We start from the raw sequence: 56,175 nt of genomic DNA, 5'->3' as shown, positions 1-56,175 counted from the left end.
GAACCATGCCTCCGGGTTGGTCTGCACGATCTGTTCGAGCGGGATCAGCGACGACCCGCTCATGATCATCGGCACGTTCTCCTGCGCGGCGGCCTGCGCCAGCACGAGATCGCCGCGATACGCCGACAGGGCCGCCAGGCCCATCGGCGCGATGCCGAACGGCGACGCATACTCGCGGCCGAACAACGTGGCCGCGGTGGAGCGCCGCGAGATATCGACGAGCACGCGCGGCACCAGCGCGATCTCGTCGAAGGCGCTCCGGTTGCCGTGAAACGAACGATACCGTTCCGCGGCGCCCGCGATATAGCCGAACACCGGCGCCGGCAAGCGGCGGCGGGCGGCCGCCTCAAAGTCATCCAGGCACAGCATGCCCGCCTCCTTCCGGTTATTCCGGCTTGATGCCCGACTTGCGGATCAGATCGCCCCACTTGACGCTTTCCGACGCCATGTACTGCTTGAAGGTGGCGCTGTCGGTGGCTTCCACCTTCATGCCCTGCGCCACCATCTTCTCGCGTGTCTCCTTGTCCGAAGTGACCACCTTCACGCCCTTCTCGAGCTTCTGCACGACGTCGGCGGGCGTGCCGGCCGGGGCGTAGAGCCCGAACCACGTCAGCGCCTCGAAGCCCTTGAGCCCCGACTCCGACACCGTCGGAATACCCGGCGCGCTGGGCGCGCGCTCCAGGCTCGATACCGCGATCGCGCGCAGCTTGCCGCTGCGGATATACGGCAGCAGCGTCGGCAGGTTGCTGAACATCAGCGGCACCTGGTTGCCGAGCACATCGGCAATCGCGTTGGACTCGCCCTTGTACGGCACATGCACCATCTGCACGCCGGCCATGGTGGAGAACAGCTCCATCGCCACGTGCTGCGGGCCGCCCGGGCCGGAAGAGGCATAGTTGAGCGCGCCATTCTTCTCGCGCGCGTACTTGATGACGTCCTGCACCGTATGCAGCGGCAGCGACGGATGCACCACCAGCACCAGCGGCACCGACGCGATCAGCGACACCGGCGTGAAATCCTTGACCGGGCTGAAACGCAGCTTGGGATACATGCCCGGGGCCACCACCATGGTGGACTGCGTGCCGAGCAGCAGCGTGTAACCGTCCGGCCTGGCGCGGGCCACGGCCTCGGCGGCGATGGTACCGGTGGCGCCGGCGCGGTTCTCGATCACGAACGGCTGGCCGAGTTCCTTGCCAAGGCCCTGCCCCAGCAACCGCGCCACCTGGTCCACCGCGCCGCCCGCGGAAAAGCCGACCAGCAGCGTGCCGGGCTTGTTGGGATAGTCGGTTGCCGCGTGCCCGCCGGTGGTGGCCAGCGCGAGGCCGGCACAGAGCGTGGTGGTCAGGAAGCGGCGGCGGCCGATGCCGGAAGTGTGTCGTGTCATGGTTGTCCCCGTTGTTGTTTGATGGCAGCCGCACCGCACGCGGCTGCCCGACCCGTCAAGCGGTACGCCTGGAAGCGTGACTGCGGCAATGCGTTACTTCTGCTGGTCGCGCCACGCCTGGTAGCGCTTCTTGTTCTCCTCGTTGGGCGGATACAGGCCCGGCAGTGCCTCGCCGGCTTCCACCTGCTGCATGATCCAGCCCTCCAGACGCTCCTGTTCCGCGGCTTCGTCGACGACCTCGTCGACCAGGGCGGCGGGAATCAGCACGGCGCCGTCGCCATCGAGCACTACCACGTCGTTCGGGAACACGGCCACACCACCGCAGCCGATCGGCTGCTGCCAGGCCACGAAAGTCAGGCCCGCCACCGACGGCGGCGCGGCCACGCCGCTGCACCAGACCGGCAGGCCGGTGCCGCGCACGCCTTCCACATCGCGCACCACGCCATCGGTCACCAGCGCGGCCACGCCACGCTTCTTCATGCGCGAGCACAGGATGTCGCCAAAGATGCCGGCGTCGGTCACGCCCATCGCGTCGACCACCGCGATGCAGCCTTCCGGCATGTCCTCGATGGCGGCGCGCGTCGAGATCGGCGACGACCACGAGGCCGGCGTGGCCAGGTCTTCGCGCGCCGGCACAAAGCGCAACGTGAAGGCGCGGCCCACCAGGCGCGGGCTGTCGTCGCGCATCGGCAAGGCGCCGCGCATCCACACATTGCGCAGGCCCTTCTTGAGCAGCACGGTCGTCAGCGTCGCGGTAGTGACTTTCGACAGCACCTCGATCGTGCGGGGATTCAACGGCTGGACTTCGATGGACATGGGAGCTCCTTCCTGAGGATGGGTATGGAAGATAGGGAATGGGCCACGGTGGTGGACGCCGGTGGTGGACGCCGGTGGTCGACGCCGGTGGTGGACGCCGCTCGGGGCTCAGATGCTGGCGATCAGGCCGCCATCGATGCGCACCACCGACCCGGTGACATAGGCGGCGCGCGCGCTGGCCAGGAACGTCACCACGTCGGCGTACTCCTGCGGCTCGCCATAGCGGCCCAGCGCGATCGACGCCATGCTCTGGGCGCGCACCTCGGCCACGTCGCGCCCTTCGCGCCCGGCCTTCTGTTCGTCGAGAAACTGGATGCGCGGCGTGGCCACGCGGCCGGGCAGCACGATATTGGCGGTCACGCCATCGCGCCCCACTTCCTGCGCGAGGGTCTTCGACCAGCCCAGCAGCGAGGTGCGCAGCGCGTTGGACAGGCCCAGGTTGGGAATCGGCGCGATCACGCCCGACGAGGTGCTGGTGATGATGCGGCCGAACTTGCGTTCGCGCATGCCGGGCAGCACGCTGTCGGTGATCGAGATCACCGACAGCACCATCGCCTGGAACCAGCGTTGCCACACGTCGGCGCCCTGACCCGAGACCGGTGTGGGCGGCGGGCCGCCCGTGTTGTTGACGAGAATGTCGACCGGACCCAGCGTGGCCTCGATCTGCGCGATGCGCGCCGCGATCACGCCGAGGTCGGCAAGATCCCACGGCAGCGCCAGCGCCTTGCCGCCGGCACCCTCGATATCGGCCACCACCGGGGCAAGCGCCTCGCCGTCGATATCGGCCACCGCCACCTTGACGCCTTCGCGCGCCAGCGTGCGCGCAATCGCGCCGCCGAGTCCGCCGCCCGCGCCGAGCACGAGAGCGGTCTTGCCACCAATGCCGAGATCCATGTCTCCATCCGTCTGCAGGTATGTGTGTCAGGCATTGTGAGGAGACGGAAACTCAAAGACAATTGGATTTTCTAGCGTTCAGAATCCACTTTTTGTGGATTCCCACCGTCTTTACTTTCTCCTCCGCCATGGATACACGCTTTATCGATACCTTCGTGATGGTGGCCGAATGCGGCTCCATGGCCGAGGCCGCGCGGCGCGTCAATATCACCCCCACCGCGCTGGCGCAGCGCCTGCGCGCGCTCGAGCGCGAGCTGGGCGCGCCGCTGGTGACGCGCTCGGGGCGCTTCGTGCGGCTGACCGAGGCCGGCGCCCGCCTGCTGGCGCGGGCCCGGCGTTTCCAGCGCGACGTGCGCGAGCTGGAAATGGCGGTCTCGACCGAAGGCTTTCCGGGCGGCCTGCGCATCGGCACCATCCGCACCGCGCTGACCAATGTCCTGCCCGACCTGCTCGCGTATATCGCGCACCAGCATCCGCGCCTCGACGCGACCATGGAGCTCGGTACCTCGCACGATCTCTATCACCAGGTGGTGACCGGCAAGGTCGACGCGGCACTGCTGGTGGAGCCGCCGTTCCGGCTGCCCAAGACCTACGTCTGGCACACGCTGCGCACGGAGCCGCTGATCCTGCTGGCGCCCAGGGCGCTGGCCGGGGTCGACACCGACACGCTGCTCGCGGGGCAGCCGATGATCCGCTACGACCGCCGCACCTGGGGCGGACTGCTCGGCGAGCAATACCTGCAGGAGCGCGGCTTGCAGCCGCAGGAGCGCTTCGAACTGGATTCGCCGGACGGCATCCTGCTGCTGGTCGGCATGGGGCTGGGCGTGTCGCTGGTACCCGACTGCTACCAGGCCGCGGCGGTGCCGCCCACGGTGGCCAAGCTGGCATTGCCGGGGCGGCGGCTGGAACGGCGGCTCGGTATCGTGTGGCCACGGCAGTCGCAGTACGCGCGATTGTTCGAGGCGATGGTCAAGGAGGACGCCACGGCCAAGGGCGACGCCACCAAGGGGGACGCCACGAAGGGGAACGCCACGAAGGGGGACACCACGAAAGGGGACACCACAGCCAAGGGGGACGCCGTGGCCAGGGGCGGCCCGGTGGCGGCTCGTGTAAAGTAGCCTCCATCCCTAGCCTGGAGACGGAGACCCGCATGACGCTCGCCATCGACCGCATCGACCATGTCGTCCTCAACGTCAAGGACGTGGAAACCAGCGCCGCCTGGTATCAGCGCGTGCTCGGCATGCAGCGCGAGGACTTCCAGTCGCGCACCGGCCCGCGCGTCGCGGTCAGCTTCGGGCAGCAGAAGATCAACCTGCGGCCGGTGGGCGAAGATACGGTGGCGTGGTTCACCGGCGTTCATCCGACCGCCGGCAGCGACGACCTGTGCTTTATCACGCGGATGCTGCCCAACGAGGTGGTCGCGCATTTCCTTGCGCACGAAGTGCCGGTGGAGGTGGGCCCGGTCCAGCGCACCGGCGCGCTCGGGCCCATCACGTCGGTCTATTGCCGCGATCCGGACGGCAACCTGGTCGAGGTGGCCAGCTATGCGGCGCGGTGATCAGCGGTTGCCGTCGAGCAGATCGTTGAGCATCTCGTCGAACGTGGCCTGCGCGTCTTCGAGCGCCTGCAGCGCGGCGTCGAAGGTCTGCAGGGCGAGCTTGGACGGCTTGCCGTTGCCCTGCGGGGGATAGTGGCCCTGCAACGCGTTGAACGCCACCTGTACCTGGCGCGTGGCATTGACCACCTGTTCCATTGCCTGCGCCTCCTCGGCGCGCTTTTGCTGATCGTCCATGGCTGGCCTCCTCGCTGGCCCTCTCGTATGCTGAAGATGCGTCAAAGCGCGTATCGTACAAGAACTTGCGCGGCCGCCGCGCGGTCTGACCAGACCAGTGACAAGAAACGGGCTTCATGACCTCACTCCTCCGCAACGGCATCCTGCGCAAGAGCCTTGCCGCCACGCTGCTCACGGCGAGCGGCTTCGTCTGCTACTGGACCTACCTTGCCGTCAACCAGGAGCGCCTGCTGTTCGATGCGCGCCGCCGCCCGCCGCGCGACCTGCCCGAGGGCATCCTGGCCTATTCCCACACCGTGCCGGGCGGCATGCTGCGCGGCTACGTCTATCACGCCGGCGATGATGGCGATGATGGCGGCAGTGGCGGCGGCGTCGTACAGGACCTGCTGTTCTACCTGCCCGGCCGTGGCGAGGATGTCCTCGACACGCTCCAGTACGTCAAATGGCTGCCGCCCGGCATGGGCTTCGCCACCTTCGACTATCGCGGCCTCGGCCATTCCGACGGCATGCCGTCGGAAGCCGCCGCCGTGGCCGACGCCAGCCAGTTCCTGCTGCATATCCGCCGCGCCTTTCCGGGCGTGCGCGTACACGTGGTGGGCCGCTCGCTCGGCACCGGCGTGGCGATCCAGCTGGCCGACCTGCAGGACTTTGAAAGCCTGCAGCTGATCACGCCCTACGATTCGCTGCTGGAAATCGTGCGCAAGCGCTTTCCGCTGGTGCCGTTGCGCCAGCTGATGCGACACCATTTCGACTCGATCTCGCATTGCAAGAAGGTGGTGCAGAGTACCAAGGTGCTGCTGGCCGAGACCGACGCGGTGGTCCCCCACGAATGCTCGGAGCGGCTGATTGCCGCGTGGCCGGGTCCCGTGGCGCTGCAGACCATCGACGGCACCGACCACTTCACCATCATCGAACGCCAGGAAACCTGGCTGGCGCTGTGCGCATTTGCCCAGCAGGTGCCGCAGACGCCGCCCGCGCGGGTGCGCCAGGCGCCGCCGGCCGACCACAGCGACGCCGGCGATCCGCTCCCGCTGCCCGCGGCACGGTAGAATCGCGGCCATGAAAAAAATCGCAATCTGGGCCGCCAGCGGCGTGGCGGGGCTGGCGGCCGCCGGCATCCTGCTGGCCGGCTTTGCCGCCGTGGTCAGCCTGCGGCAGCTCCCTTCCGTCGACTCGCTGCGCGATTACCGGCCCGACGTGCCGCTGCGCATCTATACCAGCGACAACACGCTGATCGGTGAATTCGGTACCGAGCATCGCGAGTTCATCCCGATCGAGCGCATGCCCAGGCTGATGACCGAGGCGCTGCTCGCGGCCGAGGACGACCAGTTCTATTCGCACGTCGGCGTCGACGTACTGGGCCTGGTGCGCGCGGCCATCGCCAATATCGGCGAAGGCTATGCGCAGGGCGCGTCGACCATCACCATGCAGGTCGCGCGCAACTTCTATCTGTCGCGCGAAAAGACGCTGGCGCGCAAGTGGTACGAGATCCTGCTGGCCTGGCAGATCGACCGCACGCTGCCCAAGGACCGCGTGCTCGAGCTGTATATGAACCAGGTCTACCTGGGCGAGCACGCCTACGGTTTCGGCAGTGCCGCGCAGGTCTACTTCGGCAAGCCGCTGGCGCAGCTGTCGCTGGCGGAAACGGCGATGCTGGCGGGCCTGCCCAAGGCGCCGTCGACGATGAATCCCGCAGTCAACCTGCCGCGCGCCACGCGCCGCCAGGAATACGTGCTGGGACGCATGCTCGCGCTCGGCATGATCACTCCGGAGCAGTATCGCGACGCCCGTGCCGAGCCCATCCACGTGGCCACCGACGGCAGCGGCCGGTATGCGGGACACGCCGAATACGTGGCGGAACTCGCGCGCCAGCTCGCGCACGACCGCTTCGGCGACGACGCCTATACGCGCGGGCTCAACGTCTACACCACGGTGTCGTCGGTGCGCCAGACCATGGCCTATGACGCGGTACGCGCCGGCATCGACGGCTATGGCAAGCGCCATGGTGGCGCCAGCCCGCAGGCCGCGCTGATTTCGCTGGACAGCCGCACCGGCGCCATCGAGGCGATGGTGGGCGGCGCCGATTTCCAGACCAGCCGCTTCAACCATGCCACCCAGGCGCAACGGCAGCCGGGCTCGACCTTCAAGCCGTTCATCTACTCGGCCGCGCTCGAGCGTGGCGTGTCGCCGGCCACGCTGATCAACGATGCACCGCTCGACGATCCCAAATGGCAGCCGTCCAATGACGACGACCGCTTTGTCGGCCCGATCACGGTGCGCCAGGCGCTGGCCGAATCGCGCAACCTGCCCGCGATCCGCACGCTGCGCCAGATCGGCATTCCGTACACGATCGACTATGCCGGCAAGTTCGGCTTCGCCCGGAAACGGCTGCCGCCCTACCTGCCGCTGGCGCTGGGCACGGGCAGCACCTCGCCGCTGCGCCTGGCCGCGGCCTATGGCGTGTTTGCCAATCACGGCTATCGCGTCGAGCCGTACCTGATCGAGAAGATCACCGATGGGGAGGGCAATGTGCTATTTGCCGCCGACACCCATGCCGCCCCCACGCGCGTGATCTCGGCGCGCAACGCCTTCGTGATGGACAGCCTGCTGCATAGCGTGGTGGACGCCGGCACCGGAGCCTCGGTGCGGCGCTATATCAAGCGCGCCGACGTGGCAGGCAAGACCGGCACCACCAACGATTCGGTGGACGGCTGGTTTGCCGGCTATGCGGGGGAGCTGGTCACGGTGGCGTGGATGGGCTTCGACGACAACCATACGCTGGGCCGGCACGAATTCGGCGCGACCACGGCGCTGCCGATCTGGGCCGCCTACATGGAAGGCCGCCTGGCCGGCGTGCCGGTGGCGCTGTTCGCGCAGCCGCAAGGCGTTGCGCGCGTCGGCGACGACTGGAGCTACACCGAGTACGCGGACGGCGTACATGCGATTGCCTCGATCGGCTTCCCGCCCCCGCCCGCTGCCGACGACGCCACGGGCGCGCCCGGCACCGATGCCGGCATGCCCGCGGCCGACGGCTTCGGCGTACCGGCGGTGGCGCGCGACGGCAATGCGGTGGGCACGACCCCGGCACTGGGCTTGCCCGCCGGTACCGCACGCAGTCCCGGCCAGCTCTGATCGCGATACGTGTCGGCCTGGACTACACCACTGATCTGGGGCATCGCGTGCGCGGCCACGCTCGGCGTGCTGCTGCGCCCGTTCCGCCTGCCCGAGCCGTTCTGGGCCATGGCCGGCGCGGTGGCGCTGTGCGTGGCCGGCCTGCTGCCGCTCGGTGAAGCGTGGGCCGCGGTGGCGCGCGGCTATGACGTCTACCTGTTTCTGGCGGGCATGATGCTGATCGCGGAGCTGGCGCGCAAGACCGGCCTGTTCGACCACGTGGCCGCGCTCGCGGTGCGGCGTGCGCGCGGCTCGGCGCGGCGCCTGTTCGCGCTGGTCTATGGCTTTGGCACCGCGGTCACGATCTTCATGTCAAACGACGCCACCGCGGTGGTGCTGACGCCCGCCGTGCTCGCCGCCACGCGTGCCGCGCGCGTCAGGCATCCGCTGCCGTACCTCTACGCCTGCGCGTTTATCGCCAACGCGGCAAGCTTTGCGCTGCCGATCTCCAATCCGGCCAACCTCGTGGTGTTCGGCGAGCGCATGCCGCCGCTCGCCGAATGGCTGGCCCGCTTTACCCTGCCGTCGGTGGTGGCGATCGCCGTCACGTTCGCGGTGCTGTACTGGAGCCAGCGCGAGGCGCTGGCCGAGCGTATCGCCGAGGACGTGCCGACGCCGCCGTTGTCGCTGCAGGCGTGGCTGACCACGGCCGGGATCGTGGTGACCGGGGTGGCCTTGCTGGTGGCATCGCTGCTGGGCCGCGATCTCGGCTGGCCGTCCTGCCTGGGCGGGCTGGCGACGCTGGCCGCGGTCTGCGCCACGCAGCCGCGGCTGCTCGGACCCGCGCTGCGCGAGGTGTCGTGGGGGGTGATGCCGCTCGTGGCCGGGCTGTTCGTGCTGGTGGCCGGACTCGAGCGCACCGGCGTGATCGCGCAACTGGCGCGCTGGCTGGCGTGGCTGTCGGCCCATCCCCAAGGCATGACGGGCTGGCTGGCGCTGATCGGCACCGGCGTGATGGTCGGGCTGCTCTGCAATATCGTGAACAACCTGCCGGCCGGCCTGATTGCCGCATCGGCCCTGGCGGCGGGCCATGCCTCGCATACGGTCACCGGCGCGGCGCTGATCGGCGTGGACCTCGGGCCCAACCTGTCGGTGACGGGCTCGCTGGCCACGCTGCTGTGGCTCACCGCGCTGCGGCGCGAGGGGCATCTGGTCACCGCGGGGCAGTTCCTGCGGCTCGGCGCACTGGTCACGCCGCCCGCCCTGCTGGCCGCGCTGGCCGTACTGTTCTGACCGATTGCGCCGCTTTCACACGGTTGTGGGGGCGTTGGAACTGCCATATAGTGAAGCACCGCGCACGACGGCGCTAATCTCGATGCCATTCATCCGGCAGCGGCTTACATGTCAGACCAGGATCATCCCGCCTCTCCTTCCGCCTCTTCTTCCGCCGCCTCCCCCGCTGCTTCTCCCGCTGGCGCGCCCGGCCCCACCGACGTCAACGGCCATGACGCGGCCGCCACCAACGGCGCACCCGCCGCGGGCAGCATTGCCGAGCGTATTCGCGCGCGGCTGACGGCGGCCAACGAGCGCTTCCACGCCAACGACAATATCTCGCGCTTTATCGAACCCGGCGAACTCGATGCGTTGCAGGCGGAAGTGCAGGCCCGCATGGAGGAAGTGCTGCGCGCGCTCGTCATCGATGTCGACCAGGATCACAACACCCGTGAGACCGCGCGCCGCGTGGCCAAGATGTACCTCAAGGAAATCTTCGCGGGCCGCTATGCGCCGGCACCGGCCACCACGGAGTTTCCCAACGTCGAGCAGCTCAACGAACTGATGATCGTGGGTCCGATGCGCGTGCGCAGCGCGTGCTCGCACCACCTTTGCCCGATTATTGGCAAATTGTGGGTTGGCGTGATGCCGAACCGGCACTCCAACCTGATCGGCCTGTCGAAGTATGCGCGGCTGGCCGAATGGATCATGTGCCGGCCGCAGATCCAGGAAGAAGCGGTCGCGCAGGTCGCGGACCTGCTGCAGGAGAAGATGAACCCGGACGGCCTGGCCATCGTCATGGAGGCCGAGCACTTCTGCATGCACTGGCGCGGCGTGCGCGATACCGATGCCAAGATGACCAACAGCGTGATGCGCGGCTCGTTCCTCAAGGACGACAAGCTGCGGCGCGAATTCCTCACGCTGCTGAACCTGAACCGTCGCTGACGAGACCTCACATGCTAGTCCGCCTGCTCTACGCCAGCCGCGCGCGGCAATCGATCGACCCTGCCACGCTCGACGCAATTTTCGAGACCGCGATGGAAGCCAATCCGCGCCATGGCATTACCGGCGTGCTGTGCCATGGCAATGGCGTCTTTCTGCAGGCGCTGGAAGGCGAGCGCAGCGCGGTGTCTCGGCTATTCCTCAATATCGGACGCGACAGCCGGCACGAGGACGTGACGCTGCTTGCATTCGACGAGATCGTCGAGCGCGACTTCTCGGTGTGGTCGATGGGCCGCGTCAATACCGCGCGGCTCAATGCTGCCACGCTGCTCAAGTATTCGGCGCAAGGCGAGCTCGACCCCTACCGCACGTCGGCGGCGGCATCGCTGGCCTTGCTCAAGGAACTGGTCGCGGGCGCGTCGATCCTCGCCCATGGCCCCGAGCGGCGGCATCAGGGCTGAGCGGCGCTTCCAGCCATGCGCCGCTCAAGCGACCGGCGACCGGCCACCGGTAACCAGCAACCGGTAACCAGCAACCGGTAACCGGTAACCAGCAACCATCGAAGCAGGCGGCTTACGCCGTCCGGCAGGCGTTCCGCGCTAGTGGGACACCTGGCCGAACAGCCCGCATTCGAGATCGCTCTCGAACTCTTCCCACCACGCCGTACCCGGCCCGGCATCGTAGATGCTGGCGGCGCCGGTACTCTGCCTTCGCACCGTCACCTGTCGTGCCGAGGTGCCATTGACATCGAAAATCTCGAAATCCTGCGGCATCAGGCCAAGCATCCTGACCGCAGCTGACACCTCTTGCTGCTCGTTGGACGGAAATTCAGCAAATTGACGTTGCGCCATGGCACACCTCCGTGCGGGGGTAGGTCAGCACGCGCGCGTCATGGCAGAGGTCCACGACACATCGCACGCGCGCCGACAGCCTGCCACAAAAAGCGAGCGGAGGTATGGCACCGGCAAAGACCACGACGATGTCGCATATATTGTGCGGTCGGCGCGACTGGCGCAGGCTGGCGTGCTGCCTTACGCCGCCACCATGCCCAGGAACTGTTGCAGCTCCGCCGTGCGCGGGTTGGCGAACACCGATTCCGGCGCGCCCGTTTCGTGAACGCGGCCCTGGTGCATGAAGACGACGCGGTCGCACACCTCGCGCGCGAAGCGCATTTCGTGCGTGACCATCAGCAGCGTCATGCCGTCGGCGGCGAGCCCGCGCACCACCTGCAGCACTTCGTTGACGAGTTCGGGATCGAGCGCCGAGGTGATCTCGTCGCAGAGCAGCGCCGCCGGTTGCATGGCCAGGGCGCGCGCGATCGCCACGCGTTGCTGCTGGCCGCCCGAGAGCTGGTCGGGATAGGCATCGAATTTGGCCGACAAACCCACGCGCGCAAGATTCTCCTCGGCCAGCTCGCGTGCCTTCGCTTCCGGCACGCCCTTGACGATCATCGGCGATAGCATCACGTTGCGGCCCGCGCTCAGGTGCGGAAACAGGTTGAACTGCTGGAAGATCATGCCGACCTTGAGCCGCAGCGCGCGCAGCTGGAGTTCGCTGCTGGCGAGGTGCGCGCCGGCCACGGTGATGGCGCCGGCATCGATCTGCTCAAGGCCGTTGATGCAGCGAAGCAGCGTGCTCTTGCCGGAGCCGCTCTTGCCGATGATGGCAATGACCTCGCCCGGCTCCACCGACAGGGACACGCCCTTGAGCACCTCGTTGGCGCCGTACGACTTGCGGACATCGTCAATGGCGATGAGCGCCATGGAATTTCTCCTCGAGCTTCTTGCTATAAAGCGACAGCGGCCAGCACAGCGCGAAATACATCAGCGCCACGGCCGCATACACGGTGAACGGCTGGAACGTCGCATTGACGATCATGGTGCCGGCCTTCGACAGCTCGGTGAAACCGATGATCGAGGCCAGCGCGGTGCCCTTGATGACCTGCACGCCAAAGCCGACGGTCGGCGCCACCGCGATGCGCAGCGCCTGCGGCAGGATCACGTAACGCATCTGCTGGACATAGCCCATGGCCAGGCTGCCCGATGCCTCCCACTGCCCGCGCGGAATCGATTCCACGCACCCCCGCCAGATCTCGGCGAGGAAGGCGGCGGTCCACAGCGTCAGCGCAAGGCCGGCGGCGAGCCACGCCGGCACGTCGATGCCGAACAGCGCCAGGCCGAAGAACGCCAGAAACAGCTGCATCAGCAGCGGCGTGCCCTGGAACAGCTCGATATAGGTGGCGGCGGCACGGCGCAGCCACGCGCGCCGCGCGGTACGCGCGAGCAGCACCAGCAACCCCACGACGCCGCCGCCGAGAAACGCCACCAGCGACAGCAATACCGTCCAGCGCGCCGCCAGCAGCAGGTTGCGGACGATATCCCACAGGGTGAACTCGATCATCGCGCCCTCCTCGCGCACAGACGTTGCCCCATCGCCCGCAGCAGCTGGCGCAACAGCAACGCCAGCAACAGATAAACGATGGTGCTGACGAGGTACACCTCGAACGCACGGAAATTGCGGCCCTGGATAAAGTTGGCGGCGTAGGTCAGGTCCTGCGCGGCAATCTGCGAGCAGACCGCCGAGCCCAGCATGACGATCACGATCTGGCTCGACAGCGCGGGCCAGATCTTCTGCAACGCCGGCCGCAGCACCACGTGGCGGAATACCTGCAGCCGCGACATCGCCAGGCTGGCGCCGGCCTCGTACTGCCCGCGCGGCGTGGCGGCCACGCCGGCGCGCACGATCTCGGTACCGTAGGCGCCCAGGTTGATCACCATCGCCAGCGACGCCGCCACCATCTCCGGCAACTGCACGCCGAGGCTAGGCAGACCGAAGAAGATGAAAAACAGCTGGATCAGGAACGGCGTATTGCGGATGAGCTCCACATAGGCGCCGACCAGACCCCGCAGCCAGCGCGGCCCTTCCGTGCGTGCCCACGCGCCCAGGATCGCCACCGCCACGCCGAGCACGCCGCCGGTGACGGTCAGCTGCGCGGTCACGGCGACGCCCTTGGCCAGCACGTCGGTGTAGGCCAGCACCGAGCCGAAATCGAACTGATAAGCCATGGTGCGAAATCAGGACGACCGCATCAGAGCTGGGCCGGCAGCGGACGCAGCAGCCACTTGATCGACAGCGAATTGAGCGAACCGTCCTTCTTCGACTCGGCCAGGATCGCGTTGACCTTTTCCTGCAGGCGTGTCTCGCCCTTGTTCAGGCCGATAAAGCACGGCGAATTCTTGATCAGGAACTTGGTCTCCGGGGTCTTGGGCGGATGCCTGGCGATCAGCGCGGCGGCCACCACGTTGCCGGTGGCGATCAGCTGCACCTGTCCCGACAGGAACGCCGAGATGGTGGCGTTATTGTCCTCGTAGCGCTTGATCACGGCGCTGGCCGGTGCGATCTTGCTCAGTTCCAGGTCTTCGACCGCGCCCCGCGTCACGCCCACGGTCTTGCCGGCGAGATCGGCGGCGGACTTGACCGCGAGGTCACCCGGGCCGAACACCCCGTTGAAGAACGGCGCATACGCTTCCGAGAAATCCAGCACCTTCTCGCGCTCCGCGTTCTTGCCGAGGCTGGAGATGATGAGATCGACCTTCTTCGTCTGCAGGTACGGCACGCGGTTGGTGCTGCTGACCGGCACGAGCTGCAGCCTGACGCCCATCTTCTTTGCCATCAGCGCGGCCACGTCGATATCGAGGCCTTGCGGGGCCATATCGGCACCGATCGAGCCAAACGGCGGAAAGTCCTGCGGCACGGCCACGCGCAGCACGCCAGCCTTGGTGACGTCATCGAGCGTATCGGCCTGGGCGGCGGGAACGGCGGCCAGGCAGGCGCCGGCCAGGGCGGCGAGAAGCACGGTGCGGCGCGCGAAGGTGGCGCTGACGGTGGCGCTGACGGTGGCGCTGAAGGTGGAGCGGAGGGCAGCAAACGATCGCATACGGGCAGGTCCTTGGTGGGGGTCGTGGGGTCGTTGTTTGACGCCTTCTCAAACGCAAGCCGCATGCCAGCTTTGTATGCAAAATTTGGCTTCAAAAATCGCACGACAATCCCCGCAACGGGGCACGCGCTGCTGGGCCGGCCACGCCCGAGGCGTCCGCGCGCCCCGATCTCGATCACGAGTGCACCAATCCGGCGCAACTTGCGCGCGACGGGCGCTCGCGCCGGGCACGCCGGGCACGCCGGGCACGCCGGGCTGCCGGAGGGGCAGCGGCGCACCGATATGCCGCCGACGCCTCGCCAGACCCGTGCCATGCCGGTGCGGTCCGGCAACTGATACGGTTTTATTCTCCGCTGCTGCGTCTGTTATGCCCGGCGCGTTGCGGCTACGCTGGTGACTGTCGTATTCCAGCCCATGCGCCGCCACCATGTCCGCCCTGCCCCAATTCGCCGCCCTTGATGGCGTCGCTGCCGTCGATGCCGTCGATCCCGCCAGCGATGCCACCCTCATCGCTTTTGCCGTGCGCCCGGTGGTCGTGCCCTTGCGCCCGCCACGCCAGACCGAAGCCGGCCTGATGCTGACCGCGCCGCTGATCCTGCTCGATATCGAGACGGCGAACGGCATCGTGGGCCACGCCTATGTGTTCACCCATACCTCGCTGGTCCTGCGCAGCGTGGTCCAGCTAATGCATGACATGCTGCCGCTGCTGGGCGGCCAGCGACTCGACCCCGCGCGCAATGTGGCGTCGCTGCGCGCACGGCTGGCAGCCGTGGATACGCCAGGCCTGGTCGAGATGGCGCTGGCCGGTATCGCGGTCGCGCTATGGGATGCGCAGGCCAAGATGACAGGCCAGCCGTTCGAGTGGACGGCCGCGCCAGCCCTGCTGCGGTCGGCAGCGTATGCGCGCTTGCTCGCGCATGCCGGACTGGCCGAGGCCGTGCTGGCCGAGCCGCTCGGGGCGAGCGAAGGCTGCGGCCCCGGCATGGGCATCGTGTGGAACCAGGCCGCGATCCGGCAGTTTTCGGTCTGACCCCATCCGGGCCGGGCGGGCCGGGCGGGCCGGGCGAGCGGGCCGGGCAGGCGGCGGCCAGTGGCCAGCCGCTAGCGGCCGCCCGCCTGCGCGAACATCGGCATCTTGCGCAGGATATGGTCCAGCAGCTCCACCGCCGCGGCGGGTAGCGGCCGCCCTTGCTTGACCAGCAGCCGCGCCTGCGTGCCGCGAAACAGCGGATGGTCGATCGGGACCACCGCAAGATCTCCCGCGGCAATTTCGCGATAGGCGGCGAACTCGCCGATCAGCGTGACAAAGTTCTCGTAGGCGACGAACTGCTTGAGCGCGTTCAGCGAATTGGTGACCAGCGTCGCGCGGATCTTGATGTTGTCGGCGAACTCGACCATTTTGGCCGCATGCCCGATGCCGAACGTGGTCGGCATCATGGCCAGCGGATACGCCTGCAGGTCGGCAATGGTCGCGCTGCCACCGCGCCGGGCGAGCGGATGGTCGGCGCGCGCCAGCAGCACCACGGGCTGCGGCGAACTGGCCCGGTAGACGATATGCGGATGCGGCGGCGGGTTGTACGCCAGTCCGATATGCGCGCGGCTTTCCGCCACCTCATTGAGCACGTCGTCCACCGGCAGGCTCTGCATGTCGATCTCGAGCTTCGGGTATTGGGCGCAGAACGGCGCCAGCACCTGGTTCACGAGCGGATCGACAAACCCCTCGCTCATGACCAGTCTCACCTGCCCCTGCTGCAGGCCCTTCAACGCATGGAACTGGTCTTCGAGCTTCTCCCGGTGCGACCGGTAGCCCTGCCAGAACTCCAGCAGGTGCACGGCGGCCTCGGTCGGCCTGACCCCGCGCGGCTGGCGCTCGAACAGCGTCACGTCGAGCTCCTCCTCCAGCAGCCGGATCTGGCGCGTGATGACCGAGGGCGAGGTATTGAGCGCGTCGGCCGCGCCGCGGATGGTGCCCTGGGCCAGGACCTCGCGGAAATACCGCAATCGTTGCTGATTGATCTCTCTCATGACGAGACGATACGCCAAAGCACGCTGCGTTGCTTCAAAGACAACGAAGTGTGAACTTAGTTGCTCTTGGTGTCGACCGATGCCACTGCCATGATCGTTATCACCACGCGCACGGCTCACAGCGGCGGATACAGCCGCGACGCGCACCGGCCGACTGACTCCTGGAGACAACATGCTGGCAACCCCCACCGCAGGCGCCGAGGAACGCGCGGCCCTGTATCGCAAGATCAACTTCCGGCTATTGCCCTTCCTGCTGATCTGCTACCTGTTTGCCTATCTCGACCGCGTCAATGTGGGCTTTGCGAAGCTCCAGATGCAGGGCGACCTTGGCTTTTCCGATGCGGCTTACGGTGTCGGCGCCGGCATCTTCTTCATCGGCTATGTGCTGTTCGAGATTCCGAGCAACCTGATGCTGCCGCGCGTCGGCGCACGCAAGACCTTCAGCCGCATCCTCGTGCTGTGGGGCATTACCTCGGCCTGCATGCTGTTTGTGCGCGACGTGCCCACCTTCTACGCGATGCGCTTTCTGCTCGGCGTGTTCGAAGCCGGCTTTGCGCCCGGCATGATCTATTACCTGTCGTGCTGGTATGGCCCGCAGCGCATGGCGCGCGCCATCGCCATCGTCTTCCTGGCCGGGCCGATCGGCGGCATCCTGGGCGCGCCGGTGTCGGCATGGCTGATGACCGCGCTCGCCGGCACCGGCAACCTGGCCGGCTGGCAATGGATGTTCCTGGTCGAAGGACTCCCCTGCATCGTGCTCGGCGTGCTGGCCTGGAAGCTGATCCCGAACCGCCCGGAAGAGGCCAGCTGGCTGAGCGCGCGCGAGCGGCAGTTGCTCGCCGTCGAACTCGGCCCACAGGCCGCGCATGGCCACTCGTTCCTGGCAGTGGCCAGGGACCTGCGCGTCTATGTGCTGGCCTTTGCCTACTTCTGCATCATCGCCGCGATCTACGCCATCAGCTTCTGGCTGCCGACCATCATCAAGGCGCAGGGCATCGACGACCTCGTCCAGCTCGGCTGGTATGCCGCGGTGCCTTACCTCGCCGCGGCCTTCGGCATGTACTACATGGGCCGCCGTTCGGATCGCCTGGGCGAGCGCCGCTTCCATTGCGCCCTGCCCGCGCTGCTGGCCGGCGCCATGCTCGCGGCCTCGACGCTGGCCGACGGCCACCTCTATCTTTCGCTCGCGCTGCTGACGGTCGCCACCATGGGACTGTGGATGGCCTACACCGTGTTCTGGGCGATCCCGCCCGAGTACATCAAGGGGCCGGCCGCGGCGGGCGGCATCGCTTTGATCAATACCATCGGCCTGTCCGGCGGCTTCTGGGGCCCGGCCCTGATCGGCTGGGCCAAGACCGCCACCGGCAACCTGCATCTCGGCGTACTGATGATGGCGGCGCTACCGCTGGTGGCCGCGCTGATCATCCTTGCCAACAAACTTCCGCGTCAACACGCAAGCCACTCATCAAGGAGCTCCCATGCTGCTACCCCTGTCGACCTGGTCTGAAATCGAACAATTCCTGCAGCGCAGCCGCACCATCGTCATTCCGATCGGCTCCAACGAGCAGCACGGGCCGACCGGCCTGCTCGGCACCGACTGGCTGTGCCCGGAAATCATCGCGCGCGAAGCCGAGAAGCAGGCCGATATTCTCGTCGCGCCGACCTTCAATATCGGCATGGCGCAGCATCACCTCGGCTTTGCCGGCACCATCTCGCTGCGGCCGAGCACGTTTATCGCGGCCATCGCCGACTGGGTGCGCTCGCTGGCCGGGCACGGCTTCGAGAAGATCCTGTTCCTCAACGGCCATGGCGGCAATATCGCGTCGATCGAGGCGGCATTCTCGGAGCTTTATGCCGAAGCCAGCTTTGCGCGGCGCCACGCCGGCTTTGCGCTCAAGCTGTGCAACTGGTGGGACCTCGAAGGCGTGGGCGAACTGGCACGCGACCAGTTCCCCACGGGGCACGGCTCGCACGCCACGCCCTCGGAAATCGCCGTGACGCAGTGGGCGTTTCCGCACCTGCAGAAAACCGCGAGCTTTGCCCCGCCGATCGCGCCCAACGGCCCGATCCGCGAGGCGCTCGACTTCCGCGCGCGCTTTCCGGACGGGCGCATCGGTTCCAATCCCGCACTCGCGTCGGTGGAGAAAGGCGGCGCACTGGTGGCACTCGCGGCACGCAGCCTGATCAAGGCGCTCGAAGCGTTCAGCAACGAACCGATGCCCGGCTAAGGGGCATCGCGCCTGGTCCGGTGGCCTGGTCCCGTGGCCTGGTCCTATGGCCTGGTCCCATGGCCCGGTTGCATCGCGTGGCTGGATCGCACGGCGCAACGGCATGGCGCGGGGCGCGCACGCACCGGCGCCGCCACGCCGGCTAGTGCCACAGCACCTGGAACATGCCGTTGGTCTCCAGCGTGGTCGGCGTGGCCACCCGGCTGCTGTCGCGCGGCACCACGGGTTCGATGTCGACCATGGCGGAAAGACGCGTGCCGCGTGCCGGTCTGCCATCGAGCACCGGCACGATGACCTGTCCCGGCAGAAAGCGCACCGAGCGGGCCGCCTGGGCCGGCAACTCTCCCACCATGGTCGCGTTGCCGAGCAGCACTGGGCGCCCGTCGAACTGAACGTCGGACAGCGTGAGCGTGACCTTGCCCGTCGGGCCAAACCGATAGTCGCCGGCGTGGGACGGCCCGCGAAATACCAGCCCGGGCAGCAACGGCGTAGTGCAGGTCACGTGGAGCGCCATGCGCCGCTTGCCAAACGACAGCTCGCGCGCGCTGCCATGACCCTCCAGCCGGTAGCGTGTCACGGCGCCATAGTCGATGGCGCTCTCGCTCAGCATCAGTTCGCATCGGCGTCCGGCCGGCGCCGCGGTGGCGGTGGCGGTGGCGGTGGCGGGCGATACCGTGCCGGCCCCGACGCCGTGTGCCACCCCGTGTGCCCCCGCAGGGGCGACCCTGGATGGCATGTCCGGTACCCGCGCAGAAGCATGCGGGGTGATCCCGGCATAGGTGTCGGCCCGGGCCGGAACCTGCGTCATGCCAACCGCGAGCGATGCGATCGATAGCCACAACCCTGGCGTCATGGTGCATCTCCGGTTCGGTCTTGCGCCGGCATGTCGGCGCCGGCGTGACAGCGTGCCTCCACCTCATCGAAATAGGCGTCCAGATCCTGCGTCGCCGGTACCTTGAACGCCAGCATGCAGGCCGTGCCGTCCTGCCCGGTCACACGCAGCCCTTGGGTGATGCTGGTGTTCGGCAGGAAGATGGTGCCGTCATTGAGCACCGTGGTCAGGAAGTTGCCGTCCTGGTCGGTAACCGTCGCGTTGCGTGGCAATGGCGCGCCGGCATCGTCGCGTGCATGCAGCAACAGGCGGCGCACTTGCATCACATCGAAGTTCAGATAACTGACCGAGCCGCGTCCCGGATGGATCTGCATATGCGCATTGCCGATATCGACATTGCGCGGCAAGGTCCGGGTTGCCACCTCCACGCGGCTCTGCGCATAGGCTGGCGCGCTGGAAATGACGGCGCGACCCCAGGCATCGGTCCATGCCGGTCCGTGCGGCGTGGCCAGCCTGACACCGCCCAGTCCGCTGCCAAGCGCAGCCACGCCGAACGTATCGCCGATCGCGTACGGCGAGAACGTGACGCCGTGCGCGTGCGCGAGTACACCGCCACTCAGCTCGGCGTTGTACGAGGTGCTGCTGGCCCCATACTGCGCCACACCAAGATTGAGGCGTGTGTAATACGGCGTCAGCGAGGCATTGGCCGAGCCGGCCGCGCCGCCGTCCTCGGGGCGGAAATCGGCATTGAGGCTGTAGTTGAGCAGGTCGCTGACCTGTTCGGAATACGTGGCACCCAGGCGCGTGCTGCCGTCCACGCGATTGACATAGGTGCGCAGGCTGCGCTTGCCGAGCGGGACCGACACGCTCAGGTAAACCGAATTGCCGTTGCCGCTGGCCCGGCCTCCGACGCCCTTCTCCACATTCAGCGACACGGTCGCCAGGCGGAAGGTTCGCCCCCACGACGCGGTCAGCCGCCGCGTCCCCACGCCCGTAAACAGGCTGGACCAGTTGTAATTGGCGGAAAACGCGCCGAGCACCGGATGCCCCCATGCCACGCCGGCGGTGTACTGGCCGCGATAGTGGCCGCCGATCCAGTCCACCGTGGTGTCCTCGGTGGTGTCGGTAATCGAGCGGTAGCCGGGCGTCTGCTGCGTCATCGTGAAGTTGGCAGCCAGCGCCGGCAGCAGTTGCGTGGATACCGAACCCATGAACTGCGCGCCGCGCAGCGACTCGCGCGCCGCGTTGGACAGGATCGCGCGCATGCTGGCGCTGGTGGTCCCCCCGAGGCGGGCGTCGAGGCCGCCGGCCACGCTCTGGTACTGGGTGCCAATCAGTACGCCGCCGGTCACGGCGGCACGCCGGCCCGCCTCCCAGGTGCCGGTCGCGGTGACGAGCCAGGGCTTGACGCGGGGATCGTCGCCCAGTTGCCGCAGCTTGCCTGCCGCTATCGCGTAGCCGGGCGTGACGCCCAGCGTGCCCGCACCCAGTTGCGCGGCGGGAATCAGGAACCGGCGCGCCGCGCCGTTGGCCTCGATTACGGTGACGTCGAGATCGTTGCTGCCGTTGAGCAGCGGAATATTGGCCAGCGCAAACGGCCCGGGCGGAACTACGGTCGAGAAGATCAGCGCCCCGGCCTGGCGCACCTCGATGCGCGCCTGGGTCTGCGCAATGCCCTCCACCGCCGTGCCCGGGCTGACGGCACGCTTGAGCGCCAGTTCCGGCATCCACTGCACGCCATAGATCGCGGGGCCGGCAAAAATCGAATTGCCGACATTGATTTCCCCGCCCTGGAACACAGCCTCCTGTGGCACGAACGTGCGCTGCCCATAGAGGTACAGATGCGAGACATTCGATGCGGCACCATCGCTGCTGTACATGCTGCGGCTACGCACGATCCAGTCGCCGGCATTGAAACCGAACTCGCCGGAAGCGGAGTAATAGCGCGAACTGCCGCCGGCAAACGAATTGCCTACCGCCAGCAGGTCGTAGTTGAGCAGGCCGGCCACGCCGCCGGTCGCATATTCGGGCTGCGCGGGTGCATCGGGCACGAGCGCATCGGTCGGCACGAGCAGGTCGACCATGGCCGAATTTGGCTTGAGCGTGACGATGGTCTGCGGATAGACGGCGCGATAATCGATGCAGCCGGCCGGCTGCATCGCGTCGCCGGCGGGCGTTGCCGTGGAGGTTTCCCCGGTGGGTGGTTGGCCGATCTCGCCAAGCGCACCCGACGTCTGCGCGCGCTTCTCCGTCTGCCGTGCCAGCGCCCCGGCCCGGCCAGCGCCCGGCGCAGGCGGCACGCGCAAGCCCGCGCGCGCAAGAAAGCGCGCGTCCATGCAGAGCTGCCCCTTCTCGTCGAAGCGAACCATCGCACCGCCCTTGCGCTGGCCGTTGACGGTCAGCGTGACCAGCGACATGCCGGGCATGAAACGCGCTTGCCGCATGAAATAGTCCGCCACCCGTGGGTCGATCCCGCGCGCTTTCATCATGTCGACATCGAACGCGATAGCGTCGGCGGCGGCCGCCCCGGCCTCCGTGGCGGGCGCCCATGCCGGGACCAGGCCTGCCACGCCGGCCACGGCAATCCGGACGACCCACGCCACCACCGGTGTGCGACGCCGGCGGACCCGCGCGCGTGGACGTGGACGCAGGCCCGGCGCGCCTGCCGCAGGCACGTTCTCGAATGAAGCGAACATACGTGACTCGCCACGCGCTTACCGCGCCGTCTCGGCGCGGGCCAGCGGTGCGTCGTAACTATCGACGGCAAAGCCATACAACGTCGCCGGGAACAGGCGTACGGCCTTGACCGCGGCCAGCGTCTCGCCCAGTGGCGCCTGGTGGGGCACATCGGGTAGCGCATCGGACGGCTCGTCCGATGCCGCATCCGGTGTGACATCCGGTGTCGCGTTGCGTCGACCCTTGCGGACGCCGTCGAGCGATACCTTCACGGTGGTCTCGGGCAGGATATACGGGCGTGGCAACTCGACGGTCATCCCGCCCGGCTGCAGTGCCACCGACTGTGCCAGTCGAACCACATAAGGACTGGGGTTCTCCACGACCAGCGCCGTGCCCTCGACAGCGATCTTCAGCAGCCTCCACGGCTCGCGCTCGAGCGGCAGGTCGCGCGGATGAATCACCAGCGGCAGGTCCTGCCGCACGGTCATGGTCACGCGCGCGCCGCCGGGCTTGACCACGCGCGGCGGAATGCCTTCGAACACCGCGCGCGCCAGCCGCTCGGTGCGCAGTGGTGTCTTGCTGCGCAACAGGAAGCGCACCACCTGTGTTTCGTTACCCTCGACCCGCGCCACGGGCGGCGTCACCACCACGAGGTCTTCCTGATCCTCGTCGATATGGTTGACCGACGAATACAGCAGTTGCGGCGTGGCTTCGCTGTTGCGCACATTCATGGTGGTCTCGCCGTCCGCCTCCAGCAGCAGCACGACCGAGGTTTCCGGAACCATCCCGGTCGCCTGCGCGGCGCCGCCGCCGGCCAGCAGTCCCGCGACGCCGAACACCGCCGCGCCCGCCAGCCGGACGCCGCCCTGGCAAAGCCGGCGGAGATGCCGCCGAAGGCTGCGGGCCTCGCAACGCTGCACATTCATGATGGGATGTTCCTTTTATTGAGCCGTACATCGGATCCGTACATCGGAGCCGTACATCAAAGCCGTAATTCGGAGCCATGCTTCGGCGCCATGCTTCGGAGCCATGCTTCGGAGCCATACTCCGGATCAACGCCCCTCCTGATCCGGCGCAATCTTTATATTCTTGTTAAAATTCGCACCGCATTAAATGGATGTTTCTTTAAAACTGATATTTTAAAGTTATCACTTCTTTTATCGCCTCAATAGATCATTCACAGAGACGATTCAACACGGAATTATTTCGGACAATGACGATGGACCCTCATTCCATCTGGCCGTAGTGTCGTCGTTCACACAAACCACGAGACCGCATATGCCAGGTATGACCAGCAAAGGAATGGAGGCAGAGCTAGGACGGCAGACCACGCTCCACACCGCGCAGGCCGAGGCGGCTGCCCTGCACGGCATGTATCGCGACACGCTGGCGGCGTTCGTGACCGCACCCGCCGCGGTGCCGTTACCCAGGGCGGCGCGCGCCATGTACTGGCTCGGCCGGTTGCGCCAATGGCGGGCCATCGATCTCAACGGCGGCGAAGCCTTTCCGTCGACCAACTGGCTGTCGCTCCAGCTCGGCGTGGTGGAGGGACTGGCGGGTACGCATGCGCTGGCGTTGCACAAGGAGCAATGGAGCGCACCGGGTCGCCGTCAGATCTACGAGCGCGACATGGCGTTGCAAATTGCCATGCTGCTAGCACTGGGCTGGCGCGAACTTGCCGCGTTCGCACTCGAAGCATGGTTCGAGACCGACCCCGAGCTCACTGCCGTGCATCCGATCGGCGGCATCGCGGGCATGATCGTCGGCATTGCCGGAGATGCGCTCGGCATCTCCGTGCCGCAGACGACGTTCCAGAAGTCCGATGCCGTGCTCGCTTATGCGCGCGATCACTGGCGGCGCGACGATGGCGCCTTTGCCGCCGTGATTCATCAACTGGCGGACCGGCGGCTGTCGCAGTGCCGGCTCGATACGGAGGCCACGTTGTTCGACTTCGACCACCCGGTCGAACAGGCGATCCCGGTGGAGTTGCTGATGCTCATGCGCCTGCGCGACAAGCCCGATATCCCCCAGTGGCTGCACGGCCATCCGGGCATGCAGCATCCGGCCGCGACCCTGGTGGCGGCGGGCCCGCCGGCGCTGTCCCAACGGTGCACGCAGTTCATTGAGCGCGTGAACCGGTTGCTGCCGCCCTACCGGGCACTGTCCCGCGCGCTGCTGCAGCAGGCCGAGAGTCTCCAGCACGCCTGATCGCACGCCTGACCGCGCGCCTGATCGCACGCCGGCAGGAGGACGGGACCGGACACGGTGGTCGGCGATTGTTGGCGCTAAGGTGGCAGGAAGCACGACAGGAACGGACGCGGCAGGAAGGGTCACGGCAAAGAAGGACACGGCAAAAGAGTCACGCCAAAAGAGTCACAGCAAAGAGAGACACGGCAAAGCGCAGGAGAAAGGATGGAAGAAGCTCATGGAGAGGCCAGCCGAAGTCTGCATGAAATAAGCCAACGCTTATATCGCCATTCACCGAAAATTAATTCTCTTCGACAATCCGGAATATTTAAAATTCGTAGAATTGCTATTTCGCATTCCGATTATCACAAAGAGAATTGTGGACTTCACAGAAGTCTCATCCGATCGCGGTGCGGTAAATCGTTCGTATTCCTTATCTTTCAAACGCATTAAACTTCAACGAGCGATTGTTCAACGAGCGATTGTCTTTCAACGAGCGCTTCCCTCGAGCACGCTGCGTGTCAGCGGAAAGGAAATACAGGATGCCGGCGAAAACGATCCGAGTTGCCCTGGCCGATGATCACCCCCTCGTTGTAGTGGCGCTGCGCGACTGCCTGCACCGGACCCCCGGCTTCCAGGTGGTCTGCGAATGCACGAACGGCAGCGAGCTGATCGGCGCCCTTGCGCAGAACCCTGTCGACGTCGCAGTCACGGACTTCAGCATGGGGCATGGCGATACCTCCCTCGATGGCTTCAACCTGCTACGCCGTCTGACGCGGCGCTATCCCGAGACGCGCATCGTGGTGGTCAGCGCGCAGACCAATCCAGGCGTCGTCACGCGGGCCATGAAGCTCGGGGCGCGCGCGTTCGTCAGCAAGGAGGACGAACTCGACGAGATCGTCCGTGCCTGCGTGCACGTCACCGTCAGCAACGGCCATTTCTATTCGCCATCGATCCGCGCGGTGCTCGACAGTGCCGCCGCGATGACCGCGCCCGCCACCGACCTCACGCTGCGCGAACTTGAAGTGGTACGGCTGTACGCCCAGGGCTTCCAGCTCAACGAGATCGCGAGCAAGCTGGGGCGCTCCGTCAGCACGATCTCGAGCCAGAAGACCGTCGCGATGCGCAAGCTGAGCGTGCAGACCAATACGGATCTCATTCGCTATGCCTACGAAAACGGCCTGATCTGACCAGTCCGAGCCGACCGCCATGCAACAGATACTCGATCGCACCGAAGAGGCGCTCGCGCAGGCCTTCGAAGCACTGGCCCGCAATGCCAGGCGCCAGCGGCACCTGTATTACGGCACCGCCGGCATGCTGATCGCGATCGTGCTGGTGTCGGCGGTGCTGCTCGCCGGTCTGGCCGCGGCAAGGCAGCTCGACCATCGGCGCAGCCAGGTCGCGCAGTACGTGTCGGGGATTTCGTTGCTGCTGCAGGGCGAGGTGTCGTTCCTGCGCCGGACCGATCTGACCGTGCGCTACAACCGGGAGGCGCCGCCGCGGCCGCAGGCCGATATCGCGCTGATGCGGCAGGTGCAGCAATCCGGCGTGGGCGAACTGCCGGACGCCGGCTATGCGCTGCTGGTACCCGAGCCCACCCGCGCGGCCTGGGCCCGCGCGGGTGGCCATGCGATGTCGGAGCAGTTGTGGCGGCTCCAGCAGATCGCTACCGCCGCCATCACCACGCAACAGGCGTTCGAGCTCGAACATCGCGCGTATATCGTCGACGCCAATGCCGAATATGCGATCGTGATCGGACGCTCCCACCTCGGCCAGGACGCCTATCCCTTGCGCGCCGACCTTGCGGCCGACCTGCGCGACCGCGTCGGCCGTGCGCTGATGGCGCGCATCGGGCAGCCGGTGCCGCGCAAGAACGAACAGGTCTGGCTCGGGCCCGGCACCGATCCGGTACTGGGCACGCCGATCATGACCGTGGTCTCGGCCTCGTACAGCGGGGACACGCCGACCACGCTGATTGCCGCGGTGATTCCCGTCGAGGCGATTCTGGCGCGCGTGGTCAAGCCCGACGATCCGGCCACGCTGCTGCTGGTCAATACCAACGAGCAGGTCATCGACGTATCGCCACCGCTGGCGGCCCCCGATATCGGCAAGATCCTGGCACGCGCGCGCACGCTGCCACGGGAGAAGTTCGAACTCACCCGCGCCGGCGTGATGCTGGTGCAGCCGTTGCGGGCTGGCTTCGGCTCCCTGATCTACTCGGTGTCGATGCCCGCGCTGGCGCTTTCGCTGACCACCGAGCTCGCCATCATCGGCGCCATTGCGCTACTGCTGATCGCTGCCATCGCCATTACCGCGCGCTACTGGGATATCCACCTGCTGCGCCGCAGTCATACCGAAGCCACACGTGCCCTGGAGAGCGAGACCATCAATCATGTGCTGGTCAGCGCCACGCCGATCGGGCTCTGCATCGTCCGCATGACGGACTACGCAATCCTGACTTCGAACCTGCTGGCCGACACGCTGCTGCGCCTGGGCGAGCCGCGCGCCGCGGAGCGCCGCATGCTGCCGCGCCATATCATCGCGGCGTTTCCGCCCGGGCCGCTCAACGCGCGGGCGGGACGCCTGGCCACCGCGCAACTGATCGTGCCGAGTCCGCCCGATGGCGCCACCTCCGGCAGTCCCCGCGATAGCCTGACACCGGCCGGCGGCGTGCCGGGCGCGTCCGCCCCCGAACACCGCTTCCTGCAACTCACCTACGCGCCGGTACGCTATCGCGGCGAGGACGTGCTGATCTGCGCCATTCAGGATGTCACCGCGCGCCAGCAACTGGAGCAACGGCTGCGCACCGCGCAGGAAACCGCGGAGAGCATGATGCGCGCGCGCTCCAACTTCTTTGCCGCGATGAGCCACGAGATCCGGACCCCGCTCAATGCGCTGCTCGGCAACCTGGAGCTGCTGGCGCGTGCGCCGCATCTCGAGGCCCATGCGCCGCGGCTGCGTGCGCTTGGCGTGGCGGCCGACGGCCTGCGCCGTATCGTCAATGACATCCTCGATTTCTCCAAGATCGATGCGGGCGAGATGAAGCTGGTGGCGGAGCCGTTTCAACCGGTGGAAGCGCTCGAAAGCCTGGCACTGTCGTATGGACCGATGATCGCCGAGCGCCCGATCCGCTTCTATCCGCTGCTCTCGCCAACCCTCGATCGCACCATCGTCGGCGATCGCACGCGACTGATGCAGATCGTCAACAACCTGCTCAGCAACGCATTCAAGTTCACGTCGAGCGGCAAGATTACGCTCAATGCACGGCTGTCGACCGATGCCACCGCATGCAGCGTGCTGGTGTGCCAGGTGCGCGATTCCGGCATCGGCATGCCACCCGACCTGGTGGCACGCATCTTCCATCCATTTGTCCAGGCCGAGGCCAGTACCGCGAGCCGCCATGGCGGCACCGGCCTCGGCCTGTCGATCTGCGCGCGCCTCTGCGAGCTGATGGGCGGCCATATCGCCGTCAACAGCGTGGAAGGCGTAGGCAGTGCGTTCACCATCACGATCCCGGTCACGCTTGCCGACGCGGATGCGACCACGGCCCCACCGCGCGTGCGCGGCATCAGTTCGCTGATCCTGTGCCAGGTCACCGAGACCGGCGCGGCGCTCGAGGAGTGGCTTCACGCCCGCGGCTGGCGCACGCACAGCGTAACGGCACTGGCGGCCGCGCAGACCTTTCTGAATGCCAATCGGCCCAACGTGATGGCGGTCACGGGCGAATACGACCTGGCCTTCGTGATGCGCCTGCGTGCGATGCGCGCGGTGAACGTGGTCTGGATCACACGCGACGGCCCGCCACATGCGACACGTCGCGCACCGGGGGTATTCGAGGTCACCAGCTTCGGCCATGCGGCCATCCTCGCAGCCATGGAGACCGCGCTGGATGCCGAGGCGGAGCCGAATCCGGCATTCACCACGGAGTTTGATCCGGGGTCCCCCGTGGCATCCGGCGCGACGGCCCCGTCCATCGCGCCATCCCCATCGCCATCATTGCCACCATTGCCGGCAGTTTCCGCATCGGCCTCGGTCCCGCCGCCGTCAGGCCCAACGCCGATGCCGACGCCATCGACCGTGGCCGGCTTGCGCGTGCTCGTGGCCGAGGATAATCCGCTCAACCAGACCCTGATTGCCGAGCAACTGAAGACGCTCGGCTGCAGCGCCACCGTGGTCGGCGATGGCCGGCAGGCCCTTGCCTTGCTGGAGCAGGACGGTTACGACCTCGTGCTGTCCGATCTTCATATGCCGATTACCGATGGCTACGCCTTGCTCGATGCCGCCCGCGCCTCGCATCCGGGCTTGCCGGTGCTCGCGTTCAGCGCCGTGACGCAGGCCGGGCAGGCCCAGGACTGGCGCGCGCGCGGATTTGCCGGTCATATCGCCAAGCCGGCGTCGCTGGAGGACATCGAATCGGCCTTGCGCCGCGTGCGCAAGCCGCCCGCATCGGCCGCTGCGGATGCGGCGCCGGCAGCGCCTACGTCGCCTGTCTCGCCGCCTGTCTCGCCGTCGGCATCCCCTTCGCCCACCCCGCAGCCATGGACTGCTCTCGCGACGAACCTGAGCGGGCAGTCGCGCGGCGCACCGGCATCCACCGGGCATTACGACGATATGCTGCGCACCCAGCTCGATACCGACCTGCCCGAGCTGGCGGACATTATCGGGCGGCACGATACCGCCGCGCTGCTCCACTGGGCCCACCGCGCGGCCGGCGCCTTTCGCATCGTCGAGCAGATGGCATTGGTCACGCGCTGCCGCGACGTCGAGCGCCTGTGTCGCGGCACGGACGGCTGGAGCCATGAGATCGACGTCCACGCCATGGCACTTCATGCCTCGGTACGCGCCTATCGTCATGACGATAGCGGACCCACCGCGCCCGACCGCGACGACGCCGGGCCGCACGGCCGGCATGGCGCCACTGCTGCCGATCAAGGCGATCCGCACGAGGACACCCCCCACCCCACGCACGGCTAGCCCGGCGCCTCACGACAGCGCCTCACGACAGCGCCTCACGACAGCGCCTCAACGAAGAGCCTTCACGCGCGGGGCCTCGCTAGCAGACCATGGTGCCCCGCGCAACAAGGGGATTTGCGGAGATGCCCGGACCGGACCATAATGGCGCGGCCGCGCGCAGCGGCTATTCGTCAGCGAGCTCCGCCCCCCATGCAGTCACATACCGGCTTACCCCAGCCCCAGCGAACCTGGGCCGTCGTCACCGTTTTCTGTGGCCTGATCATGGCCGTACTCGACGGCTCGATTGCCAATATCGCGCTACCGTCAATCTCCCGCGAACTCAATGCCGACCCGGCCCGCACGATCTGGGTTGTCAACGCGTATCAGTTGACGGTGACGGTGTGCCTGTTGCCGCTGTCCTCGCTGGGCGACATTCTTGGCTACAAGCGCGTCTACCGCGCGGGGCTGGCCACCTTCCTGGCAGGCTCGCTGCTCTGCGCGGTGTCTGTCAACCTGCCGATGCTGGTGGCGGCGCGCGTGCTGCAGGGCATTGGTGGCGCAGGCATCATGAGCGTCAACACCGCGCTGATCCGTTTTATCTATCCGCCCACCAAGCTCGGCCGCGGCATCGGTCTGAACGCGCTCGTGGTCGGCGCCACCATTGCCGTGGGCCCGTCGATCGGTGCACTGATCCTGTCGGTCGGCGACTGGCCGTGGCTGTTTGCCATCAATGTGCCGGTGGCGATCTTCGCGCTCGCCCTGAGCCGCCGCGCGTTGCCGCTCACACCGGCGCAGCCGCGCGAGTTCGACTACCCGAGCGCGCTGCTGTCGGCGCTCGTGTTCGGGCTCTTTATCCTCGGCGTCGATGGCCTCGGTCATGCGCCGCTGCGCCTGGCCGGCGCCGCCGGCCTGGTGTGCGCCATCGCCCTGGGCTGGGTGCTGGTACGCCGCCAGCATGGCAAGCCCGCGCCGCTGGTGCCGGTGGACCTGTTCGCGGTGCGGGCCTTCACGCTGGCCGTGGGCACCTCGTTCTGCTCGTTCATGACGCAGATGCTCGCGTTTGTCTCGCTGCCGTTCTACTTCGAGTATCAGCTCGGCCGCGGCCTGCAGGAGACCGGCCTGCTGATTACGCCCTGGCCGCTGATGGTCGCGCTGATGGCGGCGGTGTCGGGCCGCCTGTCGGACCGATTCTCGGCCAGCGTGCTGGCTGGCCTTGGCCTGGTGCTGATGACGATCGGGCTGCTGAGCCTGGCCTGGATCGGGCACGATGCCGGCAATTTCGATATAGCCTGGCGTACCGGCCTGTGCGGGCTCGGCTTTGGCCTGTTCCAGTCGCCCAACAATCGCGCCATGATCTCGGCCACGCCGCGCGAGCGCAGCGGCGGCGCCAGCGGCGCGCAGGCCACCACGCGCCTGCTGGGCCAGACCACCGGCACCGCATGTGTGGCCCTGCTGTTCAGCCTCGATCGCGACAGCGCGGCACGCAGCGCATTGTTCGTGGCCGCCGCGGTGGCGGCGACGGGCGCGGCCATCAGCCTGAGTCGCCTGCGCGACGAGCGCGGTGGCAGTAGTGGCGGCAGCGACGACCGGCGCGGTGGCGCAAGCGAAGCACCGGCCCGGCGTACCACGGCGGCGCTCGACGCCGACCTCTGAGCTCGGCCACCCCGGGGCCCGCCGGTGGGCGCCTCCCCCGGCGCCCTGGCCCGCGGGCACATGCATTGCATGACGGTGGACTCCCGGCGCCACGCGCCGCATCCCGACGGAGACCATGTCATGAGCACCAAACCCACCACGCCCACCACGCCCCAGGATCGCCAGAACCCCGGTGCCCGGACCGACCGGCAACCCGAGGACATCAGGAGCCGCAGCGCCGATCCCGGGCAGAGCAGCTATGGCGGGTTCAAGAACGAGGACCCGCGCAAACAGCACCAGGCCACGCCGGAGCGGAAGCCTGGCAAAACGCATCCCTGATCGGTAAAAAAGCGCAGCGCAGGCAAACCTTGCCGGACGCTGCGCCATCCCGGGCCGGCACGCGGGGCTACCCGCGCCGCCACCCGGGCGGGATCACTCGCTGCCGACCTTCTTGTCGAGGTCGCGTGCCATCTGCAAATGCTTCTCCAGATCGGGCACATGCTTGGCCGCAAACGCCTTGATGTCGGGGTCCTTGGCGTTCTGCGACGCTTCGCGGAACATCTTGAGCGTGCTTTCGTGCGCCGCCACGCCTATCCGGCTGGCGTAGAGCTTGTCGAAACGCGCACCCTGCAGCGCGCTCAGCGCCTTGAGTTCGCCCTTCTGGATCATCGACGGCTCGGTCGGCGGCGTATAGCCCTTGGTGCTGGCCAGTTTGACCAGTTCCTCGCCAACCTTCGTATGGTCCTCGATCATGCGCGAGGCAAACGACTTGACGTCGGCGCTCGCCGCCTTTTGCTGGGCGAGCTTGCTGCCTTCGATCTCGGCATGGCCACCCTGCGCGGCATTCTCGAGGAAGTTGCGGTCGCCCCGCGCAAGGTCGCTGTCCTTGTGCGAGCTGGCGGTGCCCATGCTGTTGGGCGACGTGGCCTTAGGCGTGGTGGTGCCGGTCCCTTGCGCAAGCAAGGCCGGCGAGGCGAGCAACGCGCACGAAGCCGCGACGGTGGTGATGACATGATGAAGTTTCATGGGATCTCCCAGCGGTTGTGATGCGATATTCTTCGCAAGAACCGTGCGCGGCCGTGCGCCGATCGGTGCGGGGACGCTGGCGTGCCTAGCGCCGGTCCGGCTCGGAGGGGTTCGAGACCTCCGTCAACGTATCGCCGGCGCGAGCGGTCTCGCCGGACTTGGTGGCGATATCGCCGAGCGAGACGATGCCCACCAGTTGCTTGTCCGCATCGATCACCGGCAGCCGCCGGATCTGCCGTTCCGCCATCATGGCGCGCGCGGTATCGACGGTATCGTCGTCGTGGCACCACTGCGTGTGTTGCGACATGGCGTCGGCGACCTTGCCCTCGGTTGGATCGGTCCCCGCGGCGGTGCAACGTACCGTGATATCCCGGTCGGTAACGACACCTTCGAGCCTGCCGTTCACGCATACCGGCAACACACCGACACTCAGATCGTCCATCATGCGGGCGGCCTTCTGCAGTGTGTCATCCCGTGACACGTAAGCGGGATCGGCGGACATGACGTCGCGCAGACGCAAGGGTGAAGCGGTTGGTGTAGCGGTTGGTGTAGCGGTACCCATCGGCTGGCTCCTGTTCGGGAAGGACCATCCTGTTTGCGGGATGGTCGGTGGATCGGTCCGCCTATCCACGCAATTGCCGTTCCCGAAGGATGCGGGTGGCCATGCGGCCCCCCCACGCCTCGCGTGCGCGTGCCCCGCGGCAGCACAAAAGGCGGGTAAATCTTTCAGGGGCCCAGATCGAATCTACATTGCGGCCGGTGGCCGCGCCTCGCCCGCACCCCAGCCACGGCAGAGGGGATTCCGCGTAGCCATGAATTGCCATGCCTGGCACGAAACCTGCCGGGCTCAACGCTATCCCTGTTCTCGTGAGGACCGCGCCATGAGCACCAGCGTTGCCAGATTCCTCACCCGCCACGGCCTTTCGATGGCCACCGCCGAATCCTGCACCGCAGGCCTGATCGCCTCGTGCATTGCCGACGTGCCGGGCAGCGGCGGTGTGCTGCGCTGCGCGATCGTGGCTTATGCGCCCGAAATCAAGATGTCGGTGCTCCGCGTGCCGCGCCATCTTATCGATACCCACGGCCTGACCAGCGAACCGGTCTCGCTGGCGATGGCGTTGGGCGTGCTACGCCTCTCGGATGCCTCGCTCGCGATTGCCAATACGGGCGTGGCCGATGGCAAGGTCGGCGACGGCACGCCGCCCGGCACGCAGTGCTATGCCTGGGTGTTTCGCCATCATGGTCGCGTGGCCGCCTTCACCGAGACGGCGCGCTTCGACGGCACGCGCAATACCGTGCGCGTGGCCGCCGCCAGGTACGGGATCGCGCGCGTACCGCACTATTTCGAGCTGTTCGTGCGCGGCGAAGGTACGCCGGTCAACGTGTCACCTCGCGCAGCGCCCGCTCCCAGTCAGCAATGAAGCGTTCGATGCCAAAGCGCTCGCGTGCCATCCGCGCGGCGCGCGCACCCCAGCGGGCGGCAAGCTCGGGTTCCTGCAGCAAGGTGCGCATGACGCCGATCAGTCGCTCGGGATCGGTATCGACGTAGCCATTCTGTCCGCGCTCGATCACGGCCGCGAGCTCCGTGGTGGCCACGCCGACCACCGGCATGCCGATTGCCATCGCTTCCACCACGGCCAGCCCGAGGCTGGTATAGCGGATCGGGTTGAAGAAAAAACGGTACGGCGCCATGAACGCGGCGACCTCGGGATTGGACACCTCGCCCAGCCCGCCGGCGGACCGGGCATCCATGCCGATCAGGTCGAGCGGCACCCGTTCGCGGGCCGCGGCAAAGATGTCGGCGCCAAGCCGGCGGCCGCGCCGGTTCAGGTTGTTCACCACGCTGATGCCGCGCGCGAGGGTACCGGTATAACGCACGGTCGGGTCGACCATCACGCCGTGTTCGATGACCCGCGTCGGCGTGATGCCGCTATCCCACATCAGCGCGTTGAACGGTGTGACATGGACCAGCAATACCGCGGCGTCCTGCACCGGATGGACCGTATTGGTCGGATGCTGCTGGGGCGGGTCGTGTTCCAGGTAGATGGTCGGCAAGGCGCGCTGCGCCGGCGACAACACGGTGTGGCGATCCTGCGCGAAGTGATCGCGATGCTGGAACAGCACGCAGTCGACACGCACGTCGCGCACCGCGTCGAACGGCAGCTCGTGAACATTGTCGCCCCACGGTAACGCGCCTCCCACGCCCGCATAACCCGGTGGATTGCCGGGCCTGGTCACCAGGTAGAAGTCGTGCGGCAGCTGCGACAGGTAGTACAGGTAGTTGCCGTGGACATGCCACGTGAGGATACGCAGACGCTCAGGCATGGTCATGCTCCATGGCCATCAGCGCGTCGATCTCGCGCATGACGGCATCCACTTCGATATGGGTGGCGCAGACGTGGCCGAGCGGACATTTCTGCCACGCACACGGCCGGCATGGCGGGTGGTGCGCCAGCACGCGATGCAGCGTGGCGTCGAGCGGCGCCCAGCGCGCGCTATCGCTGCCGCACGAGACCACCACGCTGGGGGTATCCATGGCCGCCGCGATATGCGAGGCGCCGGTGTCGTTGCAGACCAGCAATCTGGCATGCGCGATCAGCGCGGCCATGGTCCCGAGCGAAGTCTGCCCGCACAGGTTGACGACGTCGCCGCCAGCCATCGTGGCCAGGCGATGCGCCAGCATGCGTTCATCCGGCGCGCCGGTGATCGCCACCTGCAAGCGCGCCTGCAGGCGTTGCGCCAGTTCGGCAAAACGCTCCACCGGCCAGCGCCGTGACAGCATGCGGGCGCCGGGATGGACGCAGACATAACGGCCTGGCAGCAGGCCATGCCGGTCGGCCAGCTGCTGCCAGCCGGCCTGATCGAGCGGCCCGAGCGGAAAGGCCAGGTGCGGATCCACGGCGGGATAGCCGAGCGCGCGCATGAGTCCCTGCAGGCGCTCGATCTCGTTGCCGTCGGGCCATGGCACGAGCAGTTCGCGCGCCTCCCGCGCACTTCCCTCCGCCGCCACGCGCCCGTGCACTGCAGCCTCGGCCGGCGTTGCGCAGAATCCCGCCGTCTGGCGCGCCGCGAGGCGTCGCAACACCTCGTTACTGAGCGTGCCGCTGCCATGCAGCTGGATGGCCAGGTCAAAGCGGCGCGCGCGCGCGTCGGCATAGAACGCGGCTACCGCGTCGTGCTGGCACGGCTGCTCGGGCATCCCCTCCATGCCAGGAAAGGCCATGAAGTCATCGAGCAGATCGGAGAACCGGCTAACGAACTCGCGCGCCCACGGCAAGCCGATCAGCGTGATATGCGCGTCGGGCTCGCCTGCGCGCAGCGCGCGCAAGGCCGGTACCGCGCACAGCATGTCGCCGAGTTGCAGCGCGCGGAATACCGCGATACGACGGACGACGCCCGCGTGGCGCCCCGGGGCCGTCCGCGATGCGGCGGCTTGGCCTGCCGGTGGCGCGGTGGGTGGCGCGGTGGGTGGCGCTGCGGATGACGTGGCGGTTGGCGTGGTGGGCGACGCCCACAGTTCGAGCGTCTCGTTCACAGGAACACCGTACGGAAGTGCAGCGCCCCGCGCAGGCGCCAGTACAGCGACAGCGGCGGAATCACGATGGAAGTCACGATCATCTCGGCGATATGCGCCGGCGTGAGCGCCGCGCCACGCAGCCGCCTCATGCAGAATGCGGCGGTGATGACGAACCACGTGAGCGCCGCGCCGGCGGCGATGGTGCGATGGCCGCTCCATGCGCCGCATACGGCCACGCCCAGCGCGAGTACCGCCACGTAGTAGTGCCATGGCGGCACCCGGCGAATACGCGTGCGATACAGGCGAGGATGCTTCTTGTAGAGCAGCGCGTCGAAAAACACCTTGGCCTGCGCACCGGCGCTGCTGCCCCACCGCGCGGCGCGCACCGGATGCTCGACCACGGCCTTGCGCGCCCGGCCCACCGGCCCCGCCTGCGCCTCCAGCCGGAACTGCAGGTCGGAGTCCTCGCGCCACGCGCGCCGGAAGCGCTCGTCGAAGCCGCCCACCCGCTCCAGCGCGGCGCGCCGTACAAAACAGTTGGCGGTCACGAACTCGCAATGGGCCAGGCCGCCGGTGTCGCGCTCATGGTCGGTAGGCCGGGCTGGCAGTGGCACCACCACTGCGCCCGCCACCGCGCTCCAGGCGGGCATGGCCGCCAGCGCCAGATAGCCCTCGCATACCCAGTCCGCGCGCGGCACCGTGTCATCGTCGGTGAACGCGATCACCTCCCCACGGGCCATGCGCCAGCCGACATTGCGCGCCCCGGCCGGACCCTGGGTCCGCGTCACCGCGACGTAGCGCAGCGTCAGCCCGGGATGCGCGGCGGCAAGCCCGGCTACCAGTTCCGCGATGCGCCGCTCGCATCCGTCGTCCGCCACGATGATCTCGTACCCGCGCGGATCGGCATGCTGGCGGCACAGCGCCAGCAGGCACCGCCGCAGCAGCTCGGGCCGCCGGTAGGTGGCAATGACCACCGAGACCACCGCATCAGGCGCCCGCATCGGCCACCTCCCGTGCCGGCGTCGCCGCTGCGCTGGCCCGTGCGCCCGGCTTCTCGAGGATGAACGAGCCGATGACCAGCGCATCGAGCGGCGAGGTCCAGAAGCACTCCACCGCATCGCGTGGTGTGCAGACGATCGGCTCGCCACGCGTGTTGAACGAGGTATTGACCAGGATCGGCACGCCGGTGCGACGTTCGAAGGCGGCCAGCACATCGTAATAGGCCGCATTCTGGTCGCGCCGGATGGTCTGCACGCGCGCCGTGCCATCGACGTGGGTCACCGCCGGAATGCGGCGCGCCTGTTCCGGCTTGACGTCATAGATAAACAGCATGAATGGCGCCGCGCCCGACGGCGGCGGCTTGTCCGCATGGAACCATGCGCTCACGCGCTCCTGCATCACCACCGGCGCCACGGGACGAAAATCCTCACGATCCTTGATCTGGTTGAGGCGCTGCTGCATGCCGGGATCGATCGGCGAGGCCAGGATGGAGCGCGCGCCCAGCGCGCGCGGGCCGAACTCCATGCGCCCCTGGAACCAGCCGATGATCTTGTTGGCCGCCAGCAGTTCGGCGGTATGCTCGGCCAGCTCGGCGCGGTCCACGCGCCGATAGGGCAGCCTGGACCAGTCGAGAAACGCGGCGATTTCGTCGTCGTCGAAGGCCGGGCCAAGATAGGCATGCTCCATGGTCCAGTGGCGCGCGGGGCGGCCACGCTGCAGGTGGTCGATCCACAGGGCCGCGCCGAGCGCGGTACCCGCATCGCCGGCGGCGGGCTGCACCCATACCTGCGCGAACGGGCTGCGGTCGCGCACGCGCGCGTTCATCACGCAGTTGAGCGCCACGCCACCGGCCATCGCCAGGCAGGCCTCCCCGGTCTCGCGTGCCAGCCAGCTGGTCATGTCGAGCACGGTCTCCTCGAGCACCTGCTGCAGCGATCGCGCGATGTCGAAATGCTCACTGCCGAATTCGGTGCCGCGCAGCCGCGCCGGCCCGAGCAACGGTTCGAGATCGACGTCGACCACGCGATAGCCGCCTTCGCCATCGTTGGTGACCAGTTCGCGGAACGCGTCGACCTTGGTCGGCTTGCCGTATGAGGCCAATGCCATGACCTTGTACTCGTCCGACGAATGCAGGAAGCCAAGATGCCGCGTCACACGCTCATACAGCAGCCCCAGCGAATCGGGCAGATCGATCTGCTTGATGCGCCGGTACGAGCTGCCGTCGAACACCCCATAGCTCGTGGTCACCTGCTCGCCGCGGCCGTCCATGGTCAGCACCGCGCAGCGCCGGAACGGCGCGGCGAGGAACGCGCTCGCTTCGTGCGCCATATGGTGCTCAACGAAATGCCACTGGAACGGACCATCGTGGCGCGCGCCACGGAAGCGCGCACCAAGGTGATGGGGAACACCCGCCGCCAGCTGGCGCGGTGCGTTGACAACATACGACAGGAACAACGGATCCCACGGCGATGTCACCGCGCCGGCGCTGGCATGGCGCGACGGCTCCAGTGGCAAGGCCAGCGTCTCGTCACCGCGCCTCTCCCCGAGCAGCAGTGCGGGATCGTACGAATAGGCGATATGGTCGACGTCCGCGAGCGTAATGCCGGCTTCCGCGAGGCAGTAGTCGATGGCGTGGAACGGCAGCTCCCAGGCGCTGAACGGTACGGGCCGCTTGCCGTGATTGATATGCGTGAAACGCTCGTCCTCCGCGGCCGCGATGACCTCTCCGTCGCGCACCAGGCAGGCGGCTGAGTCATGGTAGGCAGCGTTAATGCCAAGTGTGTACATGGGGATCTTCCTCCATCGGCAGGGTGGGACGCGGGGCGGCAACGGGATGCAACGGAACCGTCCGCGTGGCGGCGCCCCACGGCAACTCCTGCGGCGGCGGCACCTCGCCGTCGAGCAGCGACATGGCCGCGCCTACCGTATCGGCAACGGTGACTTCGCGCAGACAGCGGTGATGCCCGGCGGGGCACGTGCTCTTGTAGCAATAGCGGCACGGCACATCGGCATACAGCGTGCGATGCGGGACTTGCCAGGGCGTGTGTTGCGGATTGGTCAGCGCGTAGAGATCGACGGTCGGGGTGCCGAGCGCTGCGGCCAGATGGACCGGTCCGCTGTTGTTCGACACCAGCAGGTCGCTGCGCTCCAGCAATGCCGCCATCTCGCCGAGCGACAACTTGCCGGCCAGCGTCCGCACATGGGGATGCATGGCGTCCGCGCATACCGCCTCGGCGAGCGCCGCTTCACTGCCGCTGCCCGTGATCCACACACAGCCACCGGTGCGCATGGCGAGTTCGCGCGCGACCTCGGCAAAGCGCCACGACGGCCACCGTCGCGACGCGGCGGTGGCGCCCGGATGCACGACGATGCCGCGTCCGCTGCCACGTGGCGGCTGCCGGTGCGACAACAAGTCGTCAAGCCGCTGCCGGTCCGCTTCACGGACGTGGAAGCGCATCCGGGTATCGGCGATTACGGCGCCGACGCGCGCCACCAGGTCCAGCTGACGCCGGACTTCGTGACGCGGGCGCTGGCCAGCGGTATCGGGCTCGGTCTCCGCGACCCAGTCGCTCAGCAACGCGTATGGATTCTCGCGGCAATGCGCGAGCCGGAGCGGAATGCCCGCCAGGCTGCACAGCATGGCCGCAGGGAGCGCACTCTGGCTGTAGACGGTGAAGATCACGGCGGCGTCGAACCCGCGCGCCGCGAGGGCCCGGGCACACGCCGGCAACAGGTGGGCGACGTCGGCCGCGCTCGGGGCCGGATCGTGCCGAACCCATGGCGCGTTCCATGGAATGACTTCGTCCACCATCGGCAGATGCGGGGCGAGCAGCGCGGACGGCGTCGAGGTCAGCAGCGCGATATGCCGATCCGGCGCGCTTTCGGCCAGGGCCTGCATGGCAGGAGTGGTCATGAGCACGTCGCCCATATTGTCGAGGCGCACGCACAGGATACGGCGCGCGCCGGACCAGTCAGGCAGGTCGCTCATGACGACATCTCCGCGACGGCCTGCGCGCGCCGGCCTGCCGCGCGCGCGCCGGCGCGGGCGGTCACGGTGGCCGCTTCGACGATGCGTGCGGCTGCGTCGAGTGTGGATACCACATGGTGCGGCTCGCGCAGTGGCCCGGGCCGCCATTCGGTCTCGTTACAGCAGTCCACCAGGATGGTGCGGCATCCGGCCGCGCGCCCTGCTTCGACATCGTCGAGGATGTCACCGATCATCCACGAGCTTTGCAGATCGAAGCCGAGCGTCGCGGCGGCAAAGCGCAACATCCCCGGGGCCGGCTTGCGGCACAGGCACGCCCGCGCGTAGGCGGGCACGCTGCCTTGCGGATGGTGGGGGCAATAGAAGAAGCCGGCGAGCCGCGCATCGTAACGCACGAACAGCTGTGCCAGCCGCGTCCGCACGCCCTCGAGCGCCTCGCGCCGAAAGCGCCCGAGCGCAACCCCGGGCTGGTTGCTCACCACCAGCAGCGGCAGGCCGAGGCGCCCCAGACGGCGCAGCGCCTTGCCCGCGGTGGGAGCGAGGCGGATCTGCGCGGGATCGACGTTATAGGGCACGTTCACGAGCAGCGTACCGTCCTTGTCGAGCAGTACCGCGCCGTTTGCGCCGTTTGCGCCGTTTGCGCCGTTTGCAGCGCCGTTTGCCGCCCCGTTTGCCGCCCCATGCCGAGCGCTGCGCGCGGTGCCGCTTGCAGTGCCACCTGCCGCTCCGTCTGCCATCATGGCCATGAGGTCTCCTTCATCGGCAGCACCATCACTTCGGGTATCACGGTTTCTTCTGGCTGCGTGAGCACGAAGCGCACCGCGCGCGCGACATTCGCCGGATCCTGCAATGTCGAGGTATCGATATCGGGAAAGCGGTCGAGCAGGAATGGCGTGCGCATGCCGCCCGCCACCACCGCCGAGACCTTGATGCCGTGCGGCCGCAGCTCGGCGTGCAGCGCATGCGAGAAGCCCAGGATGCCCCACTTGGTGGCGTGATAGGCCGAGGCATTGGGCCACGCGCGTTTCGACGCGGTCGAGGCGATATTGACGATATGGCCGCCGCCGCGCGCCTTGAGCAGCGGCACGGCTTCGTGCGCCAACAGGTAGGGCCCGTACAGGTTGACCATCAGCACCTGGCGCCAACGCTCGGTATCGACCTCGTCCACCGGCAGCGTGATATCGATGGCCGCATTATTGATCACGCCATCGAGCTGGACGTTCTGTTTGCGCAGGTCGGCAAAGGCCTTCCCGACCGAGGGCGGATCGGAGACATCCAGCGGCAGCGCCAGGGCGTGGGCCCCGCTCACGCTCAGGGTCTCCACGCAGCCGTGCGCGAGCGACTCGTCGATATCCGCGACGATCACATTGGCACCGGCCTCGCCGAGCATGCGACAGATGGCACCGCCCAGGCCACGGCCACCGCCGGTCACCAGATAGGTCTTGTCGTCGAGTTGAGGATCATGGCCTTGCATAGTTGGCGCTCCTGAGAGGGATTGGGGAGGATCGGGGATGGAAGCGGTTCATGGCTGCCCGCCTGCGCGCGCGAGACGCTCATGCGCGACCGCCCGCAGCAGGCAGGCCACACCGCGCGCAAAGGCGTCGTCGAACCACGGGTTGGCGCCGCTGACCGCGACCACCATGCCCTGCTCGGCCACGCCGCCGCCGAGCGCGAGATCGCCGTGACGAAGCAGATGCGGCGTCCGCGCGATCACATGACTGGTATCGATGCCGGTGCGCCACGCCAGGCGCGCCTTGCCGCGCGCGTAGTACGCATAGTCGGCGTCCCAGCGTTCGCGCGCCGGCAGCGAGTGTTCGTACAGGATGGCATCGTCGAACGGGCACGACCCATACGGGCGTCCCGGGTCCATCACCACGATGTGCATGCAGCCACTCTCGCCCACGCCACGGTCGCCGAGGCTGGCCACGAGCATCGGTAACGCCAGCGTGACGGCGCGCCGCGCAGCGTCCACATCAAGCAGGAGCGCGGCGCATTCGTGCGTGGACGCGGCAGCGGGCACAGCGGCGGCGGACATTTCGTTCATGGCGACTCCTCGATGCCGGGAGTCCCCATCACGCAAGGTCCGCGCCCGCACCGCGCGACGCGTCGCGTCAGCCTTCGCGGTTGGCGTAGACCTTCGCTATTACATGGCCCACGTAAGAACCGCGAACGCAGTCTTCAATTCTTCGCGGCGCGCCGGCATGGGCCCAGTGCCCGGCGCGACCGCCGCATCCCGGCCGGACGCCGAAGCCATGGCGCGCCCGGCAGTGAAGTGCCGCAGGAAGGCAAGCCCCACGCCATGCAACGTGTCCACCTCACGCACGCGATTGGCACACAAGCTGCGAACTGCCTCCGCAAGCCATCGTTATAACGCTTCGCCCAAATCTTCGCGGATTGCGTAGGCACCGCGAATTCGCTTTCCCAGAAGGAGCCAGACATGCACCGGATTGCCCTGATCAGCGAGCATGCTTCGCCATTGGCCAGCGTCGGCAGCGTCGATTGCGGTGGCCAGAATGTCTATGTGGCGCACCTCGCGCGCCAGCTAGGCAAGCGCGGCTACCAGGTCGACGTGTTCACGCGGCGCGACAAGGCGCTGCTACCGGACGTAGTGGCATTCGCCCCCAACGTCCGCGTGGTGCATGTGAGCGCCGGACCCGCGGTACAGATTCCCAAGGAGCAGTTGCTGCCTTACATGCCGGCATTCGGCGACCAGATGGTGGCCCATATGCGGCGCGACGCCATCGGCTATGACGTGCTCCACGCCAACTTCTTCATGTCGGGCGTGGCAGCCCTGCGGGCGCGCGCGTCGCTCGGCATCCCGCTGGTCATGACGTTCCATGCGCTCGGCAAGGTGCGGCGCCTGCACCAGGGCAGCGCGGACGGCTTTCCCGACAGCCGCTTCGACATCGAGGACGAACTGGTGCGCGAGGCAGACTGCGTGGTGGCGGAATGCCCGCAGGATCATGACGACCTCGTTAACCTGTACGACGCCGACCCGCGTCGCATCGAGGTTGTCCCGTGCGGCTTTGACGATGGCGAATTCGCGCCGGTGGCGCGTGCGCACGCGCGCGCCGCGCTGGGGTGGGATGCACATGCGTTCTCGGTCCTGCAACTGGGCCGGCTGGTACCGCGCAAGGGCATCGACAATGTGATCCGCGCGGTCGGCTGCCTGCGCGCGACGTCCGGCATCGCGGCCCGGCTCTACGTGGTGGGCGGCAACGCGGAGCAGCCCAGCGTCGAGGCCACGCCGGAGATCGGCCGTCTGCAGGCGGTCGCCGACGAAGCCGGGGCGACGGACCTGGTGACATTCGTCGGCCGTCGCGGGCGCGATCAGCTCAGACAGTTCTATGGTGCCGCGGATGTCTTCGTGACCACGCCGTGGTACGAACCGTTCGGCATTACGCCGGTGGAAGCCATGGCGTGTGGCGTGCCGGTGATCGGCGCCAACGTCGGCGGCATCCGCTCGACCGTCGTCGACGGTGAGACCGGCTTTCTGGTGCCGCCCCACGCCCCGCATGCGCTGGCCGCGTGCTTGGCCACCCTTGCCGCCGATCCGGCTCTCGCCGCACGCATGGGTCGTGCCGGCCGCGAGCGCGCGCAGACTGCCTTTACCTGGAGCGGAGTGGCCGAGCAGATGGAACAGGTCTATGCGCGCGTGGCCACCGCGCGTCCGGCCACCGGCCGCGTGGCGGCGTGAGCGCGGGAGACGGCCATGAGGCAATACGACCGCAAGCGCGTACTCGTCACCGGTGGCGCGGGATTCCTCGGCTCGCACCTGTGCGAGCGGCTGGTCGAGGCCGGCCACGATGTACTTTGCGTCGATAATTTCTACACGGGCAGCAAGGACAACATTGCCGGGCTGCTAAGCCATCCGCATTTCGAGCTATTGCGTCATGACGTGACGTTTCCGCTTTATGTCGAGGTGGACGAGATCTACAACCTCGCCTGCCCTGCCTCGCCGGTGCATTACCAGAGCGACCCGGTGCAGACCACCAAGACCAGTGTGCACGGCGCCATCAACCTGCTGGGCCTGGCCAAGCGGGTCAAGGCCCGCATCCTCCAGGCCTCCACCAGCGAGGTATATGGCGATCCGGACAGCCATCCGCAGCGCGAAAGTTATTGGGGACACGTCAACCCGATCGGACGCCGGGCGTGCTACGACGAGGGCAAGCGCTGCGCCGAGACGCTCTTCATGGACTATCACCGCCAGCATGGCGTCGATATCCGGATCGCGCGGATTTTCAACACGTATGGACCACGCATGCATCCCGCCGATGGCCGTGTGATTTCCAACTTCGTCATGCAGGCACTGACCGGCGCCCCGCTTACGCTCTATGGCGATGGCGCGCAGACACGTTCGTTCTGCTACGTGGACGACCTCGTGGACGGCCTGATCCGGCTGATGGCCGCCGATGCCACCGGCACGCCGGTCAATCTGGGCAATCCGTGCGAGAACACCATGCGCCAGCTGGCCACGGCGGTACTCGCGGCGACCGGCTCGTCGTCGCCAGTAGAGACGCGTCCATTGCCGGAGGACGATCCGCACCAGCGCTGTCCCGATATCACGCTGGCGCGTACGCTGCTGGGTTGGGCGCCGCGCACCGCACTGGCACAGGGCTTGCAACTGACAGTCGAATACTTCCGCGCGCGGCTCGGTGCGACGGTACACGAGCGCCCGGCGGCAACGGCAATCCCCTGACATGCAGATACCGAAGACGCTTACTGTGATTTCGCCGCATCTCGACGATGCGGTGTTCAGCTGCGGCAACCTGATCGCGGCCTGCCCGACCTCGCTCGTAATAACCGTGTTTGCGGGCGCGCCGCCCGACGACATGCCGGCGCCGGACTGGGACCGCGCGGCGGGCTTCGTGCGCGCCAGCGAAGCGGTGCATGCGCGCCGCCAGGAAGACGCGCGCGCGCTGGCGATACTGGGCGCCGAGCCGGTATGGCTCGATTTTCTCGACAGCCAGTACGGCAAGCGATACGGCGCGGTCGATATCGCGGTGCGGCTTGGCCGCCTGCTGGCCATGCAGCGGCACGGCGCCATCGTCGCGCCGCTGGGCCTGTTCCATTCCGACCATGTGCTGGTCAACGCGGCCTGCATGCTGGTACGCGAGGCCGTGCATGCCGGGCAGACCGGCCCCGTCACCGCCCCCGTCACCGCCCCTGACACCGGGCCAGACGCCGCGTCCGCCACGCCCCCCGCCAACGTGCAATGGTTGTTCTATGAAGATGCGATCTATCGCCGCATGCCCGGCATGATCCAGAGCCGCATGATGGCCTGGTGGCAGGCGGGCCTGCTGGCCGCGCCCGTGCATCTGCCGCTGGCGGCCTACGGCACCCAAAAGGCGCGCGCGGTGGAAGCCTACGAAAGCCAGCTGCCGTTATTCAATGCCGAACAGCTGGCCGACCTGGGCGGCGCCGAGCGCTACTGGGCGCTGGGCCCGTTCGGGCCGCATGCGCATCAGGTCGGGACCGTAAGCCGCACGTGAATGCCAACCCCGATATCAGCGTGGTGGTGCTCACGCACAACCGGCGCGAAGCCTTGCGCAACACCTTGCGCCACCTGTGCGCGCTACCGGAGCGCGTGCCGATCGCGGTGGCCGACAACGCCAGCAGCGATGGCACAGCCGAGATGCTGCGCGCGGATTTTCCCTCCGTGACGCACCTGCGCAGCGAGGTCAACGCCGGTGCCGCCGGCCGCAATCTCGGGGCCGCGTGGGCCAGCACGCGCCATGTGGCGTTCTGCGACGACGACTGCTGGTGGGCCGCGGGTTCGCTGGCACGTGCCTGCGCCCTGTTCGACATGCATCCGCGCATCGGCGCGCTTACCGCGCGCGTGGTGGTCGGCGCGCAGGAACGCGAGGACCCCGCCAGTACCCTGATGGGCAACAGCCCGTTGCCTTCCGCCGACCTCCCCGGCCATGCCATTCTCGGCCTGATGGCCGGCGCCACCGCGTTCCGCACCGAGGCGTTTCTGCAGGCAGGCGGTTACGATGCCCGCTTCTTTGTCGGCGGCGAGGAAACCTTGCTCGCGCTCGACCTCGTCACGCACGGCTGGCACCTGGTCTACACGCCGGATCTGACCGTGCACCACTGCCCGAGTCCGTTACGCGATGCCAGCGGCCGGCGCCAGCTGCTGGCGCGCAATGCGATCTGGGCGGCGTGGCTGCGCCTGCCGATGACCATGGCGTGGCGCATTACGGCCGCGCGCCTGCCGCAGATCTGGCGCGAGCAGGGCCGCACGGGAGTGGCGGATACCCTGCGCGGCATGGGCTGGGTGCTGCGCGAGCGCCGCGTGGTGCCGCGCCATGTGGCGCGGGCGGTGGCGTTGATCTCCTAACGTCCGGCCGGATCCGCGCGATGGGTATGCGCGCGGATGGCGGCCACCAGTTCGCCCATCTGCACCGGCTTGGACAGATGGAGCTGGAAGCCCGCCATCATGGCGCGGATACGGTCCTGCGGCTGCGCATGCCCGGACAGGGCGATGGCGGTCATCCGTTGCGGCAGCGGAATTTCGCGCAACGACTCCAGTCGCCGCACATCGCGCAGCACCGTATAGCCGTCTTCCTCGTCGAGTGCGATGTCGCAGATGAGTCCGTGCGGCCATTCGCTCGCCCCGATGCGCTCCAGTACCGCGAGCAGATCGCGCCCATGCCCGAATGGCGTGGCTTCCGCACCGAGCTCCTCGAGCGCTTCGGTGACCACCTCGCGCGTCGGTTCGTCGTCGTCGAGCACCATCACGCGCAGGCCACGCAACGCATGCGGACCCAGCGGCGGACCTTCGACTTCGGTGGCGGTCCCGGTCGTGGCGTGGACCAGCGGCGCGGCCTCGCGTACCGGACGCAGCGGCATCGACAGGCGCCACGACTGCGCGCCGGGATCGGCGCGCAGCGTGACGCCGCTCTCCGCCAGCCAGGCCTGCAGGCGCTGGACGTCGGCCAGCGCGACCGGCTGCCCCGCCTCGGCGGCAGCGGCGGACAGCGTCAGCGCCGCTTCGCCGTCCATGCGTTCGAGTCGCAACTCCATGCGGCCTCCGGGCGCCACCGATGCGATCGCCAGCTCGCATAGCTGCCAGATCGCCTTCTGCAACACGCCGGGATCGCCGGTGACCCGCAGCTCCGCATCGCCGAGCACGGTAAACAGGTGGATATGGTGTTCCGCGATGGTCTCGCGCAGGCCGTCCACCACGCCGGCAACCAGCGTCTCCAGACGGATGGGCTGCAGCGCGAGCCGTTCCTCGATGCGCTCCAGTTCGCGTTGCTGCTGTTGCAGGCGCCACATCTGCGCATAGACGCCGCCGCGCGCGAGCAGCGTCTGGTGGGTGCCGCTCTCCACCACGCGGCCATGCTCCATCACGAGGATATGGTCGGCGTCGGCGATGGTGGACAGCCGGTGCGCGATGATCAGCGCGGTGCGGCCCTGCGCCACCCGCGCCAGCTCTTCCTGGATCGCGCGTTCGGCGCGCGTATCGAGCGCCGAGGTGGCTTCGTCGAACACCACGAGCGACGGCTTCTTGAGCAGCGCGCGCGCGATCGCCACGCGTTGCCGCTCGCCGCCGGAAAGCCGCACGCCACGCTCGCCCACCTGGGTGTCGTAGCCATCGGGCAGGCGGTCGATGAAGCCGTCCAGCTGCGCGGCGCGCGCGGCCTCCACCACGTCGGCCCGGGTAGCGCCGTCGCGGCCGTAGGCGATGTTGTAGGCAATGGTGTCGTTGAACAGGATGGTGTCCTGCGGCACGATACCGATCGCTTCGCGCAGGCTGCGCTGGGTGATCAGGCGCAAGTCCTGCCCGTCGATGGTCACCCGGCCGGAGTCCGGCAGGTATAGCCGGAACAGCAGCCGCGCCAGCGTCGACTTGCCCGAGCCGCTGCCGCCCACCACGGCCACGGTCTGGCCGGCGCCCACGCGGAAGCTCACATCCCACAGGGTCTGACGGCTGGGGTCGTAGCTGAAGTTGACATGATCGAATACGATCTCGCCGCCGGTCACGCGCAGCGGCGCGGCGCCCGGCGCGTCGTCGTCCTCGCCGGCACGGCCGCGGGCGTCGAGCAGCGCGAACAACCGCTCGACGTTGGTCATGGCATCGTTGGATTCGCGAAAGATAAAGCCGAGCGTGTTGAGCGGCAACACCACCTGGATCACGTACGCGTTGATCAGTACCAGGTCGCCGACGGTCAGCGTGCCCTGCACCACGCGCTGCACACCGAGCAGCATCACCGCCGCCACGCCGAGCGCGATGCAGACGCTCTGGCCGACGTGCAGCGTCGACAGCGCGTACTGGTTCTCCACGCTCACGCCTACCCAGCGCTCCAGCAGCGCACCCAGACGCCGCGTCTCGAACGTTTCGCGCGCGAAATACTTGACGGTGTCGTAGTTGAGCAGGCTGTCGACGATACGGCTGTTGGTCTGCGCCTCCACTGCATTCACCTCGCGCTGCACGCGCATGCGGCGCCGGGTGAAGACAAGGGTATAGCCCGAGTACAGCGCAAACACCACCAGGATGATCGCCGCGAACTGCCCGCCATAGGCGGCTACCATGATCACGAGCACCGAGACGATCTCCAGCAGCGTCGGCACGATCGTGAACACCGCCACCCCGAGCAGAAAGCCGATGGCCGCGGTGCCTTTCTCGAGATCGCGAATGATGCCGCCGGTCTCGCGCCGCGCATGAAAGCGCGCACCCAGCCCATGCAGGTGGGCGAACGCGCGTGCCATGAAATCCGCCACCGTGCCCTGCGCCACGCGCGCGAACACCACGTCGCGCAACTCGTTGAAGGCATTGCCGAGCAGTCGCAGGAGCGCGTACGCCAGCACCAGGAACACCGGCATGGTGACCACCAGATGAACCAGCGGGCCCATGCGCGCGGCGCTGCCCGGCTCCGCCATGCTGTGCATGACGGTGACTTCGTCGACGATGTGCTTAAGGACCAGCGGTACGGCCACGGTGGCGGCCTTGGCCAGCAGCAGCAGCGCGATGGCCGCCGCGACGCGCGCGCGATGGCGCCAGATCGTGCGCCACAACGCCGCCGCGATGCGGCGACGGCTGGGCGGTGGCTGGGTAGTGGGCATCGTGTCTGGCGAATCCGGAAGCAGGTATAAGGCCGTGATAGCGGGTGGACGGGCATGGTGCGCGCGCGTGCTGTAGCGCGTGTTCCTGGCCCATGCGGCGCGTCTTAAGCGCGTCTTAAGCGGGCAACGCAGGGCGGAAAATTTTTCAGCATCACGTAAGAACCGGGATACGCGCGCTTCGCGCGATTTCGCGACGTCGGTGCCGCCGGTTTCGTCAGCCCCGCGCACCTGCCATGTCACATCACGCCGGCCTGCGCATCACGCGAAAGCCATGCCAGTCGCCGGTGCGCAAACCGTCGGTCGTTACAGCACAAGGTGCCGCACGTCAACGCGAAAACTGTTGTAAGCGCTGTAACACACTGCCTTTACACATTCTTACAGCAGGCAGGGGACAACTTGTCTAACGTTGAAACGCTTCCGTATCGCAGCGCATCAATCGAGCATGCGTGGCACGGAAGTATCCACGGCGTTCGCGTCTCGGCGTGCGCGCCTCGATATACGCACTCGTGTCACGGCATGCGCCGTGCGCGGGCAATTCAACGGACCGGACCACCGGTCCAACGGCCTGTTCCGGCGACGTAGCGACGGCCCGGGACACGGCGGATAACAACATAGCGCTTTGGGGGGCAAAGCAATACGCCACCGTGCAGGCGACCACGCCTCGCGCGGCGGACCCGTATTGCCCGCAGGAACCGCCATCGTCCCGGCGACCGCGGATGGCACACTTTTATCCGGAGGCTGCGATGAACAGGAAGCAGGACCACAAGCCCACCTTGCCGACGCGGTTGCCGCCGTCGCAGCAACCGCAAGACCTGGCGGTGGAACGTCGCAGCGGCGGTCTGAGTTTGCGCCCCTTGTGGCAACTCGCGCCACGCGTGGCCAGCTACGGCATGGTCGCCTTTATCGTCTGGGTCATCCTGTCGGTGATGTTCCCCATGCTCTTCACGCGCTCGTCGGAGCGTGCCATCGTCAACAGTCCGGTCGACCTCGTGACCACACCGGTGGAGGGCGTGGTGACGAAGCAGATCACTGCCGTAGGCAGTACGTTTGCCGCCGGCGATCCGCTCATGACCCTGCAGAATCCGAATATCGACCGTGCCTTGCTGATGGAGCTGACCGGCAAGAAGCTCGACAACCAGAAGCGGCTCGAGGCCGCGCGCGCCAAGCTCGCCGGAGACCAGACCCGCCTCGCCTCCACCGCCGATGACATCAGGCGCTACCAGGGCGCCGCGCAACGCGAGCACGCGGCCAGGATGCGTGGCATCGAAGCACGACTGGCGGTGGCGCGGCAACAGATCGACCAGCAGCAGGACGTGGTCAACCGGAACCAGGCGATGCAGTGGGCCGGCGCCGTGAGCCAGGCCTACACCGATGCCTCGCGCAACCAGCTCACGGTGCTCTCCGGCGCGCGCGATGCGATCCAGGCAGAGCTCGACGCGGCGCGCAACAGCAGCGATGCCGCGCGCGGCAAGGTGTATGCATCGAGTACCGATGGCGCGCTCGGCGCGCTGGTGCAGCGGCAGGACGAACTGCGCGCGGAGATCGTGCAGTTGCAGGCGGAGATCCAGCAACTGGAGGAATACGATGCATCGGTCGACAAGCTGGTGGCTTCCGAACAGGAGCGCCTCGACCGTGTCTCCAACCTCGATATCAAGGCTTATACCGGCGGCATCGTCGAGGACGTACTGGCCCCGCCGGGCACGCGGGTAGCCGCCGGCGCGACGCTGATGCGCACCACCAACTGCAGCAAGCCAAGCGTCGTCGCGGTGTTTCCGCGCAGCCTCAGCAAGGGGCTACTGCCTGGCGCAAAGGTAACCGTCCACGTCGATGGCGTACCGGTGCCGCAACGCGGCGCCATCGCGGAGATCCTGCCGCGCGCGCCCGATGGCGATCAGGCCCGCTACTTCGTCCCGTTCCCGCCGATCGAGAAGAACGAGGTCTATCTGATTGCCCGGCTCGACAAGCCCCTGCCCGACCTGGCCGGGAATGGCGCTGGTGCCGGTACCGACCGCTGCGCACTCGGCCATTGGGCGCGGGTCAGCCTCGAGCGTTCCTGGCTGCGCAGCCTTATCTGACCCGGGGCCGCTCGGCACAATCTGCCGTTAGCCGCCCCACGCACGCAGGAAGGAGACGACCGTGCAGCGTTACGAATCCGATCTCGCGCGGACCTGCGCCAGCCTGTCGCTGGCGGGGTCCCTCGCGTTCTCGCCCGCACTGGCGGCGGCTGCCACGGCGGGCACGCCGCCGGCACCGGGGCCGGGTGCGGAGCCCGCCGCCCCGGCCGGGGCGTCCGTGCAGGCGCCGGCGGCGGAAGCCGCGCGTGAGCCGTTGCGCGACCAGTTGCGTGATAGCGGCTGCCGTACGCTGGCAGCCCGCGTCGCGGCCATTCCCGGCAGCGGGCCGGTGATGCTGGCCAGCTACGAGGCCGCGCCGGGCGGCACGCCGTTGCCCGGGCCACTGCAGCAGACTGCTTTCGTCTACGACAACGCGCTGGCCGGCATCGCACTGATCGCCTGCGGACAGCGCGATGCCGCCCGCCGCATTGCCGACGGCGTGGTGGCCGGCGTCGCGCGCGACCGTCATTACCACGATGGCCGCATTCGCAATGCCTATCGCGCGGGCGCGCTGCCGGAAGGTCCGCTACCGCTACCCGGCTGGTGGGACGACCGCAGCAAACGCTGGTTCGAGGACAACTACCAGGCCGGCACTGCCACCGGCAACGTGGTATGGGCCGCGCTGCTGGTATTGGCCGCCTACGAGGCCACTCGTGCGCAGCGCTATCTCGACACGGCCACCACGCTGATGAACTGGGTCGAGCGCAATACCTGGAACGGCGACCCACCCGGCGCTTACACCGGCGGGTTCTTTGGCGAAGAGCCGCAGCCGCGCCGGCAGGGATGGAAATCGACCGAGCACAACGTCGACGCGTATGCCGCGTTCCGCTGGCTGTCGCGCTACGATCGCGACCCGCGCTGGCAGACCGGAGCCGCGCGCGCGCGACAGTTCGTCGAGGCGATGTGGCAAGCGGGCGAAGGTCGCTTTGCCATCGGCACGCGCGACGACGGCCGCACGCTCAACGCCGCGCCGTCCGCGCTGGACGCGTCGCTGTGGCCGCTGATCGCCATTCCCGACGCGGCGGGTGGCTGGCGTCGCTCGCTCGACTGGGCGCGCACGCGCCATGGCGTCAAAGGTGGCTATGGCTTCAAGGCCAATCCCGATGGCGTATGGACCGAAGGCACCGGCCAGGCCGCGCTGGTGCTGCGCGCCAGCGAGCGCGACGACGAGGCCCGGCCGTTGTGGGCGTTGCTGCTATCGCAACGCGCCCCGTCGGGGATGCTGTTCGCCACGCCCGAGGCGCGCATCGGCACGGGGCTGTCGATCGGCCCCGATTCGACCAGCGAGGACTTCTACTACTTCCACCTTCCGCATCTCGGCGCGACCGCATGGGCCGTGCTGGCGGCCGCCGGCTGGAATCCGTTTCAGCCCGGAGGCTGCCTCGGCGCGCGCTGCGACGGCCAGCGCAGCCGCGCAGGCCGCGCTGCCGCTTCCGTTGCCGCTACCGTTGCCGCCACGTCCGCCGCCACCAGCGCGGCCGCCCCGAACGCGGCACGCGGCGATTCCCTCACCAAGGAGTGACGATGTTCGCCGCCCTCTTCAACGACTACCTGGACAGCCAGATGCTGGTCCAGATCAACGCCGGCGCGCTGCTGATCGCCGTGCTGTGCCTGCGTGCGGACCGCCGCCGCGGCGCCGAGCGCTGGCTGTTCGGTGCCGCGGCGGCGGTGCTGCTCATGGTGTACTACCTCTGGCGCATCACCCAGACGCTGCCACCCTGGCGCCTCGACTTTCCGAGCCTCTGGGCTTATGTATTCGTTGGCTTCGAAGGCATGACCATCGCCTACACGCTGATCTCGATCGTCACGCTGACGCGCACGTCCGACTACAGCGCGCAGGCCGACGCCGGCGAGGCGGCACTACGGCAGCACCGTCACGCGCCCGCGGTCGATATCTTCATCGCCACCTACAATGAAGGCATCGACGTGCTCGAGAAGACCATCGTCGCCGCGCTCGCCATCGATTATCCGAACTTCACCGTGTGGGTCCTCGACGATACGCGGCGCGACTGGCTCCGGGAGTTCTGCGAACCGCTCGGTGCCCGCTATGTGACCCGACCGGACAATACCCATGCCAAGGCGGGCAACCTCAACAACGGGCTGCGCCGCAGCGCGGAAGATGATGGCGATGGCAATGGCGGCGCGCCCTTCATCATGGTGCTCGATGCCGACTTCGCGCCCAATCGCAATATCCTGTTGCGCATCGTCGGTCTCTTCGACGACCCCGCCGTGGGGGTGGTGCAGACGCCCCAGTTCTACTACAACGCCGATCCGATCCAGTACAACCTGCGCTCGTCCGAATGCTGGGTCGACGAACAACGCGCGTTCTTCGACATCATGCAGCCCGCCAAGGACGCATGGGGCACGGCATTCTGCATCGGTACCTCGTTCGTGGTGCGCCGCGATGCGCTGGCGCGCATCGGCGGCTTCCCAACCGGTACCGTCACCGAGGACATCCACCTCACCTATCGGCTGATGCCGCATGGCTATGTCACGCGCTGGCTCAACGAACGCCTCAGCGTCGGCCTCTCGGCGGAGGGCCTGCCCGAATACATCAGCCAGCGCAGTCGCTGGGGCCTGGGCACCATCCAGGTCGCGCTGACCGCGGACGGACCATTGCGCGGACGGGGCTACACGCTGCGACAGCGCCTGCATTACGTGCATGGCCTGCTGCACTGGCTGAGCCGGCCGTTTACGCTAATGCTGCTGGCGGGACCGCTGCTGTACTGGTTCTTCGATATTCCGACACTGTATGGCGACCCCATGCAGTTCCTCGCCTACGGCGTGCCGGCGCTGCTGCTCTACTGGGCCTACAGCATCTGGATCACCGGCTCGCGCGCGATGCCGGTGTTTACCGAGGTGACGCAGATCGTGGCGGCGCTGGCAGTCACGGCCACGCTGGCCAGCGCCGTCGTCAAGCCGTTCGGGCGACCCTTCAAGGTTACCAACAAGGGCCTCGACCGCTCGAAGCTGGTGGTGCATACGCGCTTCGCCGTACTGTACGGCACCATGTTCGCGCTCTCGGCGCTGGGACTCGCGCGTGCCGTCGCGGCCGACGGGAGCGCACCGGGACTGGTGTTCAATATCACCTGGACCGTGATCTCGATGGTGCTCTACCTGGCATCGCTGCTGGTCTGCTTTGAACTGCCGCGCCCGCGCAAGGAAGAACGATTTCCGCATTGCGAGCGCGCGCGGCTATGCGTCTACGGCATGGATGGCAGCGCGCGCGAGCTCGATGGCATGACGCGCGATGTCTCGTGCAGCGGCATGGCTTTCGTCGCCGACAGCGCGACCGCGGTAACGCCTGGCACCGCCGGTGCCATCTGGCTCGCACCGCTCGGCTGGGTGCCCTGCCGCATCGCGCGCACGGAGGGCAAGCTGGTCGGCGTGGCGCTGTACGCCGACACCCCAACCCGCCACCGCCTGATCCGGCTGCTGTTCAGCGAGCCGGCCCACAACATCGCCGAACGCGGCCTGCCCGGCATCGCCATCGCGCGCCTGCTGCGCCGCGCCTTTTCCGGTTGACCCGCCCGGGTCGACGCTACCGAGACCGCTTATGACGACAAGAACGCCCCGCATCGCTCCGCGCGTCGCGCTGCTCGCCCCGTTACTCCTATGTGCCTGTACGCTGGAACCGCCTTACGAACGGCCGGCCTCGCCGGTGCCACAGGGGTATCCGGACGGTCCCGCTTACCGGCAGGGTAACGCCAGGCAAGGTGACGCCGGGCAAGGCAACGCCGCGCAGGGCGCGGCTGCCGACACCCCCGCGGCGGCGCAAACCCCGCCTGCCAACCTCGGCTGGCAGGACTTCTTCACCGATGCGCGCCTGCGCCGCCTGATCGAGCTCGCGCTCGCCAACAACCGCGACCTGCGCATCGCCACGCTGTCGATCGACCAGGCCCGCGCGCAATACCGCATTCAGCGCGCCGCACAGTTTCCCGCCATCAATGCGGGCGCCGGCTTCACCAGTTCGCGTGTCGGCAGCGACCTGCGCCCGCCGGGGCAGGACCCAGTGGTCAATGCGTACACCGCGGGGGTCGGCTTCAATGCGTTCGAGCTCGACGTATTCGGCCGCGTACGCAGCCTCAAGCACGAAGCGCTCGAAGCATACCTGGCCATCGAGGAGGTCCGCCGCAGTGCCCAGATCAGCCTGATCGGCGAGGTCGCCGGCGCCTACCTGACATGGCAGGCCGACCAGCAATTGCTCAAGCTGTCGCAAGACACGCTGAAGGTCCAGCAGGATGCGCTGGAGATGGTCCAGCGCAGCAAGCGCGCCGGCGGCATGGCGGAGATCGATGCGCATCGCGCGCAGACCCAGCTGGAGACGGCGCGGGTCGATGTGGAGCAGTTCACGCGCCAGGTCGCACAGGACGAGAACGCGCTGGCGGTGCTGATCGGCGGCCCCCTGCCCGCCGACCTGCCACCGCCGCAGCCATTCCAGGAACGCGCCTTTGTTGCCGAACTTCCCGCTGGCCTGCCTTCTGCCCTGCTTGAGCAACGGCCGGACATCATGGCCGCCGAGCATCGGCTGAAGGCCGCCAATGCCAGTATCGGTGCCGCGCGTGCCGCGTTCTTCCCCAACATCTCGCTCACGGCGAGCCTCGGCGCGGCCAGCACCACGCTGGCGGGATTGTTTTCGAGCGGCATGGCATGGGTGTTTGCGCCCCAGATCACCGTGCCGATCTTCAACGCCGGGGAGAACCAGGCCCGGCTCGATGTGGCCAAGGTACGCAAGGACATCAACGTCGCCACCTACGAGAAGACCATCCAGCAGGCCTTCCGCGAGGTCGCGGACGGTCTGGCCGCGCGCGGCACCTACGACCGCCAGACCGCCGCGCAGCAATCGCTCGAGAAAGAGATCGCCGAGACCAGGCGCCTGGCGGAAATCCGCTTCAAGAACGGCGTCGATGACTACTTTCCGGTGTTCGACGCGCAGCGGCAGCTCTACGACGCGCAGAAACGCCTGGTGACCATTGAACTGGCGCGACTGACCAGTCGCGCGGAACTGTACAAGGCGCTCGGCGGCGGCTGGACGCGCGCCACGGTGAACGCCGCGCCGGTGGCGGCGACCACAGCCGCAACATCGGCAGGAACCACGGCGCCACGCGTGGCCAGTCCATTCACCTCGCCATGATCGGTGAGCCGCACCGGTGCCCGGCCCCGGCGGCTCAGCGTCCCGCGGCGTCGCGGATACGCATGATGGTCTGGCGGGAGACGTGAAAGGTTCGTGCCAGTTCGGTCACCGACGCGCCATGGCGCAGCGCCGCGCGAATATCGTCGTGCATGGTGGTCGCCACCGCCGGCTTGCGGCCCAGGCGGCGGCCCCGCTCGGAAGCCGCGGCCGCGCTCTGCTTCATGATGCGGCTGCGCGACAGGCGCTCCAGCCGGCATACCGCCAGCAAGGTCTTCATCGATAGGGATGGCGACGGCGCCGCGAGATCGTCGTCGCCAAGCTCCACGCAGCGCAGCTTCACCTCCAGCGCACGCAGGCGATCGATGGTGGCGAGCACGTCGCCGAGATTGCGGCCGAGGCTGTCCAGCCGCAATGTGATGACGGTGTCGCCCGCGCGCACGCGCTGCAGCAGGCGCTGCAGTTGCGGCCGTTCCAGCGCCGCCAGCGTCGATCGGCTTCGCTCCCACCAAGCATGACGGAGGTCCACGATGACGCCGGCCTCGTCGAGCGCCTTGATCTCCGCTTCAAACTCGCTCAGCTCGGCTGCGTTGTTCGTGTAGATGAAGGTTGACGGCATCCAGTCTCCCGGGCATGGCAGTCCGTACTG

At 67.7% G+C, this 56,175-nt stretch carries 50 protein-coding genes (1 of these 50 only partly in view); 24 read left to right on the top strand and 26 right to left on the bottom strand.

Going from position 1 to position 56,175, the window contains the following annotated elements:
* The 4 genes from DFLDMN_RS21820 to DFLDMN_RS21805 all read right to left on the bottom strand — a co-directional run.
* Nucleotides 1–369: the beginning of an alpha-hydroxy-acid oxidizing protein gene (locus DFLDMN_RS21820; protein ID WP_423199953.1), read on the bottom strand. Its footprint begins 945 nt before the window's first position; 369 of the gene's 1,314 nt are visible here — the first part of the coding sequence; it begins with the start codon at nucleotides 367–369; the stop codon falls past the left edge of the window.
* A gap of 16 nt (nucleotides 370–385) precedes the next feature.
* Nucleotides 386–1,384, bottom strand: coding sequence for a Bug family tripartite tricarboxylate transporter substrate binding protein (locus DFLDMN_RS21815; RefSeq protein WP_423199952.1), 999 nt, complete (start codon nucleotides 1,382–1,384; stop codon nucleotides 386–388).
* A gap of 93 nt (nucleotides 1,385–1,477) precedes the next feature.
* Nucleotides 1,478–2,200, bottom strand: coding sequence for a ribonuclease activity regulator RraA (locus tag DFLDMN_RS21810; RefSeq protein WP_423199951.1), 723 nt, complete (start codon nucleotides 2,198–2,200; stop codon nucleotides 1,478–1,480).
* A 108-nt stretch (nucleotides 2,201–2,308) separates the two neighbouring features.
* A complete protein-coding gene (locus tag DFLDMN_RS21805; RefSeq protein WP_423199950.1) occupies nucleotides 2,309–3,094 on the bottom strand; it encodes an SDR family oxidoreductase in 786 nt (261 codons plus the stop codon).
* Between the two features lie 128 nt (nucleotides 3,095–3,222).
* On the opposite strand from DFLDMN_RS21805, the gene DFLDMN_RS21800 reads away from it, so the two are divergent.
* Together DFLDMN_RS21800 and DFLDMN_RS21795 are read left to right on the top strand one after the other, a co-directional pair.
* The gene (locus DFLDMN_RS21800; protein WP_423199949.1) at nucleotides 3,223–4,212 is read left to right on the top strand and encodes a LysR family transcriptional regulator; all 990 of its coding nucleotides are present in this window, start codon (nucleotides 3,223–3,225) and stop codon (nucleotides 4,210–4,212) included.
* A gap of 32 nt (nucleotides 4,213–4,244) precedes the next feature.
* Nucleotides 4,245–4,652 carry a VOC family protein gene (locus DFLDMN_RS21795; RefSeq protein WP_423199948.1) on the top strand — a complete coding sequence of 136 codons (408 nt, stop codon included), beginning with the start codon at nucleotides 4,245–4,247 and terminating at the stop codon, nucleotides 4,650–4,652.
* Here DFLDMN_RS21795 and DFLDMN_RS21790 read toward each other — a convergent pair whose 3' ends face one another.
* A complete protein-coding gene (locus DFLDMN_RS21790) occupies nucleotides 4,653–4,886 on the bottom strand; it encodes a hypothetical protein (protein WP_423199947.1) in 234 nt (77 codons plus the stop codon).
* Between the two features lie 116 nt (nucleotides 4,887–5,002).
* Here DFLDMN_RS21790 and DFLDMN_RS21785 point away from each other — a divergent pair, with 116 nt between their 5' ends.
* From DFLDMN_RS21785 to DFLDMN_RS21765, 5 genes are all read left to right on the top strand, one after another.
* On the top strand, nucleotides 5,003–5,935 hold the full coding sequence (locus DFLDMN_RS21785) for an alpha/beta hydrolase (protein WP_423199946.1): 933 nt from the start codon (nucleotides 5,003–5,005) through the stop codon (nucleotides 5,933–5,935).
* 10 nt (nucleotides 5,936–5,945) lie between these two features.
* On the top strand, nucleotides 5,946–8,018 hold the full coding sequence (locus DFLDMN_RS21780; protein ID WP_423199945.1) for a penicillin-binding protein 1A: 2,073 nt from the start codon (nucleotides 5,946–5,948) through the stop codon (nucleotides 8,016–8,018).
* Nucleotides 8,019–8,027: 9 nt separating this feature from the next.
* Nucleotides 8,028–9,290 (top strand): arsenic transporter, encoded by a 1,263-nt coding sequence (locus DFLDMN_RS21775; RefSeq protein WP_423199944.1) that lies wholly within the window; start codon nucleotides 8,028–8,030, stop codon nucleotides 9,288–9,290.
* Nucleotides 9,291–9,398: 108 nt separating this feature from the next.
* A complete protein-coding gene (folE, locus tag DFLDMN_RS21770; protein ID WP_423199943.1) occupies nucleotides 9,399–10,214 on the top strand; it encodes a GTP cyclohydrolase I in 816 nt (271 codons plus the stop codon).
* Between the two features lie 11 nt (nucleotides 10,215–10,225).
* Nucleotides 10,226–10,672: a BLUF domain-containing protein gene (locus tag DFLDMN_RS21765; protein ID WP_423199942.1), complete on the top strand. Its 447-nt coding sequence runs from the start codon at nucleotides 10,226–10,228 to the stop codon at nucleotides 10,670–10,672.
* Nucleotides 10,673–10,810: 138 nt separating this feature from the next.
* Here the strand turns inward: DFLDMN_RS21765 and DFLDMN_RS21760 are convergent, their stop codons facing one another.
* From DFLDMN_RS21760 to DFLDMN_RS21740, 5 genes are all read right to left on the bottom strand, one after another.
* Nucleotides 10,811–11,062 (bottom strand): hypothetical protein, encoded by a 252-nt coding sequence (locus DFLDMN_RS21760; RefSeq protein ID WP_423199941.1) that lies wholly within the window; start codon nucleotides 11,060–11,062, stop codon nucleotides 10,811–10,813.
* A gap of 180 nt (nucleotides 11,063–11,242) precedes the next feature.
* A complete protein-coding gene (locus DFLDMN_RS21755) occupies nucleotides 11,243–11,974 on the bottom strand; it encodes an amino acid ABC transporter ATP-binding protein (RefSeq protein ID WP_423199940.1) in 732 nt (243 codons plus the stop codon).
* Entirely contained in the window at nucleotides 11,955–12,611 is a 657-nt protein-coding gene (locus DFLDMN_RS21750) for an amino acid ABC transporter permease (protein ID WP_423199939.1), read from the bottom strand. Before DFLDMN_RS21750 ends, DFLDMN_RS21755 begins: the two co-directional genes overlap by 20 nt.
* Nucleotides 12,608–13,276 carry an amino acid ABC transporter permease gene (locus tag DFLDMN_RS21745; RefSeq protein WP_423199938.1) on the bottom strand — a complete coding sequence of 223 codons (669 nt, stop codon included), beginning with the start codon at nucleotides 13,274–13,276 and terminating at the stop codon, nucleotides 12,608–12,610. The genes DFLDMN_RS21750 and DFLDMN_RS21745 overlap by 4 nt, the downstream gene beginning before the upstream one ends.
* Nucleotides 13,277–13,299: 23 nt before the next feature.
* Nucleotides 13,300–14,148: a transporter substrate-binding domain-containing protein gene (locus DFLDMN_RS21740; RefSeq protein WP_423199937.1), complete on the bottom strand. Its 849-nt coding sequence runs from the start codon at nucleotides 14,146–14,148 to the stop codon at nucleotides 13,300–13,302.
* Nucleotides 14,149–14,575: 427 nt separating this feature from the next.
* On the opposite strand from DFLDMN_RS21740, the gene DFLDMN_RS21735 reads away from it, so the two are divergent.
* Nucleotides 14,576–15,178, top strand: coding sequence for a hypothetical protein (locus DFLDMN_RS21735; RefSeq protein ID WP_423199936.1), 603 nt, complete (start codon nucleotides 14,576–14,578; stop codon nucleotides 15,176–15,178).
* Between the two features lie 71 nt (nucleotides 15,179–15,249).
* Here the strand turns inward: DFLDMN_RS21735 and DFLDMN_RS21730 are convergent, their stop codons facing one another.
* Nucleotides 15,250–16,173: a LysR family transcriptional regulator gene (locus tag DFLDMN_RS21730; protein ID WP_423199935.1), complete on the bottom strand. Its 924-nt coding sequence runs from the start codon at nucleotides 16,171–16,173 to the stop codon at nucleotides 15,250–15,252.
* A gap of 172 nt (nucleotides 16,174–16,345) precedes the next feature.
* On the opposite strand from DFLDMN_RS21730, the gene DFLDMN_RS21725 reads away from it, so the two are divergent.
* A complete protein-coding gene (locus tag DFLDMN_RS21725; protein WP_423199934.1) occupies nucleotides 16,346–17,680 on the top strand; it encodes an MFS transporter in 1,335 nt (444 codons plus the stop codon).
* A complete protein-coding gene (locus DFLDMN_RS21720; RefSeq protein ID WP_423199933.1) occupies nucleotides 17,652–18,401 on the top strand; it encodes a creatininase family protein in 750 nt (249 codons plus the stop codon). The genes DFLDMN_RS21725 and DFLDMN_RS21720 overlap by 29 nt, the downstream gene beginning before the upstream one ends.
* A gap of 142 nt (nucleotides 18,402–18,543) precedes the next feature.
* On the opposite strand, the gene DFLDMN_RS21715 is transcribed toward DFLDMN_RS21720, so the two are convergent.
* The 3 genes from DFLDMN_RS21715 to DFLDMN_RS21705 are packed head-to-tail and all read right to left on the bottom strand — an operon-like array spanning nucleotide 18,544 to nucleotide 22,835.
* Nucleotides 18,544–19,254 carry a hypothetical protein gene (locus tag DFLDMN_RS21715; protein ID WP_423199932.1) on the bottom strand — a complete coding sequence of 237 codons (711 nt, stop codon included), beginning with the start codon at nucleotides 19,252–19,254 and terminating at the stop codon, nucleotides 18,544–18,546.
* Nucleotides 19,251–21,929: a fimbria/pilus outer membrane usher protein gene (locus DFLDMN_RS21710; protein WP_423199931.1), complete on the bottom strand. Its 2,679-nt coding sequence runs from the start codon at nucleotides 21,927–21,929 to the stop codon at nucleotides 19,251–19,253. Before DFLDMN_RS21710 ends, DFLDMN_RS21715 begins: the two co-directional genes overlap by 4 nt.
* 18 nt (nucleotides 21,930–21,947) lie before the next feature.
* The gene (locus tag DFLDMN_RS21705) at nucleotides 21,948–22,835 is read right to left on the bottom strand and encodes a fimbria/pilus chaperone family protein (RefSeq protein WP_423199930.1); all 888 of its coding nucleotides are present in this window, start codon (nucleotides 22,833–22,835) and stop codon (nucleotides 21,948–21,950) included.
* A gap of 361 nt (nucleotides 22,836–23,196) precedes the next feature.
* Between DFLDMN_RS21705 and DFLDMN_RS21700 the strand changes: the two genes are divergently transcribed.
* The 5 genes from DFLDMN_RS21700 to DFLDMN_RS21680 all read left to right on the top strand — a co-directional run bounded on the left by DFLDMN_RS21700 (nucleotide 23,197) and on the right by DFLDMN_RS21680 (nucleotide 31,020).
* Nucleotides 23,197–24,117: a hypothetical protein gene (locus DFLDMN_RS21700; RefSeq protein ID WP_423199929.1), complete on the top strand. Its 921-nt coding sequence runs from the start codon at nucleotides 23,197–23,199 to the stop codon at nucleotides 24,115–24,117.
* 521 nt (nucleotides 24,118–24,638) lie between these two features.
* Nucleotides 24,639–25,286, top strand: coding sequence for a response regulator transcription factor (locus DFLDMN_RS21695; protein WP_423199928.1), 648 nt, complete (start codon nucleotides 24,639–24,641; stop codon nucleotides 25,284–25,286).
* 19 nt (nucleotides 25,287–25,305) lie between these two features.
* Nucleotides 25,306–29,070, top strand: coding sequence for an ATP-binding protein (locus DFLDMN_RS21690; protein WP_423199927.1), 3,765 nt, complete (start codon nucleotides 25,306–25,308; stop codon nucleotides 29,068–29,070).
* A 189-nt stretch (nucleotides 29,071–29,259) separates the two neighbouring features.
* Nucleotides 29,260–30,702, top strand: a complete 1,443-nt coding sequence (locus DFLDMN_RS21685) for an MFS transporter (RefSeq protein WP_423199926.1) — start codon at nucleotides 29,260–29,262, stop codon at nucleotides 30,700–30,702.
* A 120-nt stretch (nucleotides 30,703–30,822) separates the two neighbouring features.
* On the top strand, nucleotides 30,823–31,020 hold the full coding sequence (locus tag DFLDMN_RS21680) for a hypothetical protein (RefSeq protein ID WP_423199925.1): 198 nt from the start codon (nucleotides 30,823–30,825) through the stop codon (nucleotides 31,018–31,020).
* Between the two features lie 93 nt (nucleotides 31,021–31,113).
* On the opposite strand, the gene DFLDMN_RS21675 is transcribed toward DFLDMN_RS21680, so the two are convergent.
* Both DFLDMN_RS21675 and DFLDMN_RS21670 read right to left on the bottom strand, forming a co-directional pair.
* Nucleotides 31,114–31,707 carry a DUF4142 domain-containing protein gene (locus DFLDMN_RS21675; protein ID WP_423199924.1) on the bottom strand — a complete coding sequence of 198 codons (594 nt, stop codon included), beginning with the start codon at nucleotides 31,705–31,707 and terminating at the stop codon, nucleotides 31,114–31,116.
* 85 nt (nucleotides 31,708–31,792) lie between these two features.
* Entirely contained in the window at nucleotides 31,793–32,209 is a 417-nt protein-coding gene (locus DFLDMN_RS21670; protein WP_423199923.1) for a CBS domain-containing protein, read from the bottom strand.
* A 379-nt stretch (nucleotides 32,210–32,588) separates the two neighbouring features.
* Between DFLDMN_RS21670 and DFLDMN_RS21665 the strand changes: the two genes are divergently transcribed.
* Complete coding sequence (locus DFLDMN_RS21665; protein WP_423199922.1) at nucleotides 32,589–33,128, top strand: CinA family protein; 540 nt, start codon at nucleotides 32,589–32,591, stop codon at nucleotides 33,126–33,128.
* Here the strand turns inward: DFLDMN_RS21665 and DFLDMN_RS21660 are convergent.
* The 8 genes from DFLDMN_RS21660 to DFLDMN_RS21625 form a co-directional block, all read right to left on the bottom strand.
* Complete coding sequence (locus DFLDMN_RS21660; RefSeq protein ID WP_423199921.1) at nucleotides 33,085–34,032, bottom strand: glycosyltransferase; 948 nt, start codon at nucleotides 34,030–34,032, stop codon at nucleotides 33,085–33,087. The genes DFLDMN_RS21665 and DFLDMN_RS21660 overlap by 44 nt on opposite strands.
* Nucleotides 34,025–35,056 (bottom strand): glycosyltransferase family 9 protein, encoded by a 1,032-nt coding sequence (locus tag DFLDMN_RS21655; RefSeq protein ID WP_423200534.1) that lies wholly within the window; start codon nucleotides 35,054–35,056, stop codon nucleotides 34,025–34,027. Before DFLDMN_RS21655 ends, DFLDMN_RS21660 begins: the two co-directional genes overlap by 8 nt.
* Nucleotides 35,057–35,238: 182 nt before the next feature.
* The gene (locus DFLDMN_RS21650) at nucleotides 35,239–36,225 is read right to left on the bottom strand and encodes a glycosyltransferase family 2 protein (protein WP_423199920.1); all 987 of its coding nucleotides are present in this window, start codon (nucleotides 36,223–36,225) and stop codon (nucleotides 35,239–35,241) included.
* On the bottom strand, nucleotides 36,212–38,011 hold the full coding sequence (locus tag DFLDMN_RS21645) for a carbamoyltransferase (RefSeq protein WP_423199919.1): 1,800 nt from the start codon (nucleotides 38,009–38,011) through the stop codon (nucleotides 36,212–36,214). The genes DFLDMN_RS21650 and DFLDMN_RS21645 overlap by 14 nt, the downstream gene beginning before the upstream one ends.
* Nucleotides 37,992–39,212, bottom strand: coding sequence for a glycosyltransferase family 9 protein (locus tag DFLDMN_RS21640; RefSeq protein WP_423199918.1), 1,221 nt, complete (start codon nucleotides 39,210–39,212; stop codon nucleotides 37,992–37,994). The genes DFLDMN_RS21645 and DFLDMN_RS21640 overlap by 20 nt, the downstream gene beginning before the upstream one ends.
* The gene (locus DFLDMN_RS21635; protein ID WP_423199917.1) at nucleotides 39,209–39,949 is read right to left on the bottom strand and encodes a D-glycero-alpha-D-manno-heptose-1,7-bisphosphate 7-phosphatase; all 741 of its coding nucleotides are present in this window, start codon (nucleotides 39,947–39,949) and stop codon (nucleotides 39,209–39,211) included. Before DFLDMN_RS21635 ends, DFLDMN_RS21640 begins: the two co-directional genes overlap by 4 nt.
* On the bottom strand, nucleotides 39,946–40,683 hold the full coding sequence (locus tag DFLDMN_RS21630; protein ID WP_423199916.1) for an SDR family oxidoreductase: 738 nt from the start codon (nucleotides 40,681–40,683) through the stop codon (nucleotides 39,946–39,948). Before DFLDMN_RS21630 ends, DFLDMN_RS21635 begins: the two co-directional genes overlap by 4 nt.
* A 48-nt stretch (nucleotides 40,684–40,731) precedes the next feature.
* Nucleotides 40,732–41,244, bottom strand: coding sequence for a hypothetical protein (locus DFLDMN_RS21625; RefSeq protein ID WP_423200533.1), 513 nt, complete (start codon nucleotides 41,242–41,244; stop codon nucleotides 40,732–40,734).
* 402 nt (nucleotides 41,245–41,646) lie between these two features.
* Between DFLDMN_RS21625 and DFLDMN_RS21620 the strand changes: the two genes are divergently transcribed.
* Genes DFLDMN_RS21620 through DFLDMN_RS21605 form a run of 4 tightly spaced genes read left to right on the top strand, consistent with a single transcriptional unit; the run spans nucleotide 41,647 to nucleotide 45,552 of the window.
* Nucleotides 41,647–42,906 carry a glycosyltransferase family 4 protein gene (locus tag DFLDMN_RS21620; RefSeq protein WP_423199915.1) on the top strand — a complete coding sequence of 420 codons (1,260 nt, stop codon included), beginning with the start codon at nucleotides 41,647–41,649 and terminating at the stop codon, nucleotides 42,904–42,906.
* Between the two features lie 15 nt (nucleotides 42,907–42,921).
* A complete protein-coding gene (locus tag DFLDMN_RS21615) occupies nucleotides 42,922–43,908 on the top strand; it encodes a UDP-glucuronic acid decarboxylase family protein (RefSeq protein ID WP_423199914.1) in 987 nt (328 codons plus the stop codon).
* A 25-nt stretch (nucleotides 43,909–43,933) separates the two neighbouring features.
* Nucleotides 43,934–44,701 carry a PIG-L deacetylase family protein gene (locus DFLDMN_RS21610; RefSeq protein ID WP_423199913.1) on the top strand — a complete coding sequence of 256 codons (768 nt, stop codon included), beginning with the start codon at nucleotides 43,934–43,936 and terminating at the stop codon, nucleotides 44,699–44,701.
* The gene (locus tag DFLDMN_RS21605) at nucleotides 44,698–45,552 is read left to right on the top strand and encodes a glycosyltransferase family 2 protein (RefSeq protein WP_423199912.1); all 855 of its coding nucleotides are present in this window, start codon (nucleotides 44,698–44,700) and stop codon (nucleotides 45,550–45,552) included. The genes DFLDMN_RS21610 and DFLDMN_RS21605 overlap by 4 nt, the downstream gene beginning before the upstream one ends.
* Here DFLDMN_RS21605 and DFLDMN_RS21600 read toward each other — a convergent pair.
* The gene (locus tag DFLDMN_RS21600) at nucleotides 45,549–48,281 is read right to left on the bottom strand and encodes an ABC transporter transmembrane domain-containing protein (RefSeq protein ID WP_423199911.1); all 2,733 of its coding nucleotides are present in this window, start codon (nucleotides 48,279–48,281) and stop codon (nucleotides 45,549–45,551) included. The two genes, DFLDMN_RS21605 and DFLDMN_RS21600, sit on opposite strands and share 4 nt — an antisense overlap.
* Nucleotides 48,282–49,024: 743 nt before the next feature.
* Here DFLDMN_RS21600 and DFLDMN_RS21595 point away from each other — a divergent pair.
* The 4 genes from DFLDMN_RS21595 (at nucleotide 49,025) to DFLDMN_RS21580 (ending at nucleotide 55,529) form a co-directional block, all read left to right on the top strand.
* The gene (locus DFLDMN_RS21595) at nucleotides 49,025–50,356 is read left to right on the top strand and encodes an HlyD family secretion protein (protein WP_423199910.1); all 1,332 of its coding nucleotides are present in this window, start codon (nucleotides 49,025–49,027) and stop codon (nucleotides 50,354–50,356) included.
* A gap of 217 nt (nucleotides 50,357–50,573) precedes the next feature.
* Nucleotides 50,574–51,917 (top strand): hypothetical protein, encoded by a 1,344-nt coding sequence (locus DFLDMN_RS21590; protein ID WP_423200532.1) that lies wholly within the window; start codon nucleotides 50,574–50,576, stop codon nucleotides 51,915–51,917.
* Nucleotides 51,918–51,919: 2 nt separating this feature from the next.
* Nucleotides 51,920–53,920, top strand: a complete 2,001-nt coding sequence (locus DFLDMN_RS21585) for a glycosyltransferase (protein ID WP_423199909.1) — start codon at nucleotides 51,920–51,922, stop codon at nucleotides 53,918–53,920.
* Nucleotides 53,921–53,951: 31 nt separating this feature from the next.
* Complete coding sequence (locus DFLDMN_RS21580) at nucleotides 53,952–55,529, top strand: efflux transporter outer membrane subunit (RefSeq protein ID WP_423199908.1); 1,578 nt, start codon at nucleotides 53,952–53,954, stop codon at nucleotides 55,527–55,529.
* 34 nt (nucleotides 55,530–55,563) lie between these two features.
* On the opposite strand, the gene DFLDMN_RS21575 is transcribed toward DFLDMN_RS21580, so the two are convergent.
* Nucleotides 55,564–56,145, bottom strand: coding sequence for a recombinase family protein (locus tag DFLDMN_RS21575; RefSeq protein WP_423199907.1), 582 nt, complete (start codon nucleotides 56,143–56,145; stop codon nucleotides 55,564–55,566).
* Nucleotides 56,146–56,175 lie beyond the last annotated feature (30 nt).

It is taken from the genome of Cupriavidus sp. H19C3 (genome assembly GCF_049393815.1).
Taxonomy (GTDB): Bacteria; Pseudomonadota; Gammaproteobacteria; order Burkholderiales; family Burkholderiaceae; genus Cupriavidus.
The sequence above is the reverse complement of the archived record's forward strand: the minus strand, read 5'-3'. Positions and strand labels throughout refer to the sequence as shown.

Excerpts from the sequence above, each read along its gene's own strand:
- DFLDMN_RS21815 (WP_423199952.1), bottom strand. The coding sequence starts at position 1,384 with ATGACACGACACACTTCCGGCATCGGCCGCCGCCGCTTCCTGACCACC.
- DFLDMN_RS21810 (WP_423199951.1), bottom strand. The coding sequence starts at position 2,200 with ATGTCCATCGAAGTCCAGCCGTTGAATCCCCGCACGATCGAGGTGCTG.
- DFLDMN_RS21805 (WP_423199950.1), bottom strand. The coding sequence starts at position 3,094 with ATGGATCTCGGCATTGGTGGCAAGACCGCTCTCGTGCTCGGCGCGGGC.
- DFLDMN_RS21800 (WP_423199949.1), top strand. The coding sequence starts at position 3,223 with ATGGATACACGCTTTATCGATACCTTCGTGATGGTGGCCGAATGCGGC.
- DFLDMN_RS21795 (WP_423199948.1), top strand. The coding sequence starts at position 4,245 with ATGACGCTCGCCATCGACCGCATCGACCATGTCGTCCTCAACGTCAAG.
- DFLDMN_RS21790 (WP_423199947.1), bottom strand. The coding sequence starts at position 4,886 with ATGGACGATCAGCAAAAGCGCGCCGAGGAGGCGCAGGCAATGGAACAG.
- DFLDMN_RS21785 (WP_423199946.1), top strand. The coding sequence starts at position 5,003 with ATGACCTCACTCCTCCGCAACGGCATCCTGCGCAAGAGCCTTGCCGCC.
- DFLDMN_RS21780 (WP_423199945.1), top strand. The coding sequence starts at position 5,946 with ATGAAAAAAATCGCAATCTGGGCCGCCAGCGGCGTGGCGGGGCTGGCG.
- folE (WP_423199943.1), top strand. The coding sequence starts at position 9,399 with ATGTCAGACCAGGATCATCCCGCCTCTCCTTCCGCCTCTTCTTCCGCC.
- DFLDMN_RS21765 (WP_423199942.1), top strand. The coding sequence starts at position 10,226 with ATGCTAGTCCGCCTGCTCTACGCCAGCCGCGCGCGGCAATCGATCGAC.
- DFLDMN_RS21760 (WP_423199941.1), bottom strand. The coding sequence starts at position 11,062 with ATGGCGCAACGTCAATTTGCTGAATTTCCGTCCAACGAGCAGCAAGAG.
- DFLDMN_RS21755 (WP_423199940.1), bottom strand. The coding sequence starts at position 11,974 with ATGGCGCTCATCGCCATTGACGATGTCCGCAAGTCGTACGGCGCCAAC.
- DFLDMN_RS21750 (WP_423199939.1), bottom strand. The coding sequence starts at position 12,611 with ATGATCGAGTTCACCCTGTGGGATATCGTCCGCAACCTGCTGCTGGCG.
- DFLDMN_RS21745 (WP_423199938.1), bottom strand. The coding sequence starts at position 13,276 with ATGGCTTATCAGTTCGATTTCGGCTCGGTGCTGGCCTACACCGACGTG.
- DFLDMN_RS21740 (WP_423199937.1), bottom strand. The coding sequence starts at position 14,148 with ATGCGATCGTTTGCTGCCCTCCGCTCCACCTTCAGCGCCACCGTCAGC.
- DFLDMN_RS21735 (WP_423199936.1), top strand. The coding sequence starts at position 14,576 with ATGTCCGCCCTGCCCCAATTCGCCGCCCTTGATGGCGTCGCTGCCGTC.
- DFLDMN_RS21730 (WP_423199935.1), bottom strand. The coding sequence starts at position 16,173 with ATGAGAGAGATCAATCAGCAACGATTGCGGTATTTCCGCGAGGTCCTG.
- DFLDMN_RS21725 (WP_423199934.1), top strand. The coding sequence starts at position 16,346 with ATGCTGGCAACCCCCACCGCAGGCGCCGAGGAACGCGCGGCCCTGTAT.
- DFLDMN_RS21720 (WP_423199933.1), top strand. The coding sequence starts at position 17,652 with ATGCTGCTACCCCTGTCGACCTGGTCTGAAATCGAACAATTCCTGCAG.
- DFLDMN_RS21715 (WP_423199932.1), bottom strand. The coding sequence starts at position 19,254 with ATGACGCCAGGGTTGTGGCTATCGATCGCATCGCTCGCGGTTGGCATG.
- DFLDMN_RS21710 (WP_423199931.1), bottom strand. The coding sequence starts at position 21,929 with ATGTTCGCTTCATTCGAGAACGTGCCTGCGGCAGGCGCGCCGGGCCTG.
- DFLDMN_RS21705 (WP_423199930.1), bottom strand. The coding sequence starts at position 22,835 with ATGAATGTGCAGCGTTGCGAGGCCCGCAGCCTTCGGCGGCATCTCCGC.
- DFLDMN_RS21700 (WP_423199929.1), top strand. The coding sequence starts at position 23,197 with ATGACCAGCAAAGGAATGGAGGCAGAGCTAGGACGGCAGACCACGCTC.
- DFLDMN_RS21695 (WP_423199928.1), top strand. The coding sequence starts at position 24,639 with ATGCCGGCGAAAACGATCCGAGTTGCCCTGGCCGATGATCACCCCCTC.
- DFLDMN_RS21690 (WP_423199927.1), top strand. The coding sequence starts at position 25,306 with ATGCAACAGATACTCGATCGCACCGAAGAGGCGCTCGCGCAGGCCTTC.
- DFLDMN_RS21685 (WP_423199926.1), top strand. The coding sequence starts at position 29,260 with ATGCAGTCACATACCGGCTTACCCCAGCCCCAGCGAACCTGGGCCGTC.
- DFLDMN_RS21680 (WP_423199925.1), top strand. The coding sequence starts at position 30,823 with ATGAGCACCAAACCCACCACGCCCACCACGCCCCAGGATCGCCAGAAC.
- DFLDMN_RS21675 (WP_423199924.1), bottom strand. The coding sequence starts at position 31,707 with ATGAAACTTCATCATGTCATCACCACCGTCGCGGCTTCGTGCGCGTTG.
- DFLDMN_RS21670 (WP_423199923.1), bottom strand. The coding sequence starts at position 32,209 with ATGTCCGCCGATCCCGCTTACGTGTCACGGGATGACACACTGCAGAAG.
- DFLDMN_RS21665 (WP_423199922.1), top strand. The coding sequence starts at position 32,589 with ATGAGCACCAGCGTTGCCAGATTCCTCACCCGCCACGGCCTTTCGATG.
- DFLDMN_RS21660 (WP_423199921.1), bottom strand. The coding sequence starts at position 34,032 with ATGCCTGAGCGTCTGCGTATCCTCACGTGGCATGTCCACGGCAACTAC.
- DFLDMN_RS21655 (WP_423200534.1), bottom strand. The coding sequence starts at position 35,056 with ATGCTGTGCGCGGTACCGGCCTTGCGCGCGCTGCGCGCAGGCGAGCCC.
- DFLDMN_RS21650 (WP_423199920.1), bottom strand. The coding sequence starts at position 36,225 with ATGCGGGCGCCTGATGCGGTGGTCTCGGTGGTCATTGCCACCTACCGG.
- DFLDMN_RS21645 (WP_423199919.1), bottom strand. The coding sequence starts at position 38,011 with ATGTACACACTTGGCATTAACGCTGCCTACCATGACTCAGCCGCCTGC.
- DFLDMN_RS21640 (WP_423199918.1), bottom strand. The coding sequence starts at position 39,212 with ATGAGCGACCTGCCTGACTGGTCCGGCGCGCGCCGTATCCTGTGCGTG.
- DFLDMN_RS21635 (WP_423199917.1), bottom strand. The coding sequence starts at position 39,949 with ATGATGGCAGACGGAGCGGCAGGTGGCACTGCAAGCGGCACCGCGCGC.
- DFLDMN_RS21630 (WP_423199916.1), bottom strand. The coding sequence starts at position 40,683 with ATGCAAGGCCATGATCCTCAACTCGACGACAAGACCTATCTGGTGACC.
- DFLDMN_RS21625 (WP_423200533.1), bottom strand. The coding sequence starts at position 41,244 with ATGTCCGCCGCCGCTGTGCCCGCTGCCGCGTCCACGCACGAATGCGCC.
- DFLDMN_RS21620 (WP_423199915.1), top strand. The coding sequence starts at position 41,647 with ATGCACCGGATTGCCCTGATCAGCGAGCATGCTTCGCCATTGGCCAGC.
- DFLDMN_RS21615 (WP_423199914.1), top strand. The coding sequence starts at position 42,922 with ATGAGGCAATACGACCGCAAGCGCGTACTCGTCACCGGTGGCGCGGGA.
- DFLDMN_RS21600 (WP_423199911.1), bottom strand. The coding sequence starts at position 48,281 with ATGCCCACTACCCAGCCACCGCCCAGCCGTCGCCGCATCGCGGCGGCG.
- DFLDMN_RS21595 (WP_423199910.1), top strand. The coding sequence starts at position 49,025 with ATGAACAGGAAGCAGGACCACAAGCCCACCTTGCCGACGCGGTTGCCG.
- DFLDMN_RS21585 (WP_423199909.1), top strand. The coding sequence starts at position 51,920 with ATGTTCGCCGCCCTCTTCAACGACTACCTGGACAGCCAGATGCTGGTC.
- DFLDMN_RS21580 (WP_423199908.1), top strand. The coding sequence starts at position 53,952 with ATGACGACAAGAACGCCCCGCATCGCTCCGCGCGTCGCGCTGCTCGCC.
- DFLDMN_RS21575 (WP_423199907.1), bottom strand. The coding sequence starts at position 56,145 with ATGCCGTCAACCTTCATCTACACGAACAACGCAGCCGAGCTGAGCGAG.